This window comes from Roseomonas sp. 18066 (assembly GCF_902706185.1).
Taxonomy (GTDB): domain Bacteria; phylum Pseudomonadota; class Alphaproteobacteria; order Acetobacterales; family Acetobacteraceae; genus Pseudoroseomonas.
The window spans coordinates 1-41923 of the sequence record NZ_CACSJM010000038.1; the positions used below are offsets into that span (position 1 = coordinate 1).

General features: G+C 72.2%; 37 protein-coding genes. 21 read left to right on the forward strand and 16 right to left on the reverse strand.

The genetic code is table 11. The features are described 5' to 3' along the window. The first annotated feature begins 273 nt into the window (after window positions 1-273). The 5 genes from GVN67_RS10110 to GVN67_RS10130 all read left to right on the forward strand — a co-directional run bounded on the left by GVN67_RS10110 (window position 274) and on the right by GVN67_RS10130 (window position 8486). Complete coding sequence (locus GVN67_RS10110; protein ID WP_159995415.1) at window positions 274-3984, forward strand: PAS domain-containing protein; 3711 nt, start codon at window positions 274-276, stop codon at window positions 3982-3984. 336 nt (window positions 3985-4320) lie between these two features. Further along, window positions 4321-4890: a spore coat U domain-containing protein gene (locus tag GVN67_RS10115; RefSeq protein ID WP_159995417.1), complete on the forward strand. Its 570-nt coding sequence runs from the start codon at window positions 4321-4323 to the stop codon at window positions 4888-4890. A 16-nt stretch (window positions 4891-4906) separates the two neighbouring features. Further along, window positions 4907-5686: a molecular chaperone gene (locus GVN67_RS10120; protein WP_159995419.1), complete on the forward strand. Its 780-nt coding sequence runs from the start codon at window positions 4907-4909 to the stop codon at window positions 5684-5686. 41 nt (window positions 5687-5727) lie between these two features. Next, on the forward strand, window positions 5728-8034 hold the full coding sequence (locus GVN67_RS10125; RefSeq protein ID WP_159995421.1) for a fimbria/pilus outer membrane usher protein: 2307 nt from the start codon (window positions 5728-5730) through the stop codon (window positions 8032-8034). Next, window positions 8025-8486, forward strand: coding sequence for a spore coat U domain-containing protein (locus GVN67_RS10130; protein WP_200845213.1), 462 nt, complete (start codon window positions 8025-8027; stop codon window positions 8484-8486). Before GVN67_RS10125 ends, GVN67_RS10130 begins: the two co-directional genes overlap by 10 nt. Window positions 8487-8600: 114 nt before the next feature. Here GVN67_RS10130 and GVN67_RS10135 read toward each other — a convergent pair whose 3' ends face one another. From GVN67_RS10135 to GVN67_RS10180, 10 genes are all read right to left on the reverse strand, one after another. Next, a complete protein-coding gene (locus GVN67_RS10135; RefSeq protein ID WP_159995423.1) occupies window positions 8601-8969 on the reverse strand; it encodes a hypothetical protein in 369 nt (122 codons plus the stop codon). A gap of 99 nt (window positions 8970-9068) precedes the next feature. After that, window positions 9069-10055, reverse strand: coding sequence for an ABC transporter ATP-binding protein (locus GVN67_RS10140; RefSeq protein WP_159995425.1), 987 nt, complete (start codon window positions 10053-10055; stop codon window positions 9069-9071). Further along, the gene (locus GVN67_RS10145; protein ID WP_159995427.1) at window positions 10048-11061 is read right to left on the reverse strand and encodes an ABC transporter ATP-binding protein; all 1014 of its coding nucleotides are present in this window, start codon (window positions 11059-11061) and stop codon (window positions 10048-10050) included. The genes GVN67_RS10140 and GVN67_RS10145 overlap by 8 nt, the downstream gene beginning before the upstream one ends. Continuing rightward, the gene (locus GVN67_RS10150) at window positions 11054-11902 is read right to left on the reverse strand and encodes an ABC transporter permease (protein ID WP_159995429.1); all 849 of its coding nucleotides are present in this window, start codon (window positions 11900-11902) and stop codon (window positions 11054-11056) included. The genes GVN67_RS10145 and GVN67_RS10150 overlap by 8 nt, the downstream gene beginning before the upstream one ends. Continuing rightward, a complete protein-coding gene (locus tag GVN67_RS10155; protein WP_159995431.1) occupies window positions 11902-12906 on the reverse strand; it encodes an ABC transporter permease in 1005 nt (334 codons plus the stop codon). Before GVN67_RS10155 ends, GVN67_RS10150 begins: the two co-directional genes overlap by 1 nt. 31 nt (window positions 12907-12937) lie before the next feature. After that, window positions 12938-14503 carry an ABC transporter substrate-binding protein gene (locus GVN67_RS10160; protein WP_159995433.1) on the reverse strand — a complete coding sequence of 522 codons (1566 nt, stop codon included), beginning with the start codon at window positions 14501-14503 and terminating at the stop codon, window positions 12938-12940. 47 nt (window positions 14504-14550) lie between these two features. Next, entirely contained in the window at window positions 14551-15294 is a 744-nt protein-coding gene (locus GVN67_RS10165; RefSeq protein ID WP_159995435.1) for an SDR family NAD(P)-dependent oxidoreductase, read from the reverse strand. Further along, window positions 15291-17294 (reverse strand): hydantoinase B/oxoprolinase family protein, encoded by a 2004-nt coding sequence (locus tag GVN67_RS10170; protein ID WP_159995437.1) that lies wholly within the window; start codon window positions 17292-17294, stop codon window positions 15291-15293. The genes GVN67_RS10165 and GVN67_RS10170 overlap by 4 nt, the downstream gene beginning before the upstream one ends. Continuing rightward, window positions 17294-19339, reverse strand: coding sequence for a hydantoinase/oxoprolinase family protein (locus GVN67_RS10175; protein ID WP_159995439.1), 2046 nt, complete (start codon window positions 19337-19339; stop codon window positions 17294-17296). The genes GVN67_RS10170 and GVN67_RS10175 overlap by 1 nt, the downstream gene beginning before the upstream one ends. Before the next feature lie 3 nt (window positions 19340-19342). Further along, window positions 19343-20152 (reverse strand): IclR family transcriptional regulator, encoded by an 810-nt coding sequence (locus tag GVN67_RS10180; RefSeq protein ID WP_159995441.1) that lies wholly within the window; start codon window positions 20150-20152, stop codon window positions 19343-19345. Between the two features lie 174 nt (window positions 20153-20326). Between GVN67_RS10180 and GVN67_RS10185 the strand changes: the two genes are divergently transcribed. Further along, window positions 20327-20545, forward strand: a complete 219-nt coding sequence (locus GVN67_RS10185) for a hypothetical protein (RefSeq protein WP_159995443.1) — start codon at window positions 20327-20329, stop codon at window positions 20543-20545. A 44-nt stretch (window positions 20546-20589) separates the two neighbouring features. Here GVN67_RS10185 and pepT read toward each other — a convergent pair whose 3' ends face one another. Further along, window positions 20590-21828, reverse strand: a complete 1239-nt coding sequence (gene pepT, locus GVN67_RS10190) for a peptidase T (protein ID WP_159995445.1) — start codon at window positions 21826-21828, stop codon at window positions 20590-20592. 149 nt (window positions 21829-21977) lie between these two features. Here pepT and GVN67_RS10195 point away from each other — a divergent pair, with 149 nt between their 5' ends. From GVN67_RS10195 to GVN67_RS10255, 13 genes are all read left to right on the forward strand, one after another. Further along, complete coding sequence (locus GVN67_RS10195; protein ID WP_159995447.1) at window positions 21978-22670, forward strand: SDR family NAD(P)-dependent oxidoreductase; 693 nt, start codon at window positions 21978-21980, stop codon at window positions 22668-22670. Window positions 22671-22748: 78 nt separating this feature from the next. Then, entirely contained in the window at window positions 22749-23600 is an 852-nt protein-coding gene (locus GVN67_RS10200; RefSeq protein WP_159995449.1) for an IclR family transcriptional regulator, read from the forward strand. 30 nt (window positions 23601-23630) lie between these two features. Further along, complete coding sequence (locus GVN67_RS10205) at window positions 23631-24761, forward strand: iron-containing alcohol dehydrogenase (RefSeq protein WP_159995451.1); 1131 nt, start codon at window positions 23631-23633, stop codon at window positions 24759-24761. A gap of 15 nt (window positions 24762-24776) precedes the next feature. Beyond that, window positions 24777-25979 carry an exo-alpha-sialidase gene (locus GVN67_RS10210; protein ID WP_159995453.1) on the forward strand — a complete coding sequence of 401 codons (1203 nt, stop codon included), beginning with the start codon at window positions 24777-24779 and terminating at the stop codon, window positions 25977-25979. After that, window positions 25976-26875 carry a dihydrodipicolinate synthase family protein gene (locus GVN67_RS10215; protein ID WP_159995455.1) on the forward strand — a complete coding sequence of 300 codons (900 nt, stop codon included), beginning with the start codon at window positions 25976-25978 and terminating at the stop codon, window positions 26873-26875. Before GVN67_RS10210 ends, GVN67_RS10215 begins: the two co-directional genes overlap by 4 nt. Window positions 26876-26946: 71 nt before the next feature. Beyond that, window positions 26947-27927, forward strand: coding sequence for a tripartite tricarboxylate transporter substrate binding protein (locus tag GVN67_RS10220; protein WP_159995457.1), 981 nt, complete (start codon window positions 26947-26949; stop codon window positions 27925-27927). Window positions 27928-27977: 50 nt separating this feature from the next. Further along, window positions 27978-28640 carry an alpha/beta hydrolase gene (locus GVN67_RS10225; RefSeq protein WP_159995459.1) on the forward strand — a complete coding sequence of 221 codons (663 nt, stop codon included), beginning with the start codon at window positions 27978-27980 and terminating at the stop codon, window positions 28638-28640. A gap of 79 nt (window positions 28641-28719) precedes the next feature. Continuing rightward, window positions 28720-29259 carry a thiamine pyrophosphate-binding protein gene (locus tag GVN67_RS10230; RefSeq protein WP_159995461.1) on the forward strand — a complete coding sequence of 180 codons (540 nt, stop codon included), beginning with the start codon at window positions 28720-28722 and terminating at the stop codon, window positions 29257-29259. Beyond that, complete coding sequence (locus GVN67_RS10235) at window positions 29256-29843, forward strand: thiamine pyrophosphate-dependent enzyme (protein ID WP_200845214.1); 588 nt, start codon at window positions 29256-29258, stop codon at window positions 29841-29843. Before GVN67_RS10230 ends, GVN67_RS10235 begins: the two co-directional genes overlap by 4 nt. Beyond that, window positions 29840-30232, forward strand: coding sequence for a cupin domain-containing protein (locus tag GVN67_RS10240; RefSeq protein WP_159995465.1), 393 nt, complete (start codon window positions 29840-29842; stop codon window positions 30230-30232). The genes GVN67_RS10235 and GVN67_RS10240 overlap by 4 nt, the downstream gene beginning before the upstream one ends. A 111-nt stretch (window positions 30233-30343) precedes the next feature. Further along, complete coding sequence (locus GVN67_RS10245) at window positions 30344-31366, forward strand: LLM class flavin-dependent oxidoreductase (RefSeq protein ID WP_159995467.1); 1023 nt, start codon at window positions 30344-30346, stop codon at window positions 31364-31366. Window positions 31367-31431: 65 nt separating this feature from the next. Beyond that, window positions 31432-32214, forward strand: coding sequence for an IclR family transcriptional regulator (locus GVN67_RS10250; RefSeq protein ID WP_159995469.1), 783 nt, complete (start codon window positions 31432-31434; stop codon window positions 32212-32214). Between the two features lie 93 nt (window positions 32215-32307). Continuing rightward, a complete protein-coding gene (locus GVN67_RS10255; RefSeq protein ID WP_159995471.1) occupies window positions 32308-33714 on the forward strand; it encodes an amidase in 1407 nt (468 codons plus the stop codon). A 3-nt stretch (window positions 33715-33717) separates the two neighbouring features. On the opposite strand, the gene GVN67_RS10260 is transcribed toward GVN67_RS10255, so the two are convergent. Next, on the reverse strand, window positions 33718-35319 hold the full coding sequence (locus GVN67_RS10260) for an ABC transporter substrate-binding protein (RefSeq protein ID WP_159995473.1): 1602 nt from the start codon (window positions 35317-35319) through the stop codon (window positions 33718-33720). Between the two features lie 116 nt (window positions 35320-35435). On the opposite strand from GVN67_RS10260, the gene GVN67_RS10265 reads away from it, so the two are divergent. Beyond that, entirely contained in the window at window positions 35436-35693 is a 258-nt protein-coding gene (locus GVN67_RS10265; protein WP_255430384.1) for a phytanoyl-CoA dioxygenase family protein, read from the forward strand. 74 nt (window positions 35694-35767) lie between these two features. Here GVN67_RS10265 and GVN67_RS10270 read toward each other — a convergent pair whose 3' ends face one another. Then, window positions 35768-38896, reverse strand: a complete 3129-nt coding sequence (locus GVN67_RS10270) for an efflux RND transporter permease subunit (RefSeq protein ID WP_159995477.1) — start codon at window positions 38894-38896, stop codon at window positions 35768-35770. Further along, complete coding sequence (locus GVN67_RS10275; RefSeq protein WP_159995479.1) at window positions 38893-39966, reverse strand: efflux RND transporter periplasmic adaptor subunit; 1074 nt, start codon at window positions 39964-39966, stop codon at window positions 38893-38895. The genes GVN67_RS10270 and GVN67_RS10275 overlap by 4 nt, the downstream gene beginning before the upstream one ends. A gap of 108 nt (window positions 39967-40074) precedes the next feature. Here GVN67_RS10275 and GVN67_RS10280 point away from each other — a divergent pair, with 108 nt between their 5' ends. Beyond that, window positions 40075-40620 (forward strand): TetR/AcrR family transcriptional regulator, encoded by a 546-nt coding sequence (locus GVN67_RS10280; RefSeq protein ID WP_159995481.1) that lies wholly within the window; start codon window positions 40075-40077, stop codon window positions 40618-40620. Here the strand turns inward: GVN67_RS10280 and GVN67_RS10285 are convergent. After that, window positions 40617-41552, reverse strand: coding sequence for an ABC transporter substrate-binding protein (locus tag GVN67_RS10285; RefSeq protein WP_159995483.1), 936 nt, complete (start codon window positions 41550-41552; stop codon window positions 40617-40619). The two genes, GVN67_RS10280 and GVN67_RS10285, sit on opposite strands and share 4 nt — an antisense overlap. A gap of 4 nt (window positions 41553-41556) precedes the next feature. Beyond that, the coding region (locus GVN67_RS10290; protein WP_159995485.1) for an iron chelate uptake ABC transporter family permease subunit at window positions 41557-41923 on the reverse strand (367 nt) is incomplete at its 5' end.

The following is a 41923-nucleotide window of genomic DNA, read 5'->3' on the forward strand; positions in this document are numbered from 1 at the left end:
CCCCCGCACCACCTGTCCTGGCACCACCGTGACATTTCGGAAACTGACGAAACGGGCCAAGCCGCGTTAAGAGGGTGCCCGACCTTCCCGCCCTCCCGCAAAGCGCCCTCGCCAGGCGCCCGAGGCCTGCCCCGATCCGATGACCGCCGCGACGACCCTGCTCCCTCCCCGCCGCCAGCCTCCCAGCAGCATGCCGGCCCGCAGCATGCCGGCCCGCACCATGCCGGCCCGCCGCCGGCCGGCCGGGGCCTGACCGCCATGCCGGAACAGGGAATGCCCCAACAAGGCATGGCCGGCGCCTGGAGCGAGGCCGAGCGGCTGGCCGCCCTCGACGGCTACGGCATCCTCGGCACCCCGCCGGAGCAGGAATTCGACGACCTGGTCCGCATGACGGCGGATCTGCTGGAGGTGCCGATCGCGGCGGTCAACCTGATCGCCGCCGACCGGCAATGGTTCAAGGCGGAGCTCGGCCTCGGCCTGCGCGAGATGCCGCTGGACAATGCCATCTGCGCCCGGCTGCTGCTGAGCGAGGGCGAGCTGATCATCCCCGACCTGCGCGACGACCCGCGCTTCGCCTGCAACCCGCTGGTCGAGGCCGAGGCTGGCCTGCGCTTCTATGCCGGCGAGCTGCTGCGCAGCGCCGAGGGCCTGCCGCTCGGCACCCTCTGCGTGCTCGACACCGCGCCGCGGCCGGCCGGGCTGACCGAGCGGCAGCGCTTCGGGCTGCGCACCCTGGCGCGGCAGGTGATGAGCCAGATGGAGCTGCGCCGGGCGCTGGCGGCGCAGCGCAGCGCCGCCGCGCGGAACCGGCAGATCCTCGACAGCGCCGGCGACTTCGCCATCATCGCCACCGACCTCGACGGCCACGTCACCCGCTGGAGCCGCGGCGCCGAGCAGGTGCTGGGCTGGCGCGAGGCGGAGATGCTGGGCCAGCCGGCCAGCCGCATCTTCACCGCCGAGGACCAGGCCGCCGGCCGCCCCGCCAGCGAGATGCGCGAGGCGCTGGCCAGCGGCCGCGGCGAGGATGAGCGCTGGCACCAGCGCCAGGACGGACAGCGCTTCTGGGCCAGCGGCAGCATGACCCCGCTGCGCGGCGAGCAGGGCGAGGCGCTGGGCTTCGTCAAGCTGCTGCGCGACCGCACCGGCCAGCATGAGGCGGCGGCCTCGCTGCGGGCGGTGAGCGAGCGCTATCGCCTGGCCTCGCGCGCCACCAACGACGCGATCTGGGACTGGGACCTGGCGCGCAACAGCGTGCTGTGGAACGAGGCGCTGGAGACCGCCTATGGCCATGCGCCGGACCAGGTGGAGCCGACCGGCGACTGGTGGATCGCGCAGATCCACCCCGACGACCGCGGCCGCATCGATCGCAGCATCCATGCGGTGATCGATGGCGGCGGCACCAGCTGGTCGGAGGAGTATCGCTTCCGCCGCGCCGATGGCAGCCATGCCGAGGTGCTGGACCGCGGCTATGTGATCCGCGACGCCGCGGGGCAGCCGCTGCGCATGATCGGCGCCATGCTGGACCAGAGCGCCCGGCGCCAGGCCGATGCCGCGCTGCGCGAGCAGGCCGACCGGCTGCGGCTGGCGGCGACCGGCGCCGGCATCGGCACCTTCGACTACCGCGTCGCCGAGGAGGCGCTGACCTGGGACGACCGCTGCCGCGCCCTGTTCGGCCTGCCCCCGGGGGCGCCGGTCAGCTATGCCGGCAGCTTCCTGGCCGGGCTGCACCCGGAGGACCGGGCGCGGGCGGATGCCGCCGTGCAGCGCTCGCTGGACCCGGCCGGCTCCGGCAGCTTCGCCGCCGAATACCGCACCATCGGCCTGACGGACGGTGTCGAGCGCTGGGTCGCCGCCCAGGGCGAGACGCATTTCGAGGCCGGCCGGCCGCAGCGGCTGATCGGCACCGTGCTCGACATCACCGCGCGCAAATCGGCCGAGCAGGCGCTGCGCGAGAGCGAGGCGCGCTACCGCGCCCTGTTCGACACCATGGATGAGGGCTTCTGCGTCATCGAGTTCTTCGACGGCCCGCATGGCCCGTTGAGCGATTACGTCCATGTCGAGGCCAATGCCGGCTATGCGCGCCATACCGGCATCACCGGCATCGTCGGCCGCACGCTCCGCGACCTGGCGCCCGACGAGGCGGAGGGCTGGCTCGAGCTCTATGGCGGCGTCCTGCGCACCGGCGTGCCGATCCGCTTCGAGCGCTACTTCGCCACGGCCGGGCGGCATATCGAGGTGTCTTCGGCGCGGCTGGACCATGCCGAGCGGCAGGTCTCGGTGCTGTTCCGCGACGTCACCGCGCGCAAGCAGGCCGAGGCGGCGCTGCGCGCCAGCGAGGCCCTGGCGCGGGAGAACATCCAGCGCGTGCAGCTGGCGCTGGCCGCCGGCGCCATCATCGGCACCTGGTCCTGGGACCTGCCGAACGACCGCTTCACCGTCGACCAGGCCTTCGCCGAGACCTTCGGCCTGGATCCGGCGATGGGCCGCATCGGCCTCAGCCTGGCGCAGGTGGTCGCCACCGTGCATCCGGACGACCAGGTGGCGCTGGCGGAGGCGATCGGCGCCGCCATCGCCCGCGGCGGCGCCTATGCGCATCAGTATCGCGTCCGCCGCACCGACGGCCGCTACTACTGGATCGAGGCGAATGGCCGGGTCGACCGCGCCGCCGACGGCACGCCGCTGAGCTTCCCCGGCGTGCTGATCGATGTCGAGCATCGCCGCGCCGTGGAGGCCGAGCGCGACCGCGCCGCCGCCGCGCTGCGGGCGCTGAACGAGACGCTGGAGCAGCGCATCGCCGAACGCACCGCCGAGCTGCTGCATGCCGAGGAGCAGCTGCGGCAGAGCCAGAAGATGGAGGCGGTCGGCCAGCTGACCGGCGGGCTGGCGCATGACTTCAACAACCTGCTGGCCGGCATCACCGGCGCGCTGGAGCTGCTGACGGCGCGCATCGCGCAAGGTCGCGTCAAGGACCTGGAACGCTATGTCGCGGTGGCCGAGGGCGCGGCCAGGCGGGCGGCGGCGCTGACCCACCGGCTGCTGGCCTTCTCGCGCCGGCAGACGCTGGACCCGCGGCCGACCGACGTGAACCGGCTGATGGCGGGGATGGAGGAGCTGATCCGCCGCACCACCGGCCCGGCCATCGATCTCGAGGTGGTCGCCGCCGGCGGGCTGTGGCCGACGCTGGTCGACCCCAACCAGCTGGAGAACGTGCTGCTCAACCTCTGCATCAATGCGCGCGACGCCATGCCGCGCGGCGGCAGGCTGACCATCGAGACGGCCAATGCCTGGCTCGACCCCCGCGCGGCGCGGGAGCGCGACACCCAGCCCGGGCAATATGTCACCGTCAGCGTCACCGACACCGGCACGGGGATGTCGCCGGAGGTGGTGGCGCGCGCCTTCGACCCCTTCTTCACCACCAAGCCGCAGGGCCAGGGCACCGGGCTCGGCCTGTCGATGACCTATGGCTTCGCCAAGCAGTCCGGCGGCCAGGTGCAGATCTATTCCGAGCCCGGCCAGGGCACCACCATGCGGGTCTATCTGCCGCGCTACCTGGGCGATGCCGAGCTGGCGGAGGAGCCCGAGGCGCCCGGCCTGGCGCCCCGCGCCGATGCCGGCCAGACGGTGCTGGTGGTCGATGACGAGCCCACCGTGCGGATGCTGGTGATGGAGGTGCTGGAGGAGCTCGGCTATGCCGCGCTGGAGGCCTCCGACAGCGCTGCCGGCCTGGCCATCCTGCGCAGCGACGCGCGGATCGACCTGCTTGTTACCGATGTCGGCCTGCCCGGCGGCATGAACGGGCGGCAGATGGCCGATGCGGCGCGGCTGGCCCGGCCCGAGCTGAAGGTGCTGTTCATCACCGGCTATGCGGAGAATGCCGTGCTCGGCAATGGCCAGCTCGGCACGGGGATGCATGTGATGACCAAGCCCTTCGCCATGGAAGGCCTGGCCAGCCGGATCAAGGCGCTGATCAGCCCGCCCGGCTAGAGCTCCGCCCGCCGTCCGGCCTTCTCGCGGCGGCGGTGGCGTCGCCGTGCCGGCGGCCCTGCGCCCGGACCGCGCCCTCCGTTATCGTTGTGATGTCGGAATTTGTCGGCGAATGTCCGTGGGAATTCCCCGACAAACCGCATTCCTGTGGCAGCGATGTTGCGCAGCAGGAAAATTTCTTTCTGACGGCGCATGGGGAAGAAAATTACCGGATAAGCCTTCGCTGCCGGCCGCGCCGCCCCCATTGCGCGGGCTGCGAGATTCCGCAACTCGAAGGCTGCGATCCGTTTTTTCCACAACCACAGATTGCCGCGATCACGTCAGAAGGAGCGAGCCATGACCCGCCTTTCCGCTGCCGATCAGCCTGCAGCCCGGACGATCTCCCCCCGGCTGGCATATCCTTGCCTGGCATATCCTCGCCTGGCCGGCGCCCTCCTGGCCGGCCTGCTGGGGGCCACGGCCCTCGCGCCGCCGGCCGCCGCGCAGACCGCCACCGCGACCACCAGCTTCCAGGTCACGGCGACCGTGCTGAAGCTCTGCGCCGTCACCGCGACCAACCTGGCCTTCGGCGACTACACGCCGACCGCGGCCAGCGACCAGACCTCCACCCTGACGGTGCTCTGCACCACCAACACGCCCTACACCATCGCCCTCAACCTCGGCACCGCGACGGCGGCGACGCAGCGCGCCATGACCAGCGCCGGCACCTCGACCGTGCTGAACTACGCGCTGTATCGCGACGCCTCGCGCACCGCGATCTGGGGCGAGACCACGGGCACCGACACCCAGGCCGGCACCGGCACCGGCACCAACCAGGCCGTCACCGTCTATGGCCGCGTGCCGGCCAACCAGCGGCCGCAGCCCGGCAGCTACACGGACACCGTCACCGTCACCCTGACCTATTGAGACAAGGGAGGCCGTCATGCCCGCAGGCTCCGCCACCCGCCCCCTGGTCGAACGCCGGCAAGTGCTGGAGGCCGGGGGCGCCCTGGCCCTGGCGACCCTGGCCCTGGCGGCCCTGGCCCTGGTGGCCCTGGCCTGGGCGCCGCGCCCGGCCGTGGCCGGCGCCATCGAGGTCGCGCCGGTCTCGGCCGACCTGGCGCCGGGGCAGCAGGCGGGCGTGATCACCGTCACCAACCGCGACACCACGGCCACCTCGGTGCAGGTGCGCGCCTTCGCCTGGACCCAGGACGCGACCTCCGACCAGCTGACGCCGACGCAGGACCTGATGGTCAGCCCGCCGCTGTTCCAGCTGGCGCCGGGCGCCTCGCAGGTGGTGCGCATGGTGCTGCGCGCGCCCGCCCAGGGGCGGGAGACCGCCTTCCGCCTGCTGGTCGACCAGATCCCGGGGCCGACCGATGCCGGCCAGCAGGTCCGCTTCGCGCTGCGGCTGTCCATCCCGGTCTTCGCCCAGGCCGTCGCCAGCGGCCGGGCCGAGCTCGAATGGCAGCTGCGCCCGGGCGGCGAGCTGACCGTGGTCAATCGCGGCACGCGGCGGGCGCAGCTGGCGCAGCTGTCGCTGACCCTGCCCGGCGGTCGCGCGCCGCTGGCGCTGACCGGGCCGGAGAACCCCTATGTGCTGCCCGGGCAGGAGCGCCGCTGGCTGGCCCGAGGCGCAGCGCTTCGTCCGGGCAGCACGGTGCAGGCCAGCGGCACCGGCGAGGCCGGCCGCTTCACCGTGGACCTTCCGGTCGGGCCTTAGGCGGGCGTGCCCGAGGCAGGCCAGTGGGGGCGCGGCACGCCATGCTGGCGGCGCTGGCCGCCACCCTGCTGACACGCCCGGCGCCAGCCGCCGAGCGCAGCCTGCTGCTCGACGTGGTGGTCAATGAGGAGAGCACCAACACCATCGGCACCTTCGCCGACCGCGACGGGGTGCTCAGCGCCCGGGCCGAGGACCTGCGCAGCCTGGGCATCGCCGTCTCGCCCGGCATCCCGGCGCGCACCATGATCCCGCTCGACCGGCTGCCCGGGCTGCGCTTCCGCCTCGACGAGGCCAATTCGCGCATCCTCTTCACCGCCGAGGATGCCAGCCGGGTGCCGGCCGAGCTCGGCGCCGCGGCGCGTCCGGGCGAGCGGGCCGCATCGGAAAGCGGCTATGGCGCGCTGCTGAACTACGACCTGAACGTCACCGCGGCGCGCGGCCGCACGCTCGGCGCCGGCTATGCCGAGGGCCGGGTCTTCGGGCCCTTCGGCGTCTTCAGCACCGACATGCTGGCCTATAGCAGCGCCTATGCCGGCCAGGAATCGGTGGTGCGCCTCGGCACCAGCTTCACCCGCGACGACGAGGACCGGATGCGCCGCTACCAGGCCGGCGACCTGATCAGCGGCGGCCTGTCCTGGACCCGGCCGGTGCGGCTGGGCGGCTTCCAGGTGGCGCGCAACTTCGGGCTGCGGCCCGACCTGGTGACCTTCCCGGTGCCGGTGGTGACCGGCTCGGCGGCGGTGCCGTCGACCGTCGACGTGCTGGTCAACGGGGTGCAGCAGCTGTCCACCTCGACCGGCTCCGGCCCCTTCGTGGTGCGGCAGCTGCCGGTGATCACCGGCGCCGGCGAGGTCGCCGTCCGCGTCCGCGACGCGCTGGGGCGGGAGACCACCAGCACCCTGCCCTTCTATGCCTCGACCGCGCTGCTGGCGCCGGGGCTGCTGACCTATTCGGCCGAGCTCGGCTGGGTGCGCCGCAACTACGGCCTGGTCAGCGACGATTACGGCCCGCCGGTCGGCATCGTCTCGGCGCGCTACGGCCTGGCCAACGCCCTGACGCTGGAGGGCCATGCCGAGGGCGGCGCCGAGCTGGCGATGGCCGGCGCCGGCGCGGTGCTCGGGGTGGGCTCGATCGGCTCGGTCTCGCTGTCGGGCGCGGCCAGCCAGGCGCGGGCCGAGGATGGCGCGGCGCTGACCGGCTGGCAGCTCGGCGCCGGCTTCGAGCGGGTGACGCTCGGCCTCAGCTTCGGCGCCTCGGTCACCTGGGCCAGCCCCGGCTATGCCGATGTCGCGGCGCTGGACGGCGCCGACTATCCGCGGCGGATCCTGCGCGCCAGCGCCTCGGTGCCGGTCCTCGGCGGCTCGCTGTCGATGGCCTATGCCGAGGTCAAGCGCGACGGCGGGCTGCGCCGCGGCCTGCGCCAGCGGGCCGACCTGCTGACGCTGCCCGATGCCTCGATCGTCACCGTCAGCTACACCCGCTCCCTGTCGGAGCGGACCAGCTTCTACGCCACCGGCTTCAGCGACCTGGCCGGCAACAGCGGCGAGGGCTTTCTGCTGGGCCTGTCCTTCGCGCTGGGCAACCGCACCACCGGGGCGGCCAGCGCCTCGCTCGACCAGGGGCGCAGCTATGGCGCGCTGCAGGCGCAGCAGGCGGCGGTGGCCAATGGCGACCTGGGCTGGCGCGGCTATGCCTCGGAGGGCGGCATCCCGCGCTATCTCGGCGAGCTCGAATACCGCGGCGCCGCCGGGCGGGTGCTGGGGGGCGTCGACCGGCTGGGCGGCGAGACGGCGCTGCGGGGCGAGGCGCGCGGCGCCATCTCGACGCTGGGCGGCGGGGTGTATTTCTCCAACCCGGTGCAGAACGCCTTCGCCGTGGTCGAGACCGGCCAGGCCGGCATCGGCGTGGTGCAGGAGAACCGCCCCGTCGGCACCACCGATGCGCGCGGCCGGCTGCTGGTGCCGGACCTGCGCGCCTATGAGGGCAACCGCCTGGGCATCGCGCCGGAGAACCTGCCGCCCGACGCCTCGGTGGGCGACACCACCCGCATGGTGACCCCGCGCGAGCGCGCCGGCGTCGTCGTGCGCTTCCCCGTCACCCGCAGCGCGGCGGCCCGGGTGCGGCTGTCGGATGCCGGCGGCCGGCCGCTGCCGCTGGGCAGCATCGCCACGCCCGAGGGCGGCGCGCCGCTGCCGGTCGGCTATGACGGCGAGGTCTTCGTCACCGAGCTGCAGCCGCGCAACCGGCTGAGCGTCACCCTGCCGGAGGGAAAGACCTGCCGCGTCGAATTCGACTTCGCCCCCACCCCCGGCGAGCTGCCGCTGATCGGACCCCTGCCATGCCGCTGAAATTCTGCCTGCCGGTCGCCGGCCTGCTGCTGCTGCCCGCGGCGGCGCAGGCGGCCTGCACCCTGGCCGCCACGCCGCTGGCCTTCGGCAATTACTCGCCGCGCGCGGCCGCGACGACCACCTCGGTCGGCACCATCAGCCTGACCTGCGTCGCGCTGATCGGGCTGAACCTGAGCTACAGCATCCGCCTCTCGGCCGGCGGCGGCGGCAGCTACGCGGCGCGGCGGATGGCCAGCGGCGCCAGCCACCTGGCCTACCAGCTGTTCCGCGACAGCGCCGGCGCCAGCATCTGGGGCGACGGCACCGGCGGCACCGCCGTGGTCTCGGGGACGGAGACGCTGTTCCTGCTGGGCTCCGGCCGCAGCTTCTCGGTCTATGGCCGGATCCCGGCCGGGCAGAACGTGGCGCCCGGCAGCTACACGGACACGGTGCAGGTCACCGTGACCTATTAGCCTGGGCGGGTGTGTCACGCCTGTCGACGATGCCGTCTCAGGCGATCGCACGCCCCGTCAGCAAAATGCCGATCAGCAAATGCCGGGCAGCAAATGCCGATCAGCAGATGCCGGTCAGTAGATAACCGTGATCAGCACGCCGTCGTTCAGCCCGGCATGCGGCGCGGCCTCGCGCATGACGGCGGACCCCGCCTCGGACAGCAGCGACACCGACAGGCTGGGCGCGATGCCGTCCCAGGAGACATTGCCCGACAGCATCGCCGCCTGGGCGATGAAGGGCACGGTGCCGGAGCAGGTCACCGACAGCCGCTCGCGCTGGGTCACCGCGGCGACGCAGGACGGCGACGGCACCACGGCGCCGACGGCGAAGGCGGTGGTGGCCCGCTGCGCCTGCGCCTGCGCTGGCCCGGCGCCCAGGCCGAGCAGGGCCGCCATGGTCAGCAGGGGGGCGGCGCGCCGCCGCAGGGGTGAATGCCGTCTCATCGCGCCGCGGTTATGCCAGGGCGACCGGCGCGCCGCAGCATCTTTCTGCCCGGAACCGCCCGCCCTCATCGAGGCTTGTAGCCTGGCCCAGGCGGGCGCCTATTCCGCCGCGGCCGGGACCAGCCCCGCCGCCAGCTCGCGCCAGCGCCAGCAGGCGACGCCATCCTCCAGCGCCGGCTCCACCTTGCATTGCGGCGCGGCCCAGCGGCAGCGGACGCTGAAGCGGCAGCCTTCCGGCATCTGCGACGGATCGGGCGGCTCGCCCTGCAGCGCGAAGTTCTCGGTCACCCGCGGCCCGCCAATGCGCGGCGCCGCCGAGAGCAGCGCCTGGGTATAGGGATGCCGCGGCCGGGCAAAAATCTCGGCGACCGGGCCGATCTCGACGACGCGGCCGAGATACATCACGGCGACCCGGTGGCACATCGAGCGCACCACGGCCAGGTCATGGCTGATGAACAGATAGGTCAGGCCGAAGGCCTGGCGCAGCTCGCGGAACAGCGCCAGCACCGCCGCCTGCACCGAGACGTCGAGGCCCGAGGTCGGCTCGTCCAGGATCACCAGCTTCGGCCCCAGCACCAGGATCCGCGCCAGGCCGACACGGCGCTGCTGCCCGCCGCTGATCTCGTGCGGATAGAGGTCGAGATGCGCGGCCGGCAGGCCCACGGCGGCGACGATCTCCTGGATGCGGGCTTCCCGCTCGGCGCGGCGCAGCTTCGTGTGGATCACCAGCGGCTCGTGCAGCGAGCGGCGCAGCGTCCAGCTCGGGTCCAGCGAGGCGCCGGGGTCCTGGTAGACATACTGCAGCTGAGCCCGCAGCCCGTCCGGCCGGCGGACGCCGCCGCCGGCCACCTGGGCGCCGTCGAAGAGCACCGCGCCGTCGCTCGGCGCATGGATGCCCATGATGGTCTTGCCCAGCGTCGACTTGCCGCAGCCGCTCTCGCCGACGATGCCCAGCACCTCGCCCGGGGCCACCGCCAGGTCGACGCCGTCCAGCGCCCGCAGCGTGCCGACGCGGCGGTTGAACAGCCCGCGCACCGGGAAATGCCGCTTCAGGCCCTGCAGCTCCAGCAGCGGACGGTCAGGCATCGAGGCGGGCCTCCTGCGCGGCAAGGACAGGGTGGTGGCAGGCGGCCAGGTGGTCGGCCTCGCCGCGCAGCACCGGGCGCTCGGCCTGGCACCGCGCATCGGCGCGCGGGCAACGCGGGTGGAAGCGGCAGCCGAGCGGCGGTGACAACGGGCTCGGCACGCTGCCGGGGATGCCGACCGGGTCGCGCCCTTCCTCCGGCAGGCTGCGCAGCAGCAGCCGCGTATAGGGGTGATGCGGGGCGGTGAAGAAGCTGTCGCGCGGCGCGATCTCGGCGGTCTGGCCGGCATACATGACGGTGACGCGGTCGCAGATTTCCCAGGCGGCGCCGAGGTCATGCGTGGTGAACAGCACGGCGACGCCGCGCTGCACCGCGAGCCGCCGCAGCACGCCGAGGATTTGCGCCTGCACGGTGACGTCGAGCGCCGTGGTCGGCTCGTCGGCGATGATCAGCCGCGGCTCCGGCAGCAGCGCCATGGCGATCATCAGCCGCTGCCGCTGCCCGCCCGAGAGCTCATGCGGGTATTTCTGCAGCAGCCGCGCGGGTTGCGGCAGCTGCACCGCCTCCAGCATGGCGATCACCGCCTCGCGGTCGGCGCGGCGGCGGCGCGGCGAATAGAACCAGGAGCCTTCGCGGCGGCGCGGCGACTTCCAGCGCATCAGGTCCATGATCTGGGTGCCGACGCGGAACAGCGGGTTGAAGCTGGCGAAAGGGTCCTGCGGCACGAAGGTGACGGTGCGGCCGCGCACCTTCCCGGCGGCCGCCCCGGCGCGCAGCATGTCGGCGCCGTCCAGCGTCACGCTGCCCTGCCCCACCACCGCCAGGCCGCGCGGCAGGGTGCCCAGGATGGCGCTGGCCAGCGTGCTCTTGCCGCAGCCGCTCTCGCCGACCAGGCTGACGATCTCGCCCGGGCGGACGGTGAGGTTGACGCAGTCCAGCACGCGGGCCAGCCCGCCCTCGGTGCGGAAGCCCAGCGCCAGGTTCTCGACGGTCAGGATGTCAGCCACGGCCGCCTCCGACGCTGCGCCGCGTGCGCGGGTCGAGGATGTCGCGCAGGCCGTCGCCGAACAGGTTGAAGCCGAGCACGGTCAGGAAGATCGCCAGGCCCGGCGCCATGGCGTACCACCAGGCCTCGGGCAGGTACTCCCGGCTTTCGGCGATCATGCGGCCCCATTCCGGCGTCGGCGGCGGCGCGCCGAGGCCGAGGAAGCCCAGCGTCGCCGCGGTCAGGATGGTGGCCCCCATGCCGATCGAGGTGCGCACGATGATCGGCGAGGCGATATTGGGCAGGATATGCAGCAGCATCACCCGCCAGGGCTTGGCGCCGAGGGCGATGGCGGATTCGACGAAGACCTCGTTCCGCATCGAGCGGGTCTGCGCATAGACCAGCCGCGCCCAGAACGGCCAATAGGTGATGGACAGCGCCAGGATGACATTCTCGATCGACGGGCCCAGCGTCTGCGCGATGGCGATGGCCAGCACGATCTGCGGCACGGCGAGGAAGATCTCGGCCACCCGCATCAGCAGCTCGCTGAACCAGGTGTCCCAGTAGCCGGCGACCAGCCCGATCGGCACGCCGATCAGCACGGCGGAGCCCACCGCGATGAAGGACAGGGTCAGGGTGATGCGGGCGCCGAACAGCATGCGGCTGAACACGTCGCTGCCCATGCGGTCGGTGCCGAACAGCCGTTCCGGCCCCGGCGGCAGCAGCCGGTTCGGCGTGTGGAACTGCCAGACATCGTCGGGGTACGGGGCCAGGATCGGCGCGAAGATCGCGACCAGCATCAGCCCCAGGATCAGCAGCCCGCCAAGGAAGGCGGCGCGGTCGCGGGCCAGGCGGCGCAGCATCAGCGCGCCCCCCGCGGATCGATCGCCGCCTGCAGCAGGTCCACCAGCAGGTTGATCAGCACGAAGATCGCGCCGGTCCACAGCGTGAAGCCCATCACCGCGTTGTAGTCGGATTGCAGGATGGAGCGCACCGCATAGGCGCCGATGCCGGGCCAGTCGAAGACCGTCTCCACCACCACGGCGCCGGCCAGCAGGATGCCGAAGATCAGGCCGAGCTGCGTCACCGTGGCGCTGATCGCCTGGCGCAACACGTATTTCCAGACGATCAGCCGGCGCGGATAGCCCATCGCCGTCTGGTAGGCGACCGAGGCCGAGCCGATGGCGCCGAGCACGCCGTTGCGGGTGAAGCGCACCACCGTCGCCGCCGCCGGCAGCGCCAGGGTGATGGCCGGCAGCACGATATGCGACAGCGCCGAGCCGATGATCTCGCCATCGCCCTCGATCAGCGCGTCGATGATGACCAGGCCGGTGACCTCCTCCGGCGGGAAGCCCTCGATGCGCCCCGAAAGCGGCAGCCAGCCGAGCTTCATCGAGAACAGGAACTGGAACTGCATCGCCAGCCAGAAGGAGGCGACGGCGAGGCCGGAGACGGTGACGATGCGCAAGCTGTGGTCGATCCAGGAATTGCGGTGCAGCCCGCAGACCACGCCGAGCGGGATGCCGATGCCGGCGGCCAGCAGGATGGCGACGATGGTCAGCTCCAGCGTCGCCGGCAGCCGCGCCGCCAGGTCGTCGACGATCGGCTGCTGGGTGAACAGGCTGGTGCCGAAATCGCCGCGCGCCACGTCGCCGACATAGCGCAGGAACTGCACCGGCAGCGGCCGGTCGAAGCCCAGCTGCTGGCGCACCGCCTCGACCTGCGCCGGCGAGGCGTTGTCGCCGGCGGCGAGCCTGGCGGGGTCGATCGGCACCACCCGCGACAGCAGGAAGACGATCAGCAGCAGGCCGAGCAGGGTCGGCACCAGCCAGGCCAGCCGGTTGAGGATGATGTTCAGCCAGACCATGCCGACCCCGCGCCCGGGCTGCCCCGCGGCCTCATGCCTTGCCTTGCGCCCAGCGCAGGTCCTGGCCGTTGCTCACCGGCGAGAAGCGGATGCCTTCGACATCGGCGGCATAGGGGCCGTACCACTTGGTGTTGTAGATGAAGATGCCGATCGCACGGTCGTTGACGATCTGCGTCACCGCCGCATAGAGCTTCTGCCGTTCCGCCTGGTCGCTGCTGAGCAGCGCCTTGTCGAGCAGGGCGTCGACCTCGGGGTCCGAGTAGTAGCTGAAGCTGCGGGTGCCGCGGTAGCGCGAGCCGACCAGCTCGCCGACCCAGTTGTTGGGGTCGACGTAGTAGGTGCTCTTCCACAGCGGCACCAGATCGGCCTGGGTGTCGGCGGTGCGCATGCGGCTGGAGACCACCGACCAGGGCGAGACCTCGACCCGCGCCTCGACGCCGATCTGGCGCAGCGTGTTCTGGAACAGCACCGCCGCCTGCTCGGATTCCGAGAAGCCGGCCAGGGCGTTGATGGTGATCGGCCGCAGCGGGCCCTTGACCTGCTTCAGCTCCTCCCGCGCCTTGTCGAGGTCGAAGCTGTAGCCGGCCAGCCCCTCCGGCGAGCCCCAGAGCGGGTTCGGATTGGGCCCCGGATTGCGCGCGACCGAGCCGCGCATGATGTCGCGGATGAAGCCCTCATAGTCGAAGGCATAGGCCAGCGCGCGGCGGAAATGCACGTCGTCCAGCGGCGCCCGCGTGGTGTTCAGCGCGAACTGGAAGACGCGCAGCGATTCATGCTCGATGATCTGCACGTTGGGCGCGCCGCGCAGCCGCTGGATCTGGTCATAGGGCAGGTAGCCGTCGACGCCCTGGTAGTCGCCGCGCTGCAGGCCCAGCACGCGGGTGTTGGTCTCCAGCACCGTGCGGAACTCGACCTCCTCGAAGGCGCGCTCGCCCCAGCCGGCGAAATGCTCGCGGAAGCGGCGCGCGCTCCAGCCCACCGCCGGGTCGTAACGGCGCAGCGCGTAGGAGCCGCTGCCGGCCTCGTTGCGCGCCAGCCAGGGCTCGGCCCAGTCGTCGCCCTTGGCGTTCTTCTTCACCAGCTCGCTGTTGACGACCAGGATGTCGGGCACGGTGCCGAGGAAGATGGCCGAGGGCTGGGTCAGGTTGAACTGCACCGTGCGGGCGTCGACCGCCTTGGTGCTGCCCGGCTTGATCACGTCGAGATAGAGGCTGGCCGGCCCCTTCTTCAGCGCCAGGATGCGCTCCAGCGAAAACACCACATCCTCGGCGGTGACCGGCTTGCCGTCGTGGAACTTGGCGCCCTGGCGCAGGGTGAAGGTATAGACCTTGCCGTCCTCGGAGACGGTGTGGCTCTCGGCCAGCCAGGGGATCATCTTCGGCGGGTTGTCGACCCAGCGATACAGCCCGTCATAGAGGTTGAAGCGGGTCGCCGCGCGCGCCGTGTCGAAGACGGTGTGCGGGTCCATGTTGTCGTAGGGGCTGTTGTTCGCATAGACGAACTTGGCCGGGGCGGCGCGGGCCGGGGCAGCGCCCGCCAGCAGCGTTCCGCTCGCCGCCAGCGCGGTCTTCAAGGCAGTCCTACGCGTCGTCGCCATGGCTTCTGCTCCTTGATTGGCGCGGTGGGGTGGGCGTCGTGCGGGCCTCAGGGACTGCCCGAGACGGAGATGGTCTGGCCGGTGATCATCCCGGCGAAGTCGGAGGCCAGGAAGATCGCCGCATGCGCCAGGTCGTCCGGCGTGCCGAGGCGGCGCATCGCCACCCCCTCGACCAGCCGCGCCTGGCGATCCTCGCTGTAGGAGCCCCATTGCCGCTCGTAATCCGGGCTGGTGCGCTGGAAGCCCGGCGCCAGGCCGTTGACGGTGATGCCGAAGGGGCCGAGCTCCTGCGCCAGCTGCCGGGTCAGCCCGATCTCCCCCGCCTTGCCGGCGGCATAGGCCTGGATGCCGGTCAGCGAGGTGCGCAGCCCGGCGCCGCTGACGATGAAGATGATCCGTCCGGATTTCTGCGCCTTCATCCCCGGCACCACGGCCTGGGCGGCCAGGAAGGCGCCGGTCAGGTTGATGTCGACGATGCCGCGCCAATCGGCTTCCTCGACCTCCTCCACCGGCCTGGCCGACTGGCCGAGCACGCCGCCCGCCACATAGACCAGCGCGGCCGGCGCCTGGCCGGCGGCGGCGGTGGCGCCCGCGACCCAGCGGCGCACCTCGGCGCGGTCGACCAGGTCGACCTGGCTGGCCTCGACGGGCAGGTCGGCCATCTCGGCCAGCAGCCGGTCGGCGGCGAAGACCCGGGCGCCCGCCTGGGCGAAGCCCAGCGCGATGCCGCGGCCGATGCCGCGCGCGGCGCCGGCGACCAGCACGGGGCGGCCGGCGAAATCGATCTTCATGCGGCGTCCCTCCGCGTCACCGGGCCGATCTGCGGATGCCGCGCGGCGGCGGCGGCGAAGCCGCGCTCGATGGCGGCGACCGGATCGGCCTGCGCCTGCGCATCCGCCGCCATCTCGGCGAAGACCTCGTGCTTCATGAAGAAGCGCCATTCCACCGGCAGCGCGAACAACAGTTCCGCCAGCCGGTCCCAGGCCGCCTCCGACCAGATCTTCTCGAATTCCTGGCGGGCGGCGTCGAACAGGATGGCCTGGGGTTCCGGGCGCGGCGTCGCGCGCAGCGCCCCGGTCGCGGCCGCGTCCAGCGCGCCCGCGGCGATGACGACGCCATAGGCGCGGGCGCCGGCCTCGGTCACCTTGCCCTCGGCCACGTCCTGCAGCACGGCCGCCAGCGGCCGGGTGAAAGGATCGCCCCAGCCGCCGGCGCCGGAGGCGGAAATGCTCAGCACGTCGCCCGGGGCGCAGCGCACCACATCGGTGTTGCCCAGCGCCTCGGCGCGCGGCGTGCCGGGGTTGCGGGTGAAGCCGCAGGTGGCCCCCGGCGCGCCGCCCTGCGCGCCCCAGGAGGAGAAGCGCACGCGGTCGCGGTTGCGCGCGGTGACCACGCTGTTCGGCGTCGCCAGGCGGAAGGTCATCTGCGTGCCCAGCCCGCCGCGGTGATGGCCGGCGCCGCCGCTATCCGGCATCAGCCCGTAGGACAGCACGCGGATCGGCACCTCGGCCTCGGTGATCTCGACCGGGGTGTTCTTCAGGAAGGAGTTGGAGCCGTCGAGCCCGTCGCCTTCCGCCGCGCCGCCGCCGCCGCCGGTGATCGGGTTGATCGAGGCCATGGCCAGCCGCCCGGTCCGCGCATCGGTGGTGCGCACGTTCAGGATGCCGCCGCCGCCGGCGGGCCCGGCCGGCAGCCGGTCCGGCAGCGCGCGGGAAAAGGCGCCGATCACCATGCCCTGGATGCGCACGCAGGTCAGGCTGCGCATGCCGGTGGCCGCCGGGTGCTGCGGATTGACCACCGAGCCCTCGGGCAGGATGCAGCGCACCGGCCGCGCCAGCCCGCCATTCAGCGCGACCGTGGGATCGAGCGAATAGACCACGTAGTTGTAGCCGACCAGCGGCAGGATATGCCGCGGCAGCCCGCCGGTCGGCATGTTCAGCGCCGATTGCAGCTGCGGGTCGGAGCCGGTGAAGTCGAAGACCGCCTCGTCGCCGGCGATGCGGATGGTCAGCTTCAGCCGGCAGGGCACGCCGCCCGGGCTGTCCTCGTCGATATAGTCGGTGAAGCCATAGTCGCCATCGGGGATCGAGGCGAAGAGGCGGCGCGCCTGGCGCTCGGCCAGGTCCAGCACGCCATGCATGCCGGCGATCACCGTCGCGGTGCCGAAGCGGGCCACGGCCTCGAGGATCTTGCGCTCGGCGGTCTTCAGCGAGGCGATCTGCGCCTTCAGGTCGCCCCAGTTCTGCTCCGGCATGCGGACGTTGCGCAGCATCACCTTCAGCAGCGTCTCGTCCATCACCCCGGCCGAGACCAGCTTGCTGGGCGGGATGCGGATGCCTTCCTGGTGCACCTCGGTCAGCGCCCGCGACAGCGAGGCCGGCACGGCGCCACCCATGTCGGTGTTGTGGATATGGCCGACGGCGAAGCAGACCAGCGTCTCGCCGGCGAAGATCGGCATCCACAGATGCATGTCCGGCGCATGGGTGCAGACGAAGCCGGAATAGGGATCGTTGGTGATGCAGATGTCGCCGGGCCGGTACTCGTCGAAGGCGCCGATGGCCCCGGCATAGTCGAGGCCGATGAACCAGGTGGCGCCGAGGTCCTTCGGGCTGGCGAAGGTCTGGCCATCCGGCGTGGTCAGGCCCGAGGTGAAGTCCTCGGTCTCCTTGACGAAGGCGGAATGGGCGGTGCGCAGCAGGGTATAGGCCATGCTCTCGGCCGCGGCCTCGAAATGGCTCTTCAGGATCTGCAGCGTGACGGGGTCGAGCACCGTCTTCTGGTGGCTGTCCATCACCCCTCCCCCCGCCGCAGGATCAGATTGCCATAGGCGTCGACGCTGCCGGCGAAGCCCGGCGGCACCCAGCTGGTGGTGTCGTCCTGCACGACCACCGCGGGCCCGGCGAAGCGCGCGCCGGGCGGCAGGGCGTCGCGGCGGAACAGCGACGCCTGCAGCAGCCCGCCGCCATGCGTCACCGCCACCAGGGCTTCCGGCGCCGGCTGGCTGTCGACCAGCCCGGCCGCGGGCAGCGCGGGCTTCGGCGTGACGCCGGCGATGACGACGCGCAGCGCGACCAGATGCACATCGGCCTTGGCATCGGCATGGCCGTAGATCTCGGCATGGCGGGCGTGGAAGGCTTCGGCCATCCGCGCATGCGCGCCGCCGGCGATCCATTCGGGCTCCAGCGGCACCTCGATCTCATAGGACTGGCCGCGATAGCGCATGTCGGCGGTCACCGTGACCAGCGCCTCGCCGCGATGGCCCTGGCTGTCCCGCAGCCAGGCACGCGCCTCGGTCAGCAGCCCGTCATAGGCCTCGGCCAGGGCCGGCATCGCGGCGGCCGCGACATCGAGGAAGACAACACGGAGAAAATCGGAGCGCAGGTCGGCCAGCAGCCCGCCCAGCGCCGCCAGCACGCCCGGCGTACGCGGCACGATGACGGCGGCCATGCCGAGCTCCTCCGCCAGCAGGCAGCCCAGCATCGGCCCGGCGCCGCCGAAGGCCAGCAGGGCATAGCCGCTGGGCTCCTCGCCGACCTGGGAGAACAGCCGGCTGACTTCACGATACATGTTGGCGACGGCCAGCGCGATCACCGCCTCGGCCGCCGCGGCGCCGTCGCGGCCCAGCGCCTCGCCGATGCCCTCCAGCGCCGCCACGGCCGCGTCGCGATGGATGCGCACGGCGCCATAGCCGAGCTCGCCGGCGCCGAGCACGCCCTTCACCGCGAAGGCGTCGGTGATGGTGGCCTGGACGCCGCCGCGGCCATAGCAGGCCGGGCCCGGCACCGAGCCGGCGCTGTCCGGCCCGACGCGCAGCACGCCCAAGGCGTCGACCCCGGCGATCGAGCCGCCGCCGGCGCCGATCGAGGAGACCGAGACCGTGGGCAGATAGACCGGATACTGGCCGACCAGCTCGCCGGCGCGGAAATCCGGCATGCCGTCGCGCAGCAGGGCGACATCGGCGCTGGTGCCGCCGACATCGAGGCTCATCACCCGCGGGAAGCCGGCCTGGCGGGCGACGAAGCCGGCGCCGATGGCGCCCGCCGCGGTGCCGGACAGCAGCATCTCGATGCCGCGGGTCTTGCCGGCGGCCGCCGTCATCACGCCGCCATTCGACTTGGTGATCATCGGCGCCACCGGGACGCCGCGGGCGGCCAGCGCCTGCTCCAGCCGGGTGATGTAATGCGCGACGCGCGGCTGCACGGCGCCATGGATGCAGGCGGTGATGCTGCGCTCGTATTCGCGCACGATCGGCCAGACCTCGGCCGAGCAGAACACCGGCAGGTCGGGGCGCAGCCCGTTCAGGAAGGCCCTCGCCTGCCGCTCATGCGCCGGATTGGCATAGGCATGCAGGAAGGCGATGACGATGGCCTCCGCCCCGCGCGCCTCGGCGATGGCCAGCGCGTCGCGCAGGCTGTCCTCGTCCGGCGCGGTGTCGGTGCTGCCATCGGGGTTCATCCGCTCGCGCACGCCGATGACGCGGTCGCGCGGCACCAGCGGCGCCGGGCGGCGCGAGAACAGGTGGTAGGGGTCGGGGATCTTCAGCCGCGCCAGCTCCAGCACGTCGCGGAAGCCCTCGGTCACCAGCAGCGCCAGCTTCGCGCCCTTGCCCTGGATGATGGCGTTGACGCCGACGGTGGAGCCATGGGTGAAATAGCTGACCTCGGTGGGCGCCATGCCGAAGCGGCGCTCGATTTCCTGCAGCCCGTGCAGCACCTCCTCCCCCGGCGCGTCGGGGCGCGACAGCACCTTCAGCGTCGCCAGCGCCTGGCTGGCCTCGTCGAAGACGCAGAAGTCGGTGAAGGTGCCGCCGATATCGACGCCGATGCGATAGCCCACCTGTCAGCTCCCTGCGGCGACGGCGAGCGGGGCGCGCGCGGCGCCGCCCAGCCGCGCGGTGATGGCGGCGGCCGCCTCGACCACGGCGCCGGCATAGGCGGCGCGCTCGCGGTGGAAGCGGTCGGTCAGGCTGGCCAGGTTCAGCGCGGCGACGGCCCGGCCGGTGCGGTCGAAGACGGCGGCCGCGACCCCGGCGCCGCCCTCGGCATATTCGCTCTCGATCTCGGCGAAGCCCTGGGCGCGGGCGGCGGCGATGAGGGCGCGGATGCGGCGCGGATCGGTCTCGGTCGCCGGGGTCAGCGCGGCCAGCGGCGGCGCCAGGCAGCGGTCGACCACGGCCTCCGGCGCATGCGCCAGCAGGACGCGGCCCATCGCCGTGCAATAGGCCGGGCAATCGGCCGATCCCGGCTCGTAGCGGATCTCGCGCGGGCTCGGCACCTGCACCAGCAGCCGCACCGACAGGCTGTTCAGCAGCACGCCGAGATTGACCGTCTCCTGCGTGCGCGCCACCAGCGCCGCGATCACCGGCCGGGCCACGGCCGCGACCTGGCGCGACAGGCCGCCCAGCCAGTCGCCCTCCTCCTGGCCGAAGGGATGCGCCAGGGCGTAGCGGTCCTCGGCGTCGCGCGCGACATAGCCGCGCATCGCCAGGGTGCGCAGCAAAGCCAGCGCGCTGCTCTTCGGGATGCCCAGCTCCTGCGTCACCTCGAACAAGGCCAGCGGGCGGCGGGCGCAGCCGAAGAATTCCAGCAGGTCGAGCACGCGCTCGGCCGACTTCACACCCTCATGGGGCTTGCTGCCGTTCACGGACATGCACGACGTTTCCATGTCTGAATGACGACATGGGCGTGACAGGGGTGTCAAGCGCGAAATATTCCGGCCCGGGAAGAACGCTGGGCCGGCCGGCCGGCGGGCCGGGATGGCGGCTTCCGCTGGCCCGGGGCCGCCGGATCGGCTACAGCCGACAGGCTTTCCAGGAGCCCTGCCATGGCCGAAATGGTCCACCCGCAAGACGATCCCTTCTATGGGGAGCTGCGGGCCTTCGCCAATCGCGACGGCTTCGTCGTCATCGAGATGAAAGAAGAGTCCGAGGCGCCCTTCCTCGTGCTCAGCGCGCTCGAGGCGGCGCGGCTGATGGCGGCGATGCGCGCTGCCATCGCCGCCATCGATTCCGACGTGCAGAAGGCGATGCCGCCGGAAGACTGATCAGGCTTCGCCCCGCCGCCGGATCAAGGCGGCGGGGCGGCGGCTCAGCCGGGGCTGGCGGCCAGGGCGCAGATCCGCTGCGCCACGCGGAAGGAATCCGCGAAGGCGCCGACCGGCAGGAACTCGAAGCGCGAGTGGAAGTTCAGCGCGCCGGTGAAGAAGTTCGGCGTCGGGATGCCGCGCGCCGACAGCGCCGAGCCATCGGTGCCGCCGCGCATCGGGATGACCTTCGGCGCGATGCCGAGCTCCTCCAGCGCCTGCAGGATCAGCTGCACCGGCCGCCGGTCATTGCCGAGCGATTCGGCGATGTTGCGGTAGCTTTCCTCGATGCGGCAGTCGATGCGGGCGCGCGGGAAGCGCTCGCGGATCTCGGCCACCGCCTGCTCGACGAAGGCCTTGCGCTGGTCGAAGCGCAGGCCGTCGAAGTCGCGGATCGACATGGCCAGCCGCACCGTGCCCTGGTCGCCGCTGATGCCGTTGAACCACCAATAGCCCTCGCGGCCCTCGGTCTGCTCCGGCGTCTGCAGCGGGTCGAACAGCTCCATCAGCGACTTCGCCACCAGGATCGGATTGACCAGCACGCCCTTGGCCGACATCGGATGCGCGGTGACGCCGGTGATCTCGATGGCGACGCTGGCGGCGCTGAAGGTCTCGTAGACGACCTCGCCCCGCTCACAGCAGTCGATGGTATAGGCGAAATCGGCCGGAAAGCGGTCGAGCTGCAGGATCTTGGCGCCGCGCAGCCCGATCTCCTCGTCGGGCACGAAGGCGATGGCGATGTCGCCATGCGGCGGCCGTTCCCGCACCAGCGTCGCCAGCAGCGTCATCACCACCGCGACGGCGGCCTTGTTGTCGGCGCCGAGCACGCTGGTGCCGTCGCCGAAGATGATCTCCTGCCCCGCATAGGGCAGGATTTCCGGATGCTCGGCGACGCGCAGCCAGATGTCCTTCGCGGCATTGAGCAGCAGGTCCTGGCCGTCGAAGCGCAGCCGCTGCGGGTGGATCTCCGGCGACAAGCCGACATCCACCGTGTCCAGATGCGTGACGAAGCCGATGCAGGGCGCGCCGGGCACCGTGCCGCGCAGCATCGCCGTCAGGTTGCTGTGCTCGTCGAGATGGATGTCCGCCAGCCCCAGCGCCTGCAGCTCGGCCTGCAGCAGCGCGGCGAGCTGGCGCTGGCCCGGGGTGCTGGGCACCACCTTGGCGCGGGCGTCGCTCTGGCTGGTCACCGCCAGGTAGCGCGTGAAGCGCCCGATCAACTCTTCTTCCAGTGCCGTGGCCATCCGCAGCCTCCCCCTTCTTGGCAGCCGCCAGGATAGAGCCGGGCGCCGCGCCGCGCGAGATGGGGCCAGAATCCCCAAGGTTCGGATTGCGAACTATTGTTGCGATCTCTAGACCTTGCTCGGAACCCCCGAGGGAAGGAACGCGACCCATGCCCAGCGACACCCCCAGGCCGCGCCATGCCGTGGTCACCGGCGCCAGCTCCGGCATCGGCGAGGCCATCGCCCGCCGCCTGCTGGCCGAGGGCTGGCAGGTCACCGGCCTCAGCCGCGGCGCGCCGGCGATCACGGACCAGAACTTCGCCCATCGCCCGGCCGACCTGGCCGATCCCGCCAGCCTGGCGGCAGCGATCGACGGGCTGTCCGCCACGGCGCTGGTGCATGCCGCCGGCCTGATGGGCGCCCAGCCGCTCGGCACGCTGGACCATGCCCGCGGCGCCATGATGTGGCAGGTGCATGTCCAGGCCGCGGCCCTGCTCGCCGATCATCTTGTCCCCGGCATGGCCGATGGCGGCCGCATCGTGCTGCTGGGCAGCCGCACCGCCAACGGCGCCACCAATCGCAGCCACTATGCCGCCAGCAAGTCGGCGCTGACCGGGCTGTCGCGCTCCTGGGCGGCCGAGCTGGCGCCGCGCGGCATCACGGTGAACCTGGTCTCGCCGGCGGCCACCGACACGCCGATGCTGCGCGACCCGGCGCGGGCGCATTCGGTGCCGAAGCTGCCGCCGATCGGCCGGCTGATCCGCCCCGAGGAGGTGGCGGCCACCGTCGGCTTCCTGCTGTCGCCGGAGGCCGCGGCCATCACCGGCCAGAACATCGTGATCTGCGGCGGCAGCTCGCTGTGAGCCGTGCGGAAGCAATTGACAGCGGAGCGCCCCTGGCATGATGATCGGATTCAACGAACAAGTGTTCGGATACCGAACATGACAGAGGAAACGGTGACGCCCGCCACGGCAGAGGCGCCGGCCCCCAAGGGCGCCGGCAATCCGAAGAACGTCGTCCAGTCCGCGGCCAAGGTCTTCGCGGTGCTGAAGGCCTTCGGCCCCGACCTGCCCGAGCTGACCCTGGCCGAGATCGCGGCGCGGGCCGAGCTCGACCGCGGCACCGCCTTCCGCCTGGTGCACACGCTGGAAGACCTGGGCTACCTGCGCGCCGTCCCCGCCAGCCGCCGCTTCCGCCTGACGCTGAAATGCCTGGAGCTCGGCTTCTCGGCGCTGGCCGCGCGCGGGCTGCCGGACCATGCCCGGCCGTTGCTGCGCGAGCTGGTGCCGGAGCTGGGCGATGCCGCCTCGCTCGGCGCGCTGGAGGGCGGCGAGGTCATCTACCTGGCCCGCGTGCAGCATGGGCTGGAGCGGCATGGCGTGCAGCGCCCGGCCGGCGCCCGCGTCGGCGCCTATGCCACCGCCCTGGGCCACGCGATCCTGGGCTTCCTGCCCCGCGACCAGCAGGTCGCCCATTTGGAACAGCGCGCCCGCGTAAAACTGTCTGAAAGAACACTGACAGACATGGACGCGCTGCTAGCGCGGCTCGATGCGGTGCGGGCGCAGGGCTACGCCATTTCCGACGGCGAGAACGCCTATGGGCTGCGCACCGTCGCCGCCCCGATCCTCGACGCCGAGGGCCAGCCCTATGCCGGCATCAGCCTGACCATCGAGGCCAGCCGCGCGCCGCTGGAAAGCTTCGTCGCCGCCGGCCTGCCGCGGCTGCAGGCGGTGGTGGCCGAGCTGTCGGCGGCGACCCGCCTGTCGCTCGGCGCCATCGGACTGCGCCCCTAGCCCATGACCTTCCTTCCCGCGGAGCCCGCCATGACCGGCCTGACCACCCCCATCGAGATCGCCCGCCCCGCCATCATCGAATTCGGCAGCGGGCTGGTGGCGAAAGCCGGCCATTGGGCGCGCGCGCGGGGCTACAGCCGCATCCTGGTGGTGGCCGACGCCTTCAATGCCGGGCGCGTCGACCTGCTCGACCTGCCCGGCGCCGTCACCATCTTCGGCGAGGTGAAGCCCGAGCCCGACCTGCCGAACCTGGAAAAGGTCCTGGCAATCGCCGAGCAGGTGAAGCCCGATCTCGTCATCGGCTTCGGCGGCGGCAGCGCCATGGACCTGGCCAAGCTGGTCGCCGTGCTGCCCGGCAGCGGCCAGTCCTTCGCCGAGGTCGTCGGGCCCGAGAAGGTCAAGGGCCGCAGCGTCGCGCTGTTCCAGGTGCCGACCACCGCCGGCACCGGCAGCGAGGGCGGCACCCGGTCCCTGGTCACCGATCCGGCGACGCAGAACAAGGCGGCGGTGCAGAGCCGCCACATGCTGGCCGATATCGCCATCGTCGATCCCGACCTGACGCTGACCGTGCCGGCCGCCGTCACCGCGGCCACCGGGGTGGATGCCATGGCGCATTGCGTCGAGGCCTTCACCAGCAGGAAGGCGCATCCGCTGATCGACCTCTATGCGCTGGAGGGCATTCGTCTCGTCGGCCGCTTCCTGAAGCGCGCGGTGGCTGACGGCAACGACCGCGAAGCGCGTGCCGGCCTGGCGCTGGCCTCGATGTATGGCGGCTTCTGCCTGGGCCCGGTGAACACCACCGCCGGCCATGCGGTCGCCTATCCGCTGGGCACCCGCCACCACATCCCGCATGGCCTGGCCTGCGCCCTGGTCTTCCCGCACACCCTGGCCTTCAACGCGCCGGTGGTGCCGGAGAAGACTGCGCTGGTGCTCGAGGCGCTGGGCCTGCCGGCCTCCTCCGACGAGGCCACCGTGCGCGACGCCACCCACCGCTTGTGTGCCGATCTCGGCATTGAGATGCGGCTGTCGGCGCTGGGCGTGCCGCAGGGCGACCTCGAGACCATGGCGACCGAGGCGCATGCCATCCGCCGGCTGCTCGACAACAATCCGCGCGAGATGAGCCGGGAGCAGATCCTGGCCCTCTACGCCGCCGCCTTCTGAGAGAGGTCCAGGCCCATGATCAGCACCGACTCCTCCGGCAAGCTGGCGCTCGGCGAGACCGGTCACGTGCTGGCCGCGCCCGACGATGCCGCGCGCCGCGAATGCTACCTGCCGCCGGCGACGGTGCAGAGCCATGCCGCCAACCTGACGCCGCTGGCCGACGGCTCGCTCGGCCTGGTCTGGTTCGGCGGCACCCAGGAAGGCGTGCCGGATATTTCGGCCTACTTCTCGCGCCTCGAGGGCGACCGCTGGTCGGCGCCGGTGCGGCTGTCGGACGACCCGACCCGCTCGGAGCAGAACCCGCTGCTCTTCCCGGCGCCGAATGGCGAGCTCTGGCTGATCTGGACCGCGCAGATCTCCGGCAACCAGGACACCGCCATCGTCCGTCGCCGCGTCTCCATCGACCACGGCCGCAGCTGGGGCCCGATCGCGACGCTGTTCGGCGAGCGCCCGGGCGGCGGCACCTTCATGCGCCAGCCGGTCACCGTGCTGTCCAATGGCGACTGGCTGCTGCCGATCTGGATCTGCACCAGCACGCCGGGCCGCAAATGGGTCGGCGACGAGGATACCAGCGCGGTCATGATCTCCTCTGATCAAGGCCGGACCTGGAAGGAAGTCGCCGTGCCCGACAGCCTGGGCTGCGTGCACATGAACATCCTCGACCTGCAGGACGGCACGCTCGCCGCCTTCTACCGCAGCCGCTGGGCGGACAATGTCTATGTCTCCCGCTCCAGCGATCTCGGCCAGAGCTGGAGCGCGCCGGAGCCCACCGAGCTGCCGAACAATAATTCTTCCATTCAGGTGGCGCGGCTGCAGAACGGCCATCTGGCCATGGTCTTCAATGCCAGCAGCGCGGCGGATGCCACCGAGCGGCGCCTGTCGCTCTATGACGACATCGAGGATGACACCGACGACGGCAAGGTGGTCGGCGCCATCGACGCCAGCCGCCGCAGCACCTTCTGGGGCGTGCCGCGCGCGCCGATGACGCTGGCGATCTCCGAGGATGGCGGGCGGACCTGGCCGCATCGCCGCAACCTGGAGACCGGCGACGGCTACTGCATGACCAACAATTCGCGCGAGGGGCTGAACCGCGAATTCTCCTACCCCTCGATCACGCAGACGGCGGATGGCCGGCTGCACATCGCCTACACCGTCTATCGCCAGGCCATCAAATACGTCTCGGTGGCCGAGGCCTGGGTCAAGGAGACCGCCGCATGACCACAACTGCCCTGCGTGGCCCGAGCGGCGTCTTCAGCGCCGCCCTCACCCCGCTCGACGCGGATCTGAGCCCCGACCACGCGGCCTTCGCGGCGCATGCCAAGTGGCTGCTGGCCGAAGGCTGCGACGGCATTGCTCTTCTGGGCACCACCGGCGAGGCCAACTCCTTCTCCGTCGCCGAGCGGCAGGCGCTGCTGGAAGCGACCGTCGCCGCCGGCGTGGCGCCGGAAAAGCTGCTGCCCGGGACGGGCGTCGCCGCCTTCACCGAGACCGTCGCGCTGACGAAGCACGCGCTGTCCTGCGGCGTCACCACCGTCGTCATGCTGCCGCCCTTCTACTACAAGGGCGTCTCCGATGACGGCGTCTTCGCCGCCTATTCGGAAATCCTGCAGCGCATTGGCGACAGCCGGCTGCGCGTGGTGCTCTACCACATCCCACAGATGTCGGCCGTGCCGATCAGCCACGCGGTGATCGAGCGCCTGCTGGCCGCCTTCCCCGAGACCGTGGTCGGCATCAAGGATTCCTCCGGCGAGCTCGCCAATATGGAAGCCATGGTGGCAAAATTCCCGGGCTTCTCGGTGCTGGCGGGGGCCGATCCGCTGCTGCTGCCGCTGCGGCGCAAGGGCGGCGCCGGCTGCATCACCGCCACCTCCAACCTGGTCGCGCGCGACCTGGCCTTCGTCTATGCGCATGCCAACGACGCCGCCAAGGCGGCCGAGGTCGATGCCGCCCAGGCCCGCATCGTCGCCGCCCGCAACAAGGCGTCGAAATATCCGCAGATGGCGTCGCTGAAGGCGATGACCGCGCATCGCACCGGGGATGCCGGCTGGATGCGGCTGCGCCCGCCGCTGCTGCCGCTGACCGAGGCCCAGGCGAGCGAGCTCGCCCAGGCCTGAGCTTTCGCGGCGCCGGTCACCCCCCGGCGCCGCCTCTGAACGTCCAAGACTGAAAAACGGGAATCAAAGCCATGAAAAGGCGTTCTCTGCTGCTGGGCACCGGCGCGGCCGCGGCCTCCCTGCTCGCTTCGCCGGCCATCCAGGCCCAGGAATCCTGGCCGCGCGGCAAGCCGATCCGCGTCATCATCCCCTGGCCGCCCGGGGCGGCCAACGACACGCTCGGCCGGCTGCTGGCGCAGCGCCTGACGGAAAAGCTCGGCGCCACGGCGGTCGCCGAGAACCGCACCGGCGGCGCCGGGCTGATCGGCACCAATGCGGTGCTGACGGCGCCGAATGACGGCTACACGATCCTCGCCTCGGCCTTCAACACGGCGGTGATGCCGCTGGTGCTGAAGGGCGCCACCTTCGATCCGCAGAAGGATCTGGAGGTGATGGCGCGCACGGCGAAGGCGCCGCTGGTCATGGTCTCCTCCGGCACCCGCCCGCAGAAGACCCTGCCGGAAATCCTGGCAGCGGCGAAGGCCAAGCCGCGCGAATGGAACATCGCCATCTCCTCGCTGGGCTCGGCCGGGCACCTGGCGACCATCGAGTTCCTGCGCCGCACCGGGCTCGACCTCGACATGGTCACCTATCGCGGCACCCAGCCGGCGCTGACCGACCTGATGGGCGGCAGCGTGCAGCTGCTGATCGACCCCTGCTTCGCCCTGCTGCCGGCGCGCGGCGACGGCAAGATCAATGCGGTGGGCATCGCCACGGCGCAGCGCTCGGCGCTGGCCTCCGACGTGCCGACCATGGCCGAGGGCGGGCTGCCGGGCTACGAGTTCCAGTCCTGGTACGGCGTCTGGGGCCCGAAGGGCACGTCGGCCGAGATCTGCGGCCGGGTCAATGCGCTGATGCAGGAGACGATGCGCGAGCCGGTGATGGTCGAGCGCCTGACCCGCCAGGTGCTGGAGCCGGTGACCGAGAGCATCGACCAGACCAAGCAGTTCATCGCCACCGAGATCAACCGTGCCGGCGAGCTGCTGCGCAGCGTCAACTACCAGCCGGAGTAGCCGGCGGGCCGAGGCTGGAGGCGGCGCGCGGAAGCCTGTATGTCCCAGGCATGTCGACGCCCCGCCCCCAGCAGCGTTTTCTCCAAGGCCCGGCCGGCCAGATCCAGCTGACCATCACAGAGCCTGCGGGCGCACCCCGCGGCATCGTGCTGGTCAGCCATCCGCAGCCGCTGCTGGGCGGCTCGCCGCGCCATATCGTGCCGCACACCATCGCCCGCCGGCTGAGCGATGCCGGCTGGATCGCGGTGCGGCCGAGCTTTCGCGGCGTCGACGGCTCCGAGGGTAGCTATGCCGAGGGCATCGGCGAGGCCGAAGACGCTTTCCTGATCGCCGAGACGCTGCGGGCCGAGCATCCGGGGCTGCCCCTGGCGCTCGTCGGCTTCTCCTTCGGCGCCCATGTCTATGCCCGCCTCGCCTGCGCGCTGGAGGAAAAAAGCCCGGCCGCCGCGATCGTGCTGATGGGGCTGCCGGTCGGTCTGGTCCCCGGCGGCCGCGACTACGAGGCCCTGCCGATCCCGCGGCGAACCCTGCTGCTGCATGGCCAGGACGACACCATGGCGCCGCTCGCCTCGCTGCTCGACTGGGGCCGGGCGACGATGCACCCCGTGACCGTCTTCCCCGGCGCCGATCACTTCTTCAAGGGCTGCCTGGCCGCGGCGCTGGACCGGGTTGTCGCCCATCTGAACGCCACCAGCGATCACATCCCGGCATAGCCGGCAGCGCCAGATTGTAATTCCGCGACGGGCCGATCCGTGGCTCACTTCCCGCAAAGAAGCAGGGAGGGAAAGCCGGATGGTTTCCGAGAGCGTCGACACCGCGCCCGCCGCCTGGCAGCGCGACGTCTTCGATGTGCTGAAGGCCGCCGGCGTGCGCCACATCTGCTACGTCCCCGATGCCGGCCATGCCACCGCCATCCGCCTGGCCGAGGCCGACCCCGAGATCCAGGCCGTGGTGCTGACCACCGAGGAGGAGGGCATCGGCTATCTGGCCGGCGCCTGGCTGGGCGGCGAGCGCGGCGCGCTGCTGATGCAGTCCAGCGGCGTCGGCAATTGCATCAACACCCTGGCGCTGCAGCCCTGCATCCGCTTCCCGCTGCTGATGGTGGTGACGATGCGCGGCGACTGGGCCGAGTTCAACCATTGGCAGAACCCGATGGGCCAGGCGACGGAGCCGGTGCTGAAGCAGATGGGCGTCATGACCTGGCGCGCCGATGTACCAGCCGACGTTTCTCCCCTGTTGCGCGGCGCGGCGACCATGGCCTTCGCCGGCGAGGCGTCCTGCGCGCTGCTGCTCGGCCAGCGGCTGATCGGCGAGAAGGAGTGGGTGAAGTGACCGCCGGTGGAACCCTCGACCGGCGCGCCGTCGTCGCTGCCCTGGTGCGGGAGCGCGGCGATCTGCTGGTGGTCTCGGCGCTCGGCTCGCCCTCCTACGACCTGATGGCGGCCGGCGACCACGACCTGAATTTCTACCTGTGGGCGGCGATGGGCAGCGCGGCCATGGTCGGGCTCGGCCTGGCCCGGGCGCAGCCCGACCGGCCGGTGCTGGTGCTGACCGGCGATGGCGAGCAGCTGATGGGCCTCGGCGCGCTGGCCACCATCGCGCTGCGCCGCCCGGCCAATCTCTCCATCGTCGTGCTCGACAACGGCCATTACGGCGAGACCGGCATGCAGCCGAGCCATGCCGGCATGGGCGTCGAGCTGGCCCGCATCGCCGCGGCGCTGGATTTCCCGGGCGCGGAGACCATCGCCGAGCTGCAGGGCATCGAGCCGCTGCGCCGCCGCCTCCACGCCCGCGCCGGGCTGCATCTCGCCACCGTCAAGATCGAGCCGAAGAACTGGCCGCGCGTGCTGCCGCCGCGTGACGGCGTCCACGTCAAGAACCGCTTCCGCCAAGCCCTGGGACATTCGCCGACATGAGCACCACCGACGCCCCGAAGCGCCAGGCCGACGAGTTCCACAACCTCGATGACGGGATCGGCGGCATCGTCCGCGAGCTGGCCCCCGGCCTGACCACCCGCATCTTCGCCGGCGAGCAGGCCATGCTCTCCATCGTCAGCATCGCCCCCAACGCCGAGGGCACGCTGCATGCCCACCCCGAGGAGCAATGGGGCGTGCTGCTCGACGGCAGCGCGGTGCGCGTCCAGGGCGGCGAGGAGATCGCGGTGAAGAAAGGCGACTTCTGGCGCACCCCCGGCGGCGTGCCGCACACCATGCGGGCGGGGCCGGAGGGCGCGCGGGTGCTCGACATCTTCAGCCCGCCGCGGTCAGAATACCGCAAGCCGGGCTCCGGCTTCGGCACGGCATGACCATCATTGGCGCCGGTGATTGGGCAGCCGGCGCCAGGGGACGCATATAGGCGGTCGACCAAACCTATTCCGGCGGGGCGCTTGTCCCCGCCGTCAGGGATATCGACCGCCATGAAGAAGATCGGCTTTCTGTCCTTCGGCCATTGGACGCCCTCGCCGCATTCGGCGACGCGCTCGGCCGCCGACGTGCTGACCCAGTCCATCGACCTCGCCGTCGCGGCGGAGCAGCTCGGCGCGGACGGCGCCTATATCCGCGTGCACCACTATGCCCGCCAGCTGGCCTCGCCCTTCCCGCTGCTGGCGGCGATGGGCGCGCGCACCAAGAGCATCGAGCTCGGCACCGCGGTCATCGACATGCGCTACGAGAACCCCTTCTACATGGCCGAGGATGCCGGGGCGGCGGACCTGATCAGCGGCGGCCGGCTGCAGCTCGGCCTCAGCCGCGGCTCGCCGGAGCAGGTGATCGACGGCTGGCGCCATTTCGGCCATGAGCCGATCGCCGGCGAGAGCGATGCCGAGATGGGCCGCCGCCATGCCCAGGTCTTTCACCAGCTGCTGAAGGGCGAGGGCTTCGCGCAGCCGAACCCGCGGCCGATGTTCCCGAACCCGCCGGGGCTGCTGCGGCTGGAGCCGCATTCGGAGGGGCTGCGCGACCGCATCTGGTGGGGCGCCGGCTCGAACGCGACCGCGGTCTGGGCGGCGAAGCAGGGGATGAACCTGCAGAGCTCGACGCTGAAGGATGACGAGACCGGCGAGGCCTTCCACATCCAGCAGGCCAAGCAGATCCGCGCCTATCGCGAGGCCTGGAAGGAGGCCGGCCACGTCCGGGAGCCCCGCGTCTCGGTCAGCCGCAGCATCTTCCCGCTGCTCGACGACCGCGACCGCGAGTATTTCGGCCGCGGCGCCAAGGAGCAGGACCAGGTCGGCTTCATCGACGACCGCACCCGCGCCATCTTCGGCCGCGGCTACACGGGAGAGCCGGAAAAGCTGATCGAGCAGCTGCGCGGCGACGAGGGCATCGCCGAGGCCGACACCCTGCTGCTGACCATCCCCAACCAGCTGGGCGTCGACTATTGCGCCCATGTGATCGAGGGGGTGCTGAAGCACGTGGCGCCGGCGCTGGGCTGGCGCTGAGCATCGCTTGATCTCCGCCGCCCGGGCTGGCCACATTGCGCGGGCACGGTCCGGGGGGCGGGGCGATGGGGGCGGAGGCACGGGACAGCCAGGGCGTCGTGGCGCGGGTCGCCGAGATCCTGCGCGCCTTCGCCGAGGCCGGCGACAGCCTGTCGATCAAGGAGCTGTCGCAGCGCCTGGAACTGCCGCCCAGCACGCTGCACCGGCTGCTGGACCAGCTGCTGGAGACCGGGCTGGTCGAGCGCGCCGCGCATCGCCGCTACCGCGTCGGCGGCGAGTTCAGCCGGCTCGGCGCCCTGGCCGCGCGCAAGGCGGGGATGCTGCGCCTGGCCGGGCCGATGCTGCAGGATGTGGCGCGGCAGACCACCGAGACCTGCATGCTGGGGCTGCTGCTGCCGCAAAGCCTCAGCATGATGTTCGTCGACAAGGCGGCGGCCGCCCTGCCGCTGCCCTATCCGATCCGCATGCACCGCGCCCGCTCGCTGCTCTGGGGCGCGACCGGCCTGTGCCTGCTGGCCTGGCTGCGGCCCGAGACCGTCGAGCAGGTGCTGCGCCGCGCCGGGCCCTGCCCGCTGGACGGCCGCGCGCCGCCGCGGGGCGCGGCTTTGGCCGAGCGCCTGGCCCAGATCCGCGCCCGTGGCTATGCGCTGACCCGCGGCGAGCAGACCCGCGATGCGGTGGGCATGGCCGCGCCCGTCTTCGGCGCCGGCCAGCGCGTGGTCGGCGACCTTTGCATCACCCTGCCGCGCGCCCGCTTCGCCGCCGGCGACGAGGCGCGCTTCGCCGGGCTGCTGATGCAGCGCGCCGCCACGCTGTCGCGGCTGAACGGGCATGTCGCCCCGGCCTGAACCCGGATTCCGCTGGCCGGAATGCCCTGGCTTGAAGCGGCTGTTCCTCGGCGCCTAGCCTCGGTCCCTGTTCCAAAGTCCAGGAGAATGGCGATGAGCGCGGCGCAGAAGGCGGGCTACGACCTGCGGCAGCAACCCGGCCCCGGCTTCCACGACGCGGTGCCCGGCTTCCGCGAGGGCGCCGACACGCCGCGCGCCTATCTGGAACGGTGCCTGGCCACCATCGCCGCGCGCGAGCCGGAGGTGCAGGCCTGGGTGGTGATCAACGAGGAAGGCGCCCGCGCCGCGGCCGATGCCAGCACCGCGCGCTGGCAGGCCGGGCGGCCGCTGTCGCTGATCGACGGCATGCCGATCGGCATCAAGGACCTGATCGCGACGCAGGACATGCCGACCCAGATGGGCTGCGCCGCCTATAAGGGGAATTTCCCGAAGCACGACGCGGCGCTGGTGCAGGCGCTGCGCGCCGCCGGCGCCGTCATCCTGGGCAAGACGGTGACCACCGAGCTCGGCATGTCGGAACCCGGCCCCACCACCAACCCCTTCCATCCCGGCCATACCCCCGGCGGCTCTTCCTCCGGCTCGGCGGCGGCGGTGGGGGCGGGCATGGTGCCGGCGGCGATCGGCACCCAGGTCGGCGGCTCGATCATCCGCCCGGCCAGCTATTGCGGCAATATCGCGCTGAAGCCGACCCAGGGCGCGATCAACCGCGGCGAGCGCCAGACCCTGTCGCAGGCCACCGCCGGCGTGCATGCCAATGCGGCCGAGGACATGTGGCAGGTGGCGATCGAGATCGCCCGGCGGGTCGGCGGCGACCCCGGCATGCCCGGCCTGTTCGGCCCGGCGACACCCCCTGCCCCGTCCCGCCCGGCCCGGCTGATCGTGCTGCAGGCCGAGGGCTGGGCCATGCTGGACGAGGCCGCCCGCGACGCCTTCGAGGCCATCCTGGCGCAGCTGCGCGCCGCCGGCGTCGAGGTGCTGGAGCGTGGCGACCATCCCTGGATCGAGGCCTTCGAGCAGAGCATCGCCGGCGCCAAGGCGATGACCAACGAGATCTGCGCCTTCGAGAATCTCAGCAGCATCCGCAGCCTGCTGGCGCAGTCGCCCGACGGCGTCAGCGAGCGGCTGCGGCGCCGCCATGCGGTCGGCGAGGCCATGGACCTGGAGCGCTACCGCCTCGGCCTGCAGCAGCGCGAGACGGCGCGGCGGCACCTGGCGGCGCTGGCCCCGCTGGCCGATGCGCTGATCGCGCCCGCCTCGCCCGGCCCGGCCCCGGCCTGGGGCGGCGACATCCCCGGCCAGCCGCTGCACCCGCGCCCGACCGGCGACATCGCCTACAATGCCGCGACCTCGGCGCTGGGGGCGCCGGCGGTGAGCGTGCCGCTGACCAGCGTGCACGGCCTGCCGATGGGCATCCAGGTGATCGGCCAGCCGCATATGGACGCCCGCGCCACGGCCATCGCCCGCTGGCTGCTGGCGACGCTCGACCCCGTGGCGCGGTAGGCTTCAGGGCGCCAGGCGGATGCCCATGGCGACGGTGCGCTCGTCCATCCGCGGGTCATGCGCCAGGCCGCGGCGCAGGCCCCAGCTGTTGGTCAGCTGCAGCAGCTGGATATAGGGGGTGGTCGCGTCGTAATGCGCGACCGCCCGGCGCAGCAGCGCCTCCCGCGCCGCATCGTCCAGCGTGGCGGAGGCCTCGGCCGTCATGGCGTCCAGCGCCGGGTCGGACCAGCCCCACATATTGGCAGCCCCCGTCAGCCGCGACCGGTCGCCGGTGCCGGCGATGGAGACCAGGTAGTTGATCGCCTCGCCGGTCGAGCTGCCCCAGGCCGCCATCTGCACCAGGAATTCCTGCCGGGTCCGCCGCGGCACGAAGGCGGAATAGGGCAGCGCCTCCACCGTGGTGCGCACGCCGATCCGGGTCCACATCTGCGCCACCGCCTGGGTCAGCCGCGCATCATTGGGCCAACGGTCGTTCGGCGTGGTCAGGGTCAGGCGGAAGCCCTCCGGGTAGCCGGCCTCGGCCAGCAGCGCGCGGGCGCGGTCGGGATCAAAGGGGGTGGGCGTGACCGCCGGGTTGTGGCCGAAGGCGCCGGCCGGCAGCCATTGCGCGGTGGGCTGCGCCGCGCCCTCCATCACCCGGTCGACCAGGGCGTCGCGCTGGATCGCCAGCGACAGCGCCTGGCGCACCCTGAGATCACGGAACGGGTTCTGCGGCAGCGGCCGGCCGGCATGGTCGGTGGCCTGGGGCGAATTGCCGGCGATGCTGTGGACGGGGGCGATGAACATGGTGCGCAGGCTGGCGATCTCGCTGACCGTCACCTTCGGGTCGCGCTTCAGCCGGGCCAGGTCGCTGCTGGGGATCTGGTCGATCACGTCGACATCGCCGGCCAGCAGCGCCGCGGTGCGCGCGGTGTCATTGGCCAGGAAGCGGTATTCGACCCGGGCCCAGGGCTCGGCCCCGCCCCACCAGGCCTCGTTGCGCAGCAGCAGGGCGGCGGTGCCGGGGCGGTACTCGCCCAGGCGATAGGGGCCGGTGCCGATGGCGGCGCGGCCGCTGTTGTAGTCCTCTGTGCCCGCCCCGGTCCCGGCATGGCGCGAGACGATGCTGACCGAGCCCAGGTCGACCGGCAGCAGCGGATGCGGCTGGCGGGTGTGGATGCGCAAGGTATGGGGGTCGACCGCCTCGGCCTTGGCGACCATGCGCAGGAAGGCGCCGAAGCCGCCCGGGCTGTTCGGCACCAGCGGCGCGCGCTCGAAGCTGAACAGCACGTCGTCGGCGGTGAAGGGCCGCCCGTCATGCCAGGCGACGCCGCGGCGCAGGCAGAATTCCCAGACGGTGTCGGAGATCTGCGTCCAGCTTTCGGCCAACGCCGGCTGCGGCCGGGCCTGGGCGTCGCGCTCCACCAGCCGGTCGAACAGATGCATGGTCAGCGCGTTGTTCGGCCCGTTATTGTGGAAATGCGGGTCGAGCGAGGTGGCCGGCGCGCCGACGCCGATGCGCAGGGTCTGCGCCGCGGCGGGCGGCGCGGCGGCGGCCAGCAGCAGGCCAGCCGCGGCCAGCGCGGCCTGGCGCCGGCGCAGCCGGGTCGGTCGGGGGGTCGTCATGGCGAGGCCTCCTGCCGGGGGGCGGCCGGGACGGCGGCGCCCTGTCGTCCCGCAGGCTGCGGCGCCGCGGCGCCTCGGGGCAAGGCCGATATTCCGGCCTGCGGAACGACCGGCGCCTGGGAACAGCCATGCTCTGCCCCGACGGCATGACGGAGGAAGGCGGCGCCACCGCCTTCCTGCCCGGCTCGCATCTTCTGGCCGATGACGACGTCGCCGCCGCCAGGCCGCCGCGCGGCTGGCAGCCGCCGTTGAAAGACATCGTCACGCTGGCCTGCGCCCCCGGCGACCTGGTGCCGATCCATCCCAAGGTGCTGCATGGCGGCGAGGCAGATCACCGTCTTCACCGACCAGACCCCGCCGGTGCGGCAAGATGACTACCACCCGATCGCTGTCTGTGCCGCCTCCCACCACGCCGAACACGACCGCCACCAGCAGCTGGTGAAGCGGCTCAGCCTGACGGTGAGCTGACCTCCTTCGCGGGGACGGGCGCCGCCTCGGCCTTCCCCGCGAACCACGTATAGAAAAGCGGGATCAGGAAGACCGCCAGGAAGGTCGCGGCCAGCATGCCGCCGACCACCGCCGTGCCGATCGCCAGCCGGCTGCCGGAGCCCGGGCCGCTGCTCAGCGCCAGCGGCAGGCAGCCCAGGATGAAGGCCAGCGAGGTCATGACGATCGGCCGGAAGCGCAGCCGCGCCGCCGCCAGCGCCGCCTCGCCCGCCGATTTGCCGGCGCGCCGCTCCAGCACCGCGAACTCGACGATCAGGATGGCGTTCTTCGCCGCCAGCCCGACCAGGGTGATCAGCCCGACCTGGAAATAGATGTCGTTGGTCATGCCGCGCAGCCAGACGGCCAGCAGCGCGCCGAACAGCCCGAAGGGCACCGCCAGCAGCACCGCCACCGGCAGCGACCAGCGGCCGTATTGCGCGGCCAGGATCAGGAAGACCATGACGATGCCGAAGCCCAGCGCCAGCGCCCCGGCATTGCCGCCGGCCAGCTCCTGATAGGCCGCCCCGGTCCAGGCGATGCCGAAGCCCGCCGGCAGCACCGCGGCCGCCACCTGCTGCATCGCCCGCAGCGCCTGGCCGGAGGAATAGCCGGGCGCCGCGGCGCCGTTGATGGTCGCCGCCGGATAGGCGTTGAAGCGCTCGGCCATGTCGCTGCCGACGACACGGGTCAGCCGCAGCATGGCGCTGGCCGGCACCAGCTCGCCGCCCGCGGCGCGGACGAAGACGCGGTCGAGGTCCTCGGGCGCGCGGCGATACTCGGCGTCCGATTGCAGGTTGACCCGGTAGTTGCGCCCCATCAGCGAGAAGTCGTTGACGTAGAGGCTGCTGAAGGTGCTCTGCACCGTCTCGAACAGCGCCGCCAGCGTGACGCCGCGCGCCCGCGCCGCGTCGCGGTCGATGTCGAGCCGGTAGCGCGGCACGTTGCTCTGCAGCGTGGTGCTGAGGCCGGCGAGCTCCGGCCGCTGCCCGGCCGCCTGCAGCAGCGCCTGCAGCGCCTGGCCCATGGCCTCGGGCCCGGCGCCGCCGCGGTCCAGCAGCTTCATCTCGAAGCCGCCGACCGCGCCCATGCCGTCGATCGCCGGCGGGTTGAAGGCCATGGCGAAGGCGTCGCGCAGGCCGGACAGGGCGCCGAAGAACTGCCCGGCGAGCTGCCGCGCATCCTGGCCGGGATCGGGCCGCGCCGACCAGTCGGTCAGCTCGACGAAGGCCGCGCCCGCGCTGGTGCTGGCGGCGTTGGACAGCAGGTTGAAGCCGGCGAAGGCGGTCACCGAGCGGACATTCGGGTCGGCGCGCAGGATCGCCTCGATCTCGGCGCCCGAGGCCGCGGTGCGGTCGACCGCGGTCGCCGGCGGCATCGACCAGGCCACCAGCAGGATGCCCTGGTCCTCCTCCGGCACCAGCCCGCCGGGGACGCTGCGGAACAGGCCGAAGGTCAGGCCGCAGACCAGCAGGAAGCAGGCCAGCCCCAGCAGCGAGCGGCGCAGGAAGAAGCGCACCCCGGCGGCATAGCCGGCGGTGACGCGGTCGAAGCCGCGGTTGAACAGGCGGAAGGGCAGCAGCGGCCGGCCATGCCCCGGCTTCAGCATCACCGCGCAGAGCGCCGGCGTCAGGGTCAGCGCCACGACCCCCGACAGGATCACCGAGACCGAGATGGTGATGGCGAACTGCTTGTAGAGCTCGCCCGACAATCCGCCGAGGAAGCCCACGGGGATGAAGACCGCGCAGAGCACCAGCACGATGGCGATGACCGGCCCGGTCACCTCCTCCATCGCCTTGATGGCGGCGGCGCGCGGCGGCAGGCCTTCCTCGGCCATCAGCCGCTCGACATTCTCGACCACCACGATGGCGTCGTCGACGACGATGCCGATCGCCAGGATCAGGCCGAACAGCGTCAGCATGTTGATGCTGAAGCCCAGCGCATACATGCCGGCGAAGGTGCCGATGATCGAGACCGGGATGGCGATCAGCGGAATGACCGTGGCGCGCCAGCTCTGCAGGAACAGGAAGACCACGACGACGACCAGCGCCACCGCCTCGAGGAAGGTGGCGATGACCTGCTGGATGGAGACGCGGACGAAGGTCGTGGTGTCGTAGGGGATGGAGTATTCCATTCCCTGCGGCATGGCGGCGGCCAGCGCGTCCAGCCGCGCGGTGACGGCCGCCATGGTCTGCAGCGCATTCGCCCCCGGCTGCAGATAGATGCCGAAGGGCGCGCTGGCCCGGCCGTTCATGGTGCCGACGAAGTCGTATTGCTGGGCGCCGAGCTCCACCCGGGCGACCTCGCGCAGCCGCAGCGTCGAGCCGTCGGCGCGGGCCTGCAGGATGATCTCGCCGAAGGCGGCGGCATCGGGCAGGCGGCCCTCGGCGGTCATGGCATAGGTGTAGGCGCCGCCGGCGCCGGGCGCGGCGTTGATCTGGCCGGCGGCGAATTGCTGGTTCTGCTCGCGGATGGCGGCCGAGACGTCGGAGGCGGTCAGCCCGAACTGCGCCAGCTTCTCCGGCTGCAGCCAGACCCGCATGGCATATTCCTTCTGCCCGAACAGCGCGGCATTGCCGACGCCGCGGATCCGCTTGACCTCGTCGATGACGTTGCGCAGCGCATAGTTGCTGAGGAAGATCTCGTCGAAGCGGTCATCCGTCGCGGTCAGCGAGACCACGGCCAGGAAGGCGCTGGACTGCTTGCTGACGGTGACGCCGACGCGCTGCACCTCGGCCGGCAGGGTCGCCAGCACGCTCTGCACCCGGTTGCTGACATTGATCGTCGCCTGGTCGGGATCGGTGCCGATCTCGAAGCTGACGCTGAGCGACATGGCGCCATCGGTATTGACCGACTGCATGTAGATCAGCCCGTCGACGCCGTTGATGGCGCGTTCCAGCGGCGCCGCCACGGTCTGCGCCACGGTGGCGGCATCGGCGCCGGAATAGCTGGTGGCCACCTGCACCTGCGGCGGCACGATCTGCGGATATTGGGCGACCGGCAGGGCCGGCAGCGCCACCAGCCCGGCCAGCACGATCAGGATCGACAGCACGCCGGCCAGCACCGGGCGCTCGATGAAGAAGCGGGCGCTCACGGCCGGGCCTCCACCGCCTCGACGACCGCACCTTCGGTGACCCTGACCAGCCCCTCGGCGATGACGCGGTCGCCGGGCTGCAGCCCCTGCTCGACGATCCAGTCGCGCGCCAGCATGCGGCCCAGGCGCAGGGCGCGGCGCCCGGCCTTGCCGTCGGGGCCGACGACATAGGCGAAGGCGCCCTGCACATCCTGCTGCACCGCCGCCTGCGGGATGCGGAAGGCGGGCCGCGCCGGGCCTGCGACGCGCAGCCGGACGAATTGCCCGGGGATCAGCCGGCGGTCGGGATTGGCGAAGGTGGCGCGGGCGCGCACCGTGCCGGTGGCGGCATCGACCGTCGCCTCGGTGAAGCTGACGCGGCCCCGGGCGGCCACGGCGCCGTCCAGCACCACCTCCGCCGGCAGCTCCGCGCCGCCCAGCGCCGCCAGGTCCGCGGCGTTGAAGGCGAAGCCGACATGCACCGGATCGAGCTGGGTGATGCGGGTCAGCAGCGAATTGCCCTCGGCGGTGCCGATCAGGCTGCCCTCGGGCACCGCTTCCAGGCTGGTGACGCCGGCGATCGGCGCGGTGACGGTGGTGTAGCCGAGCTCCAGCCGGGCGCTGGCCAGGCGGGCGCGGGCGGCGGCCAGCTGCGCCTCGGCCTGGGCCAGGGCCGAGACGGCGTCGTCGCGGTCGCGCTGGGTGCCGACGCTGGCGCGGGCCAGCGCCGCGGTGCGGGCCTGGTCGCGGCGGGCGCGCTCCAGCCCGGCCTCGGCCTCCTGCAGCTGCGCCGCCGCCAGGTCGACCGCCGCCTGATAGGTCGCCGGGTCGATGCGGAACAGCACAGCGCCCGCCTGCACCGCCGCGCCCTCCGCATAGGCGCGCTGCAGCAGGATGCCGCCGACGCGGGCGCGCACCTCGGTCTGGCGGAAGGCGGTGACGCGGCCGCCATAGTCGAAGACCAGCGGCGTCGGCTGCGGCTGCACGGCGACGACGCCGACCCTGGGCGGCGGCGCGGCCTGGGGCGGCGCCGCCGTCTCGCCGCAGGCGGCGAGCAGCAGGAGGACAGGGAGAAAACGGCGGCGGGGCATGCTGGTCACCGGGGGTCTGGGGCGTCATGGTCCGGCGGCGCTTGCTGGCCTGTTGGCCGGATCTTATAAATCCATACGTATGTATTTGAACTAGGTCAAGGAGGCCGCATGGGTCGCCCGCCATCGATCGACCGCGACAGGGTGCTGGACATCGTCGAGGCCATCCTGCTGAAGGAAGGCACCGCCGCGCTGACCATCGACGCCGTGGCCCGCGCCGCCGGCATTTCCAAGGGCGGGGTGCAGTCGCGCTTCGGCACCAAGGGCGACCTGATCCGCATGATGGAGGCGCGCTGGTCGCGCGACTACGACGCCGAGGTCGCGGCGATCGCCGGCCCCTCGCCCAGCCCGCTTGAGGCGGTGCGGGCGCATATCGCCGTGTCGCTGGACCTGGACGAAGCCGGCCAGGCGCGCGCCGCCGGCATGCTGGCCGCGCTGATCGAGGCGCGCGACCACATCGCCAGCGCCAAAACCTGGTATCAGGAGCGCTTCGGCGGGCTGGACCGGCAGACGCCGGCGGGCCGCCGCGCCTGGCTGGTGCTGATGGCGACCGAGGGTGCCTTCATGCTGCGCGCCTTCGGCTTCACCGACCCGTCCGAGGCGGAAATGCGCGACCTGATCGCCGACCTGCATGCGCTGATGGAGGGGAAGATCTAGGGTCCCGCCTGCCGCGCCAGCATGCCGGTGACCATGCCGATGGCCAGGCTGCGCGCGGCATAGGACAGCGCCACCGCCTCGTCGCGCGGCAGCACCAGGAAGCGGCCCTCGCGGCAGGCGCGCAGATAGCGGCAATACTCCGGATGCACCCGCGCCAGGCGGCGATGCGCGGCGGCGGGCGGCTCCAGCCGGTCGTTGCGATAGGTGTCGATCAGGAAATCGGCGTCGAGCTCGGGCAGCAGCTCCGGGCTGACCACGGCCTGGCGCTGCGGCGGGATGGCCTCGATCAGCGCCGGGAAGCGGAAGCCGGCATCGCGCAGCACCGTGCCCAGCGCGCCATAGGTGTGGTCCAGCGCCAGCTTGCCGTCGCCGCGGGCGGAGATCACCGCGACGCTGAACCGCTCCGGCCGCCAGGCGCGGCGGAGCTCTGTCAGCTGCGCCTGGTAGCGGCGCTCGAGCCGGGCGGCCTCGGCCTCGCGGCCCACCAGCCGCGCCAGCAGGGCATAGGTTTCGGCCAGGCTGCGGCGGGTGTCGTCGATCACCACGGTGGGCGCGATGCGCTGCAGCTGCGCGACCGGGGTGGCGCCGGCGGCCGGCGTCAGGATCAGGTCGGGGCGGGCCAAGGCGACGGCCTCGGCATCGATCACGCCAATGCCGAGGAAGCCGATGCCGGCCTCGGCGAAATCGGTGCCGACCAGGGTCATGGCGCCGCGCAGGAAGGGTTTTCCCGCGCTGTCGAGCCGGCCGGTGCTGGCCACCGGCGTGACGCCGAGCTCCAGCAGCGGCAGCGCTAGGTCGCTGTCATGCAGGGTGACGACGCGCAGCGGCGCGGATGGCAGCGCCACGCGGCGCCCGGCATCGTCGACGAAATCCTGCGCCCGCGGCGCGGCGGCGACCATCAGGAAGCAGGCCAGGGCCAGGAGAAGTCGCATCGGTTCAGCCTCGTCGCGCCAGGAGGATCAGCAGGAAGGGCGCGCCGAGCGCCGCCAGCACCAGCCCGGCCGGCAGCTGCAGCGGCGCGACGGCGATGCGGCCCAGGCTGTCGGCGGCCAGCAGCAGCAGCCCGCCCACCAGCCCGCTGCCGGCCATGGAAGGGAAGGCGCCGTGCCCGAGCAGCCGGCGGGCGATATGCGGCGCCACCAGCCCGACGAAGCCCAGCGCGCCGATGGCGGCGACGGCGGCCGCCGTCAGCCCGACCGAGGCCGCCAGCTGCACCGCCTGCAGCCGCCGCAGCCGCAGCCCCAGCCCGGTCGCCGCCGCCGGCCCCAGCGCCGCGACCGCCGCCCCCGGGCCGGCCCAGGCC

Bases quoted from the DNA above. Each gene is read 5' to 3' on its own strand.
- GVN67_RS10110 (WP_159995415.1), top strand. From the start codon at position 274: ATGCCCCAACAAGGCATGGCCGGCGCCTGGAGCGAGGCCGAGCGGCTG.
- GVN67_RS10115 (WP_159995417.1), top strand. From the start codon at position 4,321: ATGACCCGCCTTTCCGCTGCCGATCAGCCTGCAGCCCGGACGATCTCC.
- GVN67_RS10120 (WP_159995419.1), top strand. From the start codon at position 4,907: ATGCCCGCAGGCTCCGCCACCCGCCCCCTGGTCGAACGCCGGCAAGTG.
- GVN67_RS10125 (WP_159995421.1), top strand. From the start codon at position 5,728: ATGCTGGCGGCGCTGGCCGCCACCCTGCTGACACGCCCGGCGCCAGCC.
- GVN67_RS10130 (WP_200845213.1), top strand. From the start codon at position 8,025: ATGCCGCTGAAATTCTGCCTGCCGGTCGCCGGCCTGCTGCTGCTGCCC.
- GVN67_RS10135 (WP_159995423.1), bottom strand. From the start codon at position 8,969: ATGAGACGGCATTCACCCCTGCGGCGGCGCGCCGCCCCCCTGCTGACC.
- GVN67_RS10140 (WP_159995425.1), bottom strand. From the start codon at position 10,055: ATGCCTGACCGTCCGCTGCTGGAGCTGCAGGGCCTGAAGCGGCATTTC.
- GVN67_RS10150 (WP_159995429.1), bottom strand. From the start codon at position 11,902: ATGCTGCGCCGCCTGGCCCGCGACCGCGCCGCCTTCCTTGGCGGGCTG.
- GVN67_RS10155 (WP_159995431.1), bottom strand. From the start codon at position 12,906: ATGGTCTGGCTGAACATCATCCTCAACCGGCTGGCCTGGCTGGTGCCG.
- GVN67_RS10160 (WP_159995433.1), bottom strand. From the start codon at position 14,503: ATGGCGACGACGCGTAGGACTGCCTTGAAGACCGCGCTGGCGGCGAGC.
- GVN67_RS10165 (WP_159995435.1), bottom strand. From the start codon at position 15,294: ATGAAGATCGATTTCGCCGGCCGCCCCGTGCTGGTCGCCGGCGCCGCG.
- GVN67_RS10170 (WP_159995437.1), bottom strand. From the start codon at position 17,294: ATGGACAGCCACCAGAAGACGGTGCTCGACCCCGTCACGCTGCAGATC.
- GVN67_RS10180 (WP_159995441.1), bottom strand. From the start codon at position 20,152: ATGTCCGTGAACGGCAGCAAGCCCCATGAGGGTGTGAAGTCGGCCGAG.
- GVN67_RS10185 (WP_159995443.1), top strand. From the start codon at position 20,327: ATGGCCGAAATGGTCCACCCGCAAGACGATCCCTTCTATGGGGAGCTG.
- pepT (WP_159995445.1), bottom strand. From the start codon at position 21,828: ATGGCCACGGCACTGGAAGAAGAGTTGATCGGGCGCTTCACGCGCTAC.
- GVN67_RS10195 (WP_159995447.1), top strand. From the start codon at position 21,978: ATGCCCAGCGACACCCCCAGGCCGCGCCATGCCGTGGTCACCGGCGCC.
- GVN67_RS10200 (WP_159995449.1), top strand. From the start codon at position 22,749: ATGACAGAGGAAACGGTGACGCCCGCCACGGCAGAGGCGCCGGCCCCC.
- GVN67_RS10205 (WP_159995451.1), top strand. From the start codon at position 23,631: ATGACCGGCCTGACCACCCCCATCGAGATCGCCCGCCCCGCCATCATC.
- GVN67_RS10210 (WP_159995453.1), top strand. From the start codon at position 24,777: ATGATCAGCACCGACTCCTCCGGCAAGCTGGCGCTCGGCGAGACCGGT.
- GVN67_RS10215 (WP_159995455.1), top strand. From the start codon at position 25,976: ATGACCACAACTGCCCTGCGTGGCCCGAGCGGCGTCTTCAGCGCCGCC.
- GVN67_RS10220 (WP_159995457.1), top strand. From the start codon at position 26,947: ATGAAAAGGCGTTCTCTGCTGCTGGGCACCGGCGCGGCCGCGGCCTCC.
- GVN67_RS10225 (WP_159995459.1), top strand. From the start codon at position 27,978: ATGTCGACGCCCCGCCCCCAGCAGCGTTTTCTCCAAGGCCCGGCCGGC.
- GVN67_RS10230 (WP_159995461.1), top strand. From the start codon at position 28,720: ATGGTTTCCGAGAGCGTCGACACCGCGCCCGCCGCCTGGCAGCGCGAC.
- GVN67_RS10240 (WP_159995465.1), top strand. From the start codon at position 29,840: ATGAGCACCACCGACGCCCCGAAGCGCCAGGCCGACGAGTTCCACAAC.
- GVN67_RS10245 (WP_159995467.1), top strand. From the start codon at position 30,344: ATGAAGAAGATCGGCTTTCTGTCCTTCGGCCATTGGACGCCCTCGCCG.
- GVN67_RS10250 (WP_159995469.1), top strand. From the start codon at position 31,432: ATGGGGGCGGAGGCACGGGACAGCCAGGGCGTCGTGGCGCGGGTCGCC.
- GVN67_RS10255 (WP_159995471.1), top strand. From the start codon at position 32,308: ATGAGCGCGGCGCAGAAGGCGGGCTACGACCTGCGGCAGCAACCCGGC.
- GVN67_RS10260 (WP_159995473.1), bottom strand. From the start codon at position 35,319: ATGACGACCCCCCGACCGACCCGGCTGCGCCGGCGCCAGGCCGCGCTG.
- GVN67_RS10275 (WP_159995479.1), bottom strand. From the start codon at position 39,966: ATGCCCCGCCGCCGTTTTCTCCCTGTCCTCCTGCTGCTCGCCGCCTGC.
- GVN67_RS10280 (WP_159995481.1), top strand. From the start codon at position 40,075: ATGGGTCGCCCGCCATCGATCGACCGCGACAGGGTGCTGGACATCGTC.
- GVN67_RS10285 (WP_159995483.1), bottom strand. From the start codon at position 41,552: ATGCGACTTCTCCTGGCCCTGGCCTGCTTCCTGATGGTCGCCGCCGCG.